Here is a 57671-nt window from a genome sequence, read left to right as displayed (position 1 = left end):
CCACGTACGAAAACGTCGGCAAAACCCGCGTTCAAGGTTTCGAGCTGTCGGCCACCGGCAAGCTCACCGACAAATGGCAGGTGTTCGCCGGTTATGCCTACATGGACAGCGAGCAAGTGGATGGCGGTGATTTGCCGGCCAACAAAGCCAACGATGGCAACGAACTGCCGAACACACCGAAAAACAGTGCCAGCCTGTGGACGACTTACCAAGTCACGCCGAAGCTGACCATCGGCGGCGGCGCGTTCTATGTTGACGACGTGTTCGGTAGCGCAGCCAACACCACCATGGTTGATTCCTACGTTCGCTACGATGCAATGGCCGCCTACAAGCTGACCAAAAACATCGACCTGCAATTGAACGTGCAGAACCTGACCGACGAAACCTACTACGACAAGGCTTTCTCGACTCACTTCGCCAACCAGGCGGCGGGCCGTACTGCTTTGCTGAGCACCAACTTCCACTTCTAACCACCACTGTAGGAGCGAGCTCGCTCGAGAAAAACTCAAGAACGACGCGGGGCCAGGTTGACCGCGTCATCGTTGACGACCTTCGCGAGCAAGCACGTTCCTACGGAATCGGGCCCCGTTCATCTACATGAACGGGGCTTTTGTGCGTAAGAAAGAATGTTTCTCGACAACCCACGGCATAATGCGCGCCGTGATGACTATTTTTGAACGAACAAGGCGAGCAACGTGTTGAAGAAAACCCTGTTCCAGTTGCACTGGTTTTTCGGCATCAGCGCCGGGCTGGTCCTGGCCCTGATGGGCATCACCGGGGCGACGGTGTCGTTTGAGGATGAGATCCTCCGGGCTTTGAATCCTTCGGTGCTGCAGGTCGAAAAACAGGTTGCCGGTGTGCTGCCACCCGTTGAACTGGTGGAGAAAATCGAAGGCGCCTCGGGCAAGAAAGTCGCGATGATCTGGGTCGAAACCGACAGCGGCAACGCCGCGCGCGTGTCCTTTACCCCGCCACCGGGTGAACGCCGTGGCGAGATGCGTTACTTCAACCCGTACACCGCCGAATTCATGGGCCATGCCGTCGGCGAAGACTTCTTCGGCTTCATGTTGCAACTGCACCGCTTCCTCGCCATGGGCGACACGGGTCGGCAGATCACCGGTGCCTGCACGCTGATTCTGGTGTTCTTTTGCCTGTCCGGTCTGTACCTGCGCTGGCCGCGCCAATGGAACAGCTGGCGTGCCTGGCTGACCCTCGACTGGAAGAAAAAGGGCCGCAGCTTCAACTGGGATTTGCACTCGGTGGCCGGCACCTGGTGCCTGGTGTTTTACCTCCTGGCGGCGCTGACCGGGTTGTCCTGGTCGTATGAGTGGTACAACAAAGGCCTGACCCAACTGCTGTCCGATGCGCCGCAAAACGAACGCGTTCGCGGTGGCCGTGGCCCTGCGCCGAGTGGTCCGGCGCCCACCGCCGATTACGCGGCGATGTGGAGCAGCATCTACAGCGCCGCCGGCCCGAACCTGTCCGCCTACAACATCCGCATGCCGCCGGTGGCCGGGCAACCGGCGACCGTGTTCTACCTGCTGAACACCTCGCCGCATGATCGCGCGCTGAACCAGATCAGCCTCGACCCGGCCACTGGCGTGGTCAAACGGGTTGACCGTTACAGCGACAAGAGCCTCAAGGCGCAACTGCTGACCAGTATTTATGCGCTGCACGTCGGCAGCTATTTCGGCATCGTCGGGCGCATCATCCTGACGCTCAGCGCACTGACCATGCCGCTGTTTTTCGTCACGGGCTGGTTGCTGTACCTCGACCGTCGTCGCAAGAAAAAGCAGATCAAGGACGCGCGCAAAGGCCTCGTACAACCGGGCAGCGATGCGCCGGCCTGGTTGATCGGTTTCGCCAGCCAGAGCGGGTTCGCCGAGCAACTGGCGTGGCAGACCGCCGGCCAATTGCAAGCCGCCGGCCTGCCAGTGAAGGTCTCGCCGCTGGCGAATGTCAGCGAACAGGATTTGCGTGATTCCAACAATGCGCTGTTCGTGGTCAGCACCTTCGGCGACGGCGAAGCACCGGACAGCGCCCGGGGTTTTGAGCGCAAAGTGCTGGGCCGGGCCTTGAGCCTGGAAAGCCTCAACTATGCGGTACTCGGACTCGGTGATCGGCAGTATCAACACTTCTGCGGCTTCGCCCGACGCTTGCACGGCTGGCTGGGCGAACACGGCGGCAAGACGCTGTTCGCCCCGGTGGAAGTCGACAGCGGCGACCCTTACGCCTTGCGTCACTGGCAGCAGCAACTCGGTCTGCTGACCGGACAGGCGCCCGTGGACACCTGGCAAGCGCCGAGCTATGACAACTGGACGCTGACCCGTCGTGATTTGCTCAACCCTGACAGCAGTGCTTCGGGTGTTTACCTGCTGAGCCTGACCGCGCCGACGACCAGTAGCTGGCTGGCCGGTGATCTGGTGGAAGTGTTGCCGCGCAACTGCCCGTGGGCGATCGAGCATTTCCTCGATGGCATGGGGATTGATGGTCGCGCCACGGTTGAACTTGACGGCCTGTCGCAACCGCTGGAACAAGCCCTGGCCACTCGGCAACTGCCCGAGAACCGAACGCACCTGGTCGGTCTGCATGCACAGGCGCTGGTGAATGCCTTGGTGCCGTTGGCCATGCGCGAATACTCCATCGCCTCGATTGCCGCCGATGGCGTGCTCGAACTGATCGTGCGCCAGGAACTGCATCCCGATGGCAGCCTGGGCATCGGCTCCGGCTGGCTGACCGAGCACGCGCCAGTGGGCAGCACCATCAGCCTGCGTGTTCGACGCAACAGCGGTTTTCATCTGCCAACCGAGCCAGTGCCGATGATTCTGCTGGGCAACGGCACCGGTCTGGCGGGACTGCGCAGCCTGCTCAAGGCGCGGATTGCCGACGGCCAGCAACGGCATTGGCTGTTGTTCGGCGAGCGCCATCGCGAGCACGACTACCTGTGCCGCGACGAGCTGGAAGACTGGTTGATTTCCGGCGACCTGGAGCGCCTCGATCTCGCGTTCTCACGGGATCAAGAAGAGAAAATCTACGTGCAGGATCGGCTGCGCGAATCGGCGGACGTGTTGAAGCAATGGCTGGCGGACGGCGCCGTCATCTACATCTGCGGCAGTTTGCAAGGGATGGCTTCCGGCGTGGACCACGTACTCAACGAAATCCTCGGCATTCCAGAGGTCGACCGCCTGATCGAACAAGGCCGCTACCGCCGCGACGTCTACTGACCCACCACAATTAAATGTGGGAGCAAGCCCGCTCCCACATTCGTTTGGTGTCGATCATAAAAAAGGTGTTGCGATCTCACACCGGCTGCAGCTTCTGCTCAAACACCGACACCCCGTCCAGATCCCGCAACACCACACTCATCTCCCCCGTCTGCCCATCGATATTCACCTCGCCAAAAAACTGAAACCCGGCAAACGGTGACGCGTTCTGCGCCGGCGGGGCCTTTTCGAACACCACCTCAGGACCAAAGGTTTTATCCAGCTGATCAGGCCCGAAACTCCCCGCATTCAAGGGCCCCGCCACAAACTCCCAAAACGGCTCAAAGTCCTGGAACGCCGCACGATCCGGGTGGTAATGATGCGCCGCGCAGTAATGCACATCCGCCGTCAGGAACACAAAATTGCGCACCTGTTGTGCCCGCAGAAAACCGAGTAACTCAGCGATTTCCAGTTCGCGGCCCTGCGCCGGTCCCGGGTCGCCGTTGGCCATCGCATCCCAGCGCGTCACGCCGGGGCGGACTTCACCGTCGGGCACGCCGAGGCCGATGGGCATGTCGGCGGCGATGACCTTCCACTGGGCGCTGGAGGTTTTCAGCGAAGCCTTCAGCCAGTCCAGTTGTTCACGACCGAGGAAGGGTTTGACCTCGCCGAGGTTGTCGTCATTCGCCCCACGATAGCCGCGCATGTCGAGCACAAATACATCGAGCAACGGACCATAACTGAGCTGGCGGTAAATCCGCCCGCCGCCATCGGCGCTTTGCAAACGCATCGGTGCGTATTCGAGCCAGGCCTGGCGCCCATGGCCCACGAGGCTGTGGATATCTTTATTCGTGTAGCGCTCATCCAGTTGCTTGCCCGGCGACCAGTTGTTCACCACTTCATGGTCGTCCCACTGCCAGATCTGCGGAACCTCGGCGTTGAAGCGACGGATGTTTTCATCCATCAGGTTGTAGCGGTAATTGCCGCGATAGTCGTCGAGGGTTTCCGCGACTTTGCTCTTGGCTTCGCTGGTGATATTGCGCCACACACGGCCACTTTCGGTGGGCAGTTGCGCCGGCACCGGGCCGTCGGCGTAGATGCTGTCGCCGCTGTGGATAAAAAAGTCCGGCAGGCGCAGACGCATGGCTTCGTAGATGCGCATGCCGCCAATGTCCGGGTTGATGCCAAAGCCTTGCCCGACGGTGTCACCGCTCCAGACAAAACGGATGTCGCGACGGCTTTGCGGCACGCTGCGCAAGTGGCCGAACCAGGGCTCGCTGGCCACACCGGTCTGGGCGTCTTCGAACTGCACGCGGTAGAAAATCGCCTGGTCGGCGGGCAGGCCGGTGAGCTCGACCCGAGCGGTAAAATCGGTGCGGGCATCGGCCAGCGGCGAGACGAATCGCCGAGGATTGCTGAACAGGCTGCGGGTGTCCCACTCCACCACCATCCGCGCCGGACGGTCGCTGCGGCTCCAGACCATCGCGCGGTCGCCGAGCAGGTCGCCGGACTGCACGCCATCGGTGAGTTGCGGCCGATCCTTGACCGAGGCAATCACCGCCGGCGCCAAACCGGGAAGCAACAGCCCGGCGCCAACGGCTTGCATGACACGACGGCGACCGAGGTCGAATTCGCTCATGGTGTTCTCCCTGAAAAGGAAAAACTAAAACATGGCCGCATGACGCCCGTGTGAAACACGACCCTTGTAGGAGCGAGGCTTGCCCGCGAAGACGGCCTCACAGTCAGCATCTTTGTTGAATGTTAAGCAGCCTTCGCGGGCAAGCCTCGCTCCTACAAGGTCAGGTGTCAGGCGTTGACGGGTTCTATGGCCATCTCAACGACTTCAGGCCGTTTGAGCACCGCATACACCACCGCCGTCAGCAGACTCCCGGCGACAATCGCCAGCAAATACAACAGCGCATGGTTGATCGCATTCGGGATCGCCAGCACAAACAATCCACCGTGCGGCGCCATCAGTTTGCAGCCGAAATACATCGACAACGCACCGGTCAGCGCCCCCCCGGCGATGCTCGCCGGAATCACCCGCAGCGGGTCTTTCGCGGCAAACGGAATCGCCCCTTCGGAAATAAAACACAGCCCCAATACCAACGCCGCTTTACCGGCCTCGCGCTCGGTCTGGGCAAACTTGCGCCGAGCAATAAACGTGGCGATGCCCAGACCAATCGGCGGCACCATCCCCGCCGCCATGGTCGCGGCCATCGGTGCATAACTCTGCGACGCCAACAGCCCCACCGAGAATGCATAGGCCGCCTTGTTGATCGGCCCGCCGAGGTCGACGCACATCATGCCGCCCAACAACACACCAAGCAGAATGGCGTTGGTGGTGCCCATGCTGTCGAGGAAATGCGTCAGCCCCGCCAGCATCCCGGCGACCGGTTTGCCGACCACATAAATCATCACCAGCCCGGTGAACAGGCTCGCCAGCAAGGGAATGATCAGGATCGGTTTCAGCGCCTCAAGGCTCTGCGGTAATCGCGCATAGCGGTTGATCGCCTGGGCCGCGTAACCGGCGATGAAACCGGCAATGATCCCGCCGATAAAACCGGCGCCCAACGTACTGGCGAGCAGACCACCAATCATCCCCGGCGCCAGGCCCGGACGGTCAGCGATCGAGTAAGCGATGTACCCCGCCAGCAACGGCACCATCAGCTTGAACGCGGTCTCGCCACCGATCTGCATCAGGGCGGCGGCGAGGGTGCCTTCCTCCTTGAAGGCGGTGATGCCGAAGACGAACGACAAGGCGATCATCAGACCGCCCGCCACCACCATTGGCAGCATGAACGACACACCGGTCAGCAGGTGTTTGTAGACGCCGGTTTTCTCTTGCTTGGCCGGACCTTTGGCGCCGGTCGCTGCCGTTTCCTGCTGGCCTTCGGCGAGGGCTTTGTTGAGCGTGGCTTCGGCTTGCTTCAAAGCGATACCGGTGCCGCACCGGTAGATTTTCTTGCCGGCGAAACGCTCGGTGGCGACTTCGATATCGCAGGCCAGCAGCACCACGTCAGCGTCAGCAATCGCCGCTGCGCTCAGAGGATTACGCGCACCGACCGAGCCCTGGGTTTCCACCTGCAAATCGTAGCCCAGTCGCTTGGCTGCTTGCTGCAAGGCTTCGGCAGCCATGAAGGTGTGAGCGACGCCGGTTGGGCAGGCCGTGATCGCGACCAGGCGTGGAGCATTTTTACTGACCACAACCGGCTCGACGACGGCTTCGGGGGCGACGTAAACCTGAGCCTCTTCAGCACCCCGGCGCAGCACCGCTTCGACATCTTGCAGGGCCTGCGCCGGAGTACTCTGGAACACGCGTTTGCCGACGAATCGCGACATGTCCACAGGCGTGCTGGTCACCAGCAACACCCATTCGGCAGCCTCGATCGTGGCCGCCGACAATTGCCGTTCCGGATGCGCTGCATCATTGACTTCGACGCTGGTGCTCCAGCCCTGACGCTGAGCCGCTGCATCGAGCAACCGCGCGCACAGCACACTGGTGACCATGCCGTTCGGGCAGGCCGTAACAATGGCTAACTTCATGACAAACCCTCTTATTGTTCTGTCAGGGTGCGGATGCGCACGCCCTGTTCGAGCTGCGCCAATTGCGCCGCATCGCCAATGCCGAAACCGATCTGGGTGACCGCCATCGCGGCAATTGCCGTGGCGGTGCGCAAGGTCTGTTCAGGCGTGTCGGCACTGAGCAAACCGTGGAGCATGCCCGCTAGCAACGAATCGCCTGCGCCCACCGTGCTGACCACGCTGACCTTGGGCGGCGTCGCGTGCATCGCCGAGCCGACGCTGAACCAGTTCACGCCATCAGCGCCGTGGGAAATCACCACATGCTCGATGCCTTGCGCGTGCAAGCGGCTCGCCGCTTCGGCCTGGGCCGTGACCGAAACCACCTCGCAACCCAGCACATCGGCCAGCTCCTCGGTGTTGGGTTTGATCAGCCACGGGCCGGCATTGAGCGCGGCCCGCAACGCTTCACCGCTGGTGTCGAGCGCCACGTTCAAGCCGAGGTTTTTCAAGCGCAGAACCAAGGCCTCCAACCATAGCGGGCTGATGCCTTGGGGCAGGCTCCCGGCGACGACGACCGCGTCATGACCGGGCGCAATTTGATCCAATCGATCAAGCAACGCCTGCTGCGCCGCTTCACTCACCAAGGGGCCGGGCCCGTTGATGTCAGTGATGCGCCCAGCGCTTTCCGCCAGTTTGATGTTGCTGCGGGTCTCGCCGGGGACACGGATGAACGCGTCGACAAATCCGCGTTTGGCGAACAGGGTTTCGAACGCCTGAAGGTTGTCTTCGCCGAGGAAACCGCTGACCGTGAGCTGATGCCCAAGGTCCGCCAGCACTTGCGCCACGTTCACGCCTTTGCCGGCGGCGTGGGTGTGCATCTCGTCGCTGCGGTTGACCTGACCGGGTGCAAGCACCGGCAACTGAACGGTGAGGTCCAGTGCCGGGTTGAGGGTCAGGGTTAGGATCTTGGCCATTACAAAGCCTCCACTAATGCGCGCACTTCATTCGCGCTGCCCACGGCCAGGGCCTGTTGGGCAAGGGTTTGGGTCTGGGCCAGGCTGAGTTCGCGGATGCGCGCCTTGACCTCGGCAATGCTGCGACCCGAGACGCTGAGTTCATCGACACCGAGACCGACCAGCACCGGCACCGCTAGCGGATCGGCCGCCAGCTCGCCACACACGCCGACCCACTTGCCATGGGCATGGGCTGCGCGCACGGTGATGTCGATCAGTTGCAGCACCGCCGGGTGCAAGCCGTCAGCCTGGGCCGACAACGTCGGGTGGCCACGGTCGATGGCCAAGGTGTATTGGGTCAGGTCGTTGGTGCCGACACTGAAAAAGTCGACTTCTTTCGCCAGCACCGGCGCCAACAAGGCCGCCGACGGTACTTCGATCATGATCCCCAGTTGCAAATCTGCAACCGGGATTTCCAGGCGCAGGCGCTCGGTCATGTCCCGGGCCTGACGCCACTCATCGACGCTGCCGACCATGGGAAACATGATCCGCAGCGGACGGTTGTCGGCAGCCCGCAACAACGCGCGCAGCTGCGCTTCCATGATGTGTGGACGTTGCAGGGTCAGGCGAATGCCGCGCACGCCGAGAAACGGGTTTTCTTCTTTCGCGATCGGCCAGTACGGCAGGGGTTTGTCGCCGCCGACGTCGAGGGTGCGCACCACCAGCGGGCGACCGGCCAGGCCATCGAGGACGCGTCGGTATTCGACTTCCTGGGTGGCCTCGTCCGGCGCTTGCGAGTGGGCCATGAAAATCAGCTCGGTGCGCAGCAGGCCAATGCCTTCGGCACCCTGCTCCACGGCACTGGTGACGCCCGCGCTTTCGCCGATGTTGGCAAACACTTCGACCGCGTGGCCGTCAGTGGTCAGCGCCGGTTGATGGCGTTGTTCGGCGGCCGCTTTCAGGCGTTGCTCGCGGGTGTCGCGTTCTTCGGTGGCGCGCTGCAACGTCGCTGCATCGGCGTCCACGTGCAGGCGACCGCGCTGGCCATCGAGCAGCAACGGCGTGCCCGGCGCCAGCAGCAACACCGCAGCGCCAGCCCCGACCAATGCCGGAATACCCAGCGCGCGGGCGACGATGGCGCTGTGAGCGGTGGCGCCGCCACGGGCGGTCAGAATGCCGGCGACCCGGGCCGGATCGAGACGTGCAACGTCGGACGGGCCGACTTCGTCCATCACCAGAATGTACGGTTGATCGGGTTCGCTCGGGGTCTCGACACCACAGAGCTGCGCCAGCACGCGACGACCGATGTCGCGCAAGTCGGCGGCACGTTCAGCGAGCAAGGCGTCGTGCAGCGACTCCTGTTGCTTGGCCGCCGCTTCGATGACCGCCATCCACGCCGCTTCAGCGCTTTCGCCTTGCTTGAGGCGGGTGTCGACTTCGTCGGTCAGTTCCGGGTCGTCGAGCATTTCCTGATGGGTGATGAAAATCTCGCGAATCGCCTTGGACTTGCTGCGCTCGATCAGCCCTTGAATGTCGCGACGCACGTCGGCCAACGCCTGTTGAAGACGCTCGCGCTCGATCGCGGCAGACTCACCGCGCAGCGGGTAATCAATGGTTTGCAGCACTTGAATGTGCGCAGGGCCGATGGCGATGCCTGGTGCGGCGGCGATGGCCTGAACCAGGCTGCCGGACGCTGGCGCCAGCAGCACTTCGGCGACGTCGGCCATGACTTCACGCTGCTGACTGACGGCTGGCAACGGCTCGACCTCTTCGCCCAGGCCTTCTTCGATGGCGGCGAGCAAGGCTGGCAAGGCGTCGGCAGCGATGCTCGGTTCGGCGACGAATTCCAGCACCTGGCCGCGACGCGCACCGAGGCTGAGCAGCTTGCTCAAGCTCTTCACCGATACCGCGCTGTCCTGGCCATCGACAATGCGCACGCGGATTTCGCCCTCAAAACTTTTCGCCAGTTGCGCGAGGATCTTGGCCGGCCGCGCATGCAAACCGTGAGCGTTGGCCAGCGCAATACGCGCGCTCGGCCAGTCGGCTGGCAATTCACCGCCGAGTACTTCGAGGACTTTGCGGCTGCTGGTGGCGCGGCCCAGTTCGTGGCCTCGGCCTTCGATCAGCAACGCACAAAGGCGTTCGAGCAAGGCCTGATGGGCCTCACCGAGGCTGGCCAGGCAAAACAGCCCGCTCAACGGCTGACCGAGGTAGCGCATCGGTTTGTCCGGGGTGACGAAGGCCAGGCCCGGACGCTTGACCGTTTGTTCGCTGTGCAACCACCACAGGCCATCGCCCAGCGGCAGTGCTTCGACTTGCTGCAACACCGCGGAAAAACCGTTGCTCACGCAGTCGGCCTGGCGCAGCAAACGCGCACCGCGCCAGACCAGTTCTTCGAAATCGTCGGCGGACACCCCGAGGCCGATCATTTGTGCATCCAGCGCCAGTTCTTGTGGCGCGCCTTGCAACAGTTTCAGCAAGGCTTCGGCGGAGCTGGCGCGGCGCAGGGCCTGACCCAGATCGGTTTCGCCGAGGGCGCGGGTCAGCAGTTGCAACAGGCGCAGGTGTTCATCGGATTTGGCGGCAATACCGATCGCCAGATAGACGATCTGACCATCACCCCAGTCGACCCCTTCTGGAAACTGCATCAGCCGCACGCCGGTGGTAAACACCAGGTCGCGGGTGTCGGGCGTACCGTGGGGGATGGCAATACCTTGACCGAGAAAGGTCGAGCCCTGGGCTTCGCGCGCCTGCAAACCGGCGAGGTAACCCTCGGCGACCAGGCCATCGGCGACCAGATGCTGCGCCAGCAAATGCAACGCTGCGGACTTATCCACCGCCGACTGGCCCATGGATATCTGCTCTATGGTGAGCTCGAGCATGCTTTCTCCTTTTTGGCACCTGATGGCGCCAGGTATTGTTTTGAATGATTCAGCTTAGGCCCTTGGTCTTCACTTTTGGCGGTTTCGCGGCAGAACCGTCCAAAGAGCCCATAACGTAGAAAATACGCTTGCTGAAACGTTTAATCTAGAAAGATTGGCACGTTACTCGATAATGTCCCATCCTTGAAGTCCAACTTGTCGGAGCGTTGCGACAATGGTCGCCTGCCCGAATCGGGTAGGATTGACGAAAATGTCGGGGCAAGCTCGAACAAATAAGGAAATCCCGGGTTGAAACTCAGTGATATCGCCCAGTTGGCCGGTGTGTCCGTTACCACCGCCAGCTACGTCATTAATGGCAAGGCAGAACAGCAACGGATCAGCAGTGCCACCGTTGAGCGTGTGCGCGCGGTCGTCGAACAACATGGCTTCACGCCCAATCCCCAGGCGGCCGGGCTGCGCAGTCGGCACACCCGCACCCTGGGTTTCATTTTGCCGGACCTGGAAAACCCCAGTTACGCGCGGATCGCCAAACTGCTTGAACAAGGTGCCCGGGCTCGCGGCTACCAGCTGCTGATTGCCAGCTCCGATGATGCACCGGACAGCGAACGGCAACTGCTGAAACTGTTTCGTGCCCGCCGCTGTGACGCGCTGATCGTTGCCAGTTGCCTGCCGGCCGGTGACGACAGTTATCGTCAGTTGCAGGCCAAAGGCATTCCGATTATCGCCATCGACCGGGTCATGGAACCTGAGCATTTCTGCTCGGTGATCAGCGACGACCGCGAGGCCAGCCTGCAATTGACCCGCAGTCTACTGGACCCGCTGCCCAAACAGATCGCGCTGATTGGCGCACGCCCCGAATTGAGCATCAGCCAGGAGCGCGCCGGCGGGTTCAAAGAGGCGCTGGCCGGGTTCAAGGGCGAGGTGCTGATCGAGCACGGTGAGTCGTTCAGCCGCGAGTGCGGCAAACAGTTGATGGAAGAGTTGTTGCAGCGCCTGGGCCATTTGCCGGATGCGCTGGTGACCACGTCCTACGTGCTGCTGCAAGGCGTGTTCGACGCCCTGCATGACTTCCCGCTGAAAACCCGTCCGCTGCGCCTCGGCACCTTCGGCGACACGCAGTTGCTGGACTTCCTGCCGCTGCCGGTCAACGCCATGGCCCAGCAACACCAGTTGATCGCTGACAAGGCGCTCGCACTGGCCCTGGCCGCCATCGAGCAATCCGATTACCAACCCGGCGTGCAGGCCATCGCGCGGACCTTCAAGCAGCGTATTCACCAGGACTGAACCGTGGAGCTGATCGACACCCACACGCATCTGGATTTTCCGGATTTCGACGCGGATCGTCAGGCGCTACTGACCGAAAGCCGCGCCCTCGGGGTGCGGCGGATCGTGGTGCTGGGGGTTTATCAGGGCAATTGGCAGCGGGTTTGGGACCTGGTGCAAAGTGATCCCGACCTGCATGCAGCGTTCGGTTTGCACCCGGTGTACCTGGATGATCATCGCCCCGAAGACCTGGCGAAACTCGGCGATTGGCTGACGCGGCTGGCCGGCCATCGGCAGCTGTGTGCGGTGGGTGAGATCGGTCTGGATTACTTCATCGAAACCCTCGACCGCGAGCGTCAGCAGGCGCTGTTCGATGCGCAGCTGCAACTGGCGGTGGACTTCAATCTGCCGGCGCTGATCCATGTGCGACGCAGCCATGCGGCGGTGATTGCCACGCTCAAACGGTTTCGCTTGAAACGCGCGGGGATCATCCACGCCTTCGCCGGGAGCAAGGAAGAAGCCCGCGAATACATCAAGCTCGGTTTCAAACTGGGCTTGGGCGGCGCCGCGACCTGGCCACAGGCGCTGCGTATGCACCGCGTGCTCGCCGATCTGCCGCTTGAATCGGTGGTGCTGGAAACCGACTCACCGGACATGGCGCCCGCCATGTTCCCCGGTCAACGCAACAGCCCGGCGCATCTGCCGGCGATTTGCTCGGCGCTGGCCGGGATCATGGCGATCAGCCCTGAGCAATTGGCCGCCGCCAGCACCGCCAATGCCTGCGAGTTGTTCAACTGGTAGTCAGTCGATGTGAGCCTTGGCGGCTTCAAGTGTCAGTGTCAGGTGTTGCCGGTGCCGGGCAAACCGCATGACGATGAAGTAGACGAAAATCGCCAGCAGCGAAAAATTCAGCTGCTCGATGACGCTGAGCATCCCGACCCACTCCAACACCAACGCCACCAGCAATGCGGTGCAGACCATGATCAAGGTACTCGCACGCAACCATGCCAGGGAATCAAGGGACTTGAAGCGCTTGATCTGTTGCGGATCATTCAGCTGCAAGGCTTTCTCGCAGTGGGAACAGGTGAATGCTTCGTTGATTGCTATCGCGTTGAGTTGCCAGGGCTTGAGCAGCATCGTGCTCCCACAATGGGCGCAGTGGCCCTGGACTCCAAGGGTTGCAGCAGACATAACCGGACCTCCTCCATGCCGTCAGCAGATCTTCCTTCATTGAAGACCAAAAACCAGACTGCGGAGGAAATCAGGAATCTGCTGACCTGATGAGGAAATAAATACTACAGATTGTGCGCAAAAACTGTGGGAGCGGGCTTGCCCGCGATGAGGCCATCAGCTTCAACATTGATGTTGTCTGCCAGTCCGCAATCGCGGGCAAGCCCGCTCCCACAGTTGATTCAGCATGTGGCCTCAGACTCGGAACGCGCTGATCAACTGTTTGAGCTCCACCACCTGCGCCGACAGCGCACGGCTGGCATCTTCGGTCTGGTGCGCGCCCTCGGCGGTGCGCTCACCGGCGCGGTTGATCTCGACGATGTTCTGGTCGATGTCGTGAGCCACAGCCGTCTGCTGCTCCACCGCGGCGGCAATTTGCTGGTTCTGGTCGACGATCATGCCGACCGCACCGAGGATGTTTTCCAGCGCCTGCTGGACCTTTTCCGACTGCCCTACCGTGCCGTTGGCCATCTGGTGACTGGTGCCCATGGCCTTCACCGCCGCGCCGACACCGCTGTGCAGCTTGGCGATCATCTGCTCGATTTCTTCGGTCGATTGCTGGGTGCGTTTGGCCAGGGTCCGCACTTCATCCGCCACCACCGCAAAACCACGGCCCTGCTCACCGGCCCGGGCGGCTTCGATGGCCGCGTTCAAGGCCAACAGGTTGGTTTGTTCGGCGATGCTTTTGATGACTTCGAGCACGCGGCTGATGGATTGGCTGTCGTTGGCCAGTTGGTTGATTACCAGCACCGATTGATCGATTTCAGTGGCCAGCGCGGCGATGCTGCCCTGCTGGGATTGCACCAGGCCGCGACCGCTGATGGTCTCGTCGTTGACACTGTGGGCGCTGCTGACCGCTGCGGCGGCACTGCGCGCCACTTCCAGCGAGGTGGCCGACATCTGGTTCATCGCCGTGGCGACTTGCTCGATCTGCGAGCGCTGCCCCGCCACGGCCTGGTTGCTGCGGGCAGATACATGTTCGACCTGACCGGCCTGCCGCTCGACTTCACCGACCGTCTGCCCTACCCGTTCGATCAGGTCATGGATTTTCTTCACGGTGCCGTTGAACACCTCGCCCAATTCGCCCAGTTCATCGCGGCTGTTGGCACTGAAGGTCACGGTCATGTCGCCGGCCGCGACTTTGTCCATCACCGCGCCGAGCCGCTTGAGGGTGGTGCGGGTCGAGGCGTAGAAACCGCCGTAGAGATAAAAGATCAATACAAACACCACCGACAGCGCCACGGCCTGCAACACCATGTGCGTGCGGTTCTGCTCCAGGCGTTGCTGCAACTGGGTGCCGAGAAACTTCAGGGTCGCTTCATTGAGTTGGTAGGTCTGGTCCATCAGGCCCGTGACCTGATCGTAAAAGCCCTGCCACGGCGTATCGAGCGTGTCCGCCATCACCACTTGCTCTTCGAACAGCTCACTGGCCTTTTTCAACGACGCCTTGCTGCTTTCAGCCTGGGTCGCCAGGGCCTCTTTTGCGGCTTTGCTGGTGCCTAGGGCATCCTGCAACTTCAGCCCATACTCGGCCTGGAGTTTTTCGATCTGCGCCAGCAGCTCATCGAAACGGGTACTCGACGCCGAATTGAGAAACCCTTGCCCCAGCGAAAACGAGCCCATCGCCCGGCCTTCGCCCAGCAACTGGGTAACGGGTGGCGTGACGTTGGTGATGAGTTCGCTCAGCTGGCGCATGTCGCTCTGCGTGTCGCGGCTCAGGCCGGCCTGACTGGCGATGATCTGGCTGAAAATCTGCGCGTTGCCGAGCAACTTGGCGATCATCCCGCTTTTGCTTTGCAGGGAGCTTTCCGCTTGCTGGGCCTTGAACGCGGCGATCATTTCATCGCGCTTGGTATCGAAAACCGCGATTTGCTCGGGGTCGGTGGTCATCGCCGTCAACCCTTGCAAACGGCTCAACACGCTCTGCCCCAAGGTGTTGATCTGCGACTCGACATTGCCGGCCTTGCCGGACTGGCCGAGGGTGACGTTGATCTGCACCAGGTTGTTCAGGGTTTCCAGATCGCGCCGCAACGTCAAGCTGCTGCCCAGCAGATCAAGGCTTTGCAGCTCGACCCGAGTGCCGTGGAATTCACGATAGGAATCGCGCACCAGATAGAAGTTGGTCACCAGCATTGGCACCAGGAACAGCACGCTGATCAGGCTGAACTTCATACCAAAGCTCAGGCGGTTCATCAGCGCGACAGCGGGATAGAGCAAGCTCTTCACTGGAAGTCTCCCTTTGATTTCTTATTTTTATTGGCAGGCGCGGGTCGACAGCAGATAGCCACTATTCGGCGCCAGCTCTGTATAACGTAAATCGGCGGGAGGTTTTGTAACTTAAGGTTAACGGCAGACACGCGGTCCTGTAGGAGCGAGCTTGCTCCTACAGGGTTAGCGAATGAGGACGGTCCACAGGGCAAAGCCGGCGTACCAGAGCACCGCGGCTCGCAGGAGCAACTCCCAGATCCGGTCGAGGTTGTTGATGCCATCCGGCCCGACCACCGGGGCCGGAATTTCACCGGCCACCAGGCCGACCTTTTCGATCAGCTGCGCGGCGCTGATGTTCCAGTTCAGCAGCTCGTGCACCATCACGCGACCCACCGCGACAAAGTTACCCACCAGGGCAAAACTCGCCGCCAGCAGACGCACCGGCACCCAATCGAAGGCGTGCCGCAGCTGCGCGGCGCGTTCGACCACGGCCGGGTTCTGCCCGTGTTCTTCGGTCAGGGCCAGCAGTCGATAGCTCAGCGCCGCAACCGGACCGAGCAGGAAGTACCAGAAAATCACCGCAAAAAAACTCTGATAAGCCTCCCACAGCAAGTGGCCCTCAACCCGCTCGAGCAATTGCTCGCCACTGTCGGCGCAGATGTCCACGTCGCGTTTCGCCACATGGGCGGCGGCTTGCAGGTCTTCCCGGCGCCAGGCATCACGAAACGGTCCGAGACCGGCCAGCAGATCACCACGCCCCAGGCTGTAAATCACCACCAGCAAGTGCACCGGCAACGCCAACAAACCGTAGGCCACCGGCTCCAGCACCCACAACAGCAAACCCAGCAGCGCTACCGGTAACAACACCAGCACCACCAAAACCAGCCACGGACTTTTCGCCAGGCGCGGGCTGGATTCCAGTTTGTGCAACTCGCGCACCCAACCACCGTCACGCTGAACCCGATGGCGCAGGGCCGAGAACTTCTCGATCCAGACCGCCAACAGCAACACCAGAAAACTCATTGTTGTTCCTCTTTAACCAGGGCGGCGCGATAGCGTGCCCAGTCGAACGCAGGCCCCGGATCGGTTTTGCGTCCGGGTGCAATGTCACTATGCCCGCAGATGCGTTGTGCGGTGATGCCCGGAAAAGCGCTTTGCAGCTGCCGGGTCAGGGCCGTCAACGCGTCATATTGAGCGTCGGTGAACGGCAGATCATCCGTACCTTCAAGCTCGATGCCCACGGAAAAATCGTTACAGGTTTCCCGCCCTTCGAAGCTCGAGACACCGGCGTGCCAGGCGCGCTCAAGACAAGAGACAAACTGAGTGACAGTGCCGTCACGCTCAATCAGGAAATGCGCGGATACCCGCAGCTCAGCAATCCCTTCAAAGTAGGGATGCTCCGTGACATCCAGACGATTCTGGAAAAACTCCTGCACCTTGCCGGTGGCGAATTGCGCTGGCGGCAGGCTGATGTTGTGGATCACCAGCAGGGAAATTTCGCCCATGGGGCGCGCATTGAAGTTGGGCGAGGGGCATACACACACGCCCTGACACCAACCGCTCGCGAGGTCCAACTGCATACAGGTTCCTTCAACGACGACTGTGTGGTGCCCAGTATGCCGCGATAGACCCTCGGGGCGCGATCACTTGCCGCGATTGAGGCGCTGCAAGTTGCCGATCACCGACTCCAGCGCCCGGTCGAACAGCAAGGTGTCGTCGAGCGTACGCACCGCGCCACGGCGAAATTCCAGGGCCAGGCCGGTGCGGCTGCGCTCCAGCACTTTCATGCCGGTGCGGTCGACGAAAATGTAATTACCGGTGGCATCGATGATTGCCGCCAGCTTGCAACGCAGGGTGTTTTCCTCGTCTTCCTGAAACTCGACCCAGCCGCCCGGACGCAGCTGATCGACTTGAAGCAACCCCGCATCGTCCGCTGGCAAACGGATTGAAGCCGTTTCAATCGGGCCTTCGTCAGCGGTGCGCAGTACGATTTCCTCACGCACTTCGACCATCACCGGTACATCGGCAGACTGTCCATGCTTTTGTCCTGGCGATTCGAACAGCTGAACATGCAAAGTTTCCAGCTCGCTGAAAAACTCACCGGTGGCAAACGGATCGAACGCCGAACTGCTCAACCCGTCACGCAATGACTTGAGCAGCCCCGGCACCAGGGCCAACAGGCGCAGGCTGGCGTCGGGTTCATCGTGGCGCTGTACGCTCCAGATCAACTGTTCCATGGTCTGGACATCGGCGTGCCACTCGGCCGACTGATCACCGTATTTGAGGCACGTCAGCAGCAGCACTTTGCTCCAGGCGTCCTGGACAAACGCCACCACGCCGTGTGGCAGCACTTTGCCCAACAACGCCTGATTCAGCGCCTGTTCGACTCGCTGGCGCGCCAGCTCGGTTTTGGCCCGGCCCTCTTCGGCGTCACGGGTGCGCTGTTCCAGCAACTCGCTACGCCGGCGTTCGTCATTGGTAAAAGCAAGAAAGTCCGCCAGCAGCTCGGAAAAAATCGCCGGGTCATCACCAAAGTCATTCAACAAGCGCTGCACCACTTGCTCAATGCGCAGGTACAGGCTGTCGCGCTCTTGGTCGTCGCACCCGCCCCAGCCCATGGCGGCGGAGGCGATTTCGTTGAGCAGACGTCGGGCCGGGTGGCTGCTGCGACTGAAGAAACTCTTGTCGAGCACCGCCACTTTCAGCATGGGGATCTGCAACCGGCCGATCAACGCCTTGAGCGAATCCGGTAGATTGCGGTCGTCGAGGATGCATTCGAAGAGCATGGCGATCAGGTTGATCACGTCTTCGTCGGCCACCCCGACCACCCGCGACTTGCCACTTTTAACGCTGACCCGGGTCAGCAGTTGTTCGAGCTGGTTGCGCAGATCGAAGTCGTCCTGGGCGGCCGGTGCCGGCACGTATTGCTGCAAGTGCGAGAGCAGGCGCATCAGGTCGCGAGTGGAAATCGGCTGGGTCTGGGCGCTGACCTCAAGCGTGGGCGCCACGCTGCCGCGAACGTGCAACAGCAGCGCCTGCAACGCGGCGAATACTTCCTGCACGCTGTCGTCGATCTGCGCGGTGCGTGTGCCGGTCTGTGCCGTTTCAGCACGGACACTGGCGGCGCGATCCGTGGCCCGGCGCGCCGGGGCAGGCTTGAGGTCAGGCAACACGCCGGTGGCGACCAGCAGTTGATTGGCCTCGGTGTAGAGCTGTTCGGTATCGCTGAGCACGTAGCGTTCAAACAGTTTGAGGATGATCAGCTTGACCTTGATCTCAACCCCCAGATTGCGCGCGGCCTGCAAGAAGTACTCGCAAAGTTTTGCCGGCCCCAGAGGGTTGTTCTGCTCGACAAGCTCCCGGCCCAGCAGAGTGCTGAGTCGATCGGTCAGCTGGCTGAGCGCGAACCCGTCGCGATTGAGCACTTTGCTGACCATCGCCTCCACCGCCACGTTGCGCTCAAGGTCGTCACCAGTTTGTGCTGCCGAAGTGTCGACGCCAAAGGCCTGGGGCAAGCCCGCCTGGGTGGAGTCGTATTGGGTGAGGCGGACAAACGCCTCGAAGAAGTGTTCGAGAAAAACCCGTTCGATGCTTTTACGCTTGAGGCGCAAGTCGCGCATGGCCTCGAAGAAAATGTTCTGTTCGACGTCATTGCGCGCCCGATCGGCCATTTCGAACAGCGTATCGTCGGCATTATCGAACAGCGCCTGCAAAGCCAGCCTGAGCTGTTGCGCAGCCTTGTCGCGGACCTGAAGCAGAATCACAGGCAGGCGGGCGAGCGGCGAGTGGGTCGCCTGGTCGGTAGCCGCCTTGTGCAAAGGCACTACATTCCCGTCGTTGTGCATCCAGCCTCCTGAAACGGTGAGTCTTCGGTTCGGTAAGAAAGATCGAAAACGCCAGCCAAAAAGCCAGCGCGTCAAAGCCATGACGTCAAATGCAAGGCAGATTATCTTGCAAAAGGTTACACCTGTACCAGCAGACTCTGCGCTTACGTCAAAATAGACGTTTAATGCAGACCCATGCTTAGTGCCCATTACTCAGGTGAATCGACCAAATGCAGGATTGAGAGCGATGGGAAGGTCGCTGATGCCTTGGGTTGCTCCACGCCATGGCCCTATAATCGAGCCACTTTGTTTGTGGAGTCCGTTATGCCGAATCTACGTCTCGCCGATTTGACCGCCGAAATCGAAGCCAACGTGCGCCGTACGTTGCTCGAAGACATCGGCAGCGGCGACATCACCGCGCAGTTGATCCCGGCCGAACGCCTGGCCAAAGCCACCATCATCACCCGTGACGCGGCTGTCATCGCCGGCACCGCCTGGGTCGATGCGGTTTTCCGGCAACTGGACCCACGGGTTGCCGTGCACTGGCAAGTGCGCGATGGCGAGCGAGTGAAACCCAATCAGGCGCTGTTCCACCTGGAAGGTCCGGCACGCTCGTTGCTGACAGGCGAACGCTGTGCACTGAACTTCCTGCAGTTGCTCTCTGGCGTGGCCACACGCGCGCAGTACCTGGCGGATTTCGTCGGCGAGACTCAGGTGAAATTGCTAGACACCCGCAAAACCCTGCCGGGCCTGCGTCTGGCGCAGAAGTACGCGGTAACCTGCGGCGGTTGCCACAATCACCGCATCGGCTTGTATGACGCCTTCCTGATCAAGGAAAACCATATCGCCGCGTGCGGTGGTATTCCTGAGGCCATCAGTGCCGCGCACAAGATTGCCCCGGGCAAACCGGTGGAGATCGAAGTAGAAAGCCTGTCAGAGCTGAAAGAGGCCCTGGCAGCCGGCGCCGACATCATCATGCTCGATGAGCTGAGCCTGGATGACATGCGCGAAGCCGTGCGTTTGAACGCCGGCAAGGCAAAACTGGAGGCCAGTGGCGGGATCAACGAAAGCACGCTGCTGCCGATCGCCGAAACCGGGGTGGATTACATCTCGATTGGTGCGATGACCAAGGATGTGAAGGCTGTCGATCTGTCGATGCGCCTCAGCCTCTGATCACATGAAACTGTAGGAGGAGCTTGATCGCGATGGTCGTTAACGATAACGCGTGTTTACTGGCTAAACGCGGCGTTCTTGAGTCCATCGCGAGCGAGCTCGCTCCTACAAGTTTTGTCAGACCACCAGATTATTCATCTCGCAGTACTCTTCCCACTCGACGCCCAACACTTCGGCCGCCTCTTTATGCAAAACCAGGCGCGCCGCCTCGAACTCTTCAGGCGTCGAGGTGTACTTGAGCGTCAGCTCCCAAGGCTGCAAGCCTTGCGATTCCGCTTCGTCCTCGAACGCCCACTGGATCTGGTCTTTCTGATCGTCGGCGGGCAGGTCCTTGATCTCTTCGGCTAGCTGGGGCGAATCCAGCAGGTACTTCTTCAGCGCTTCTTCGTGTCTGGCTTCTTGGGTCAATTCTTTAACGGTCATGTCGTTCTCTCTGATCTGGGGAATGGAAGATGGATCTGGATCATCAAGGATCTCTCTGACGCAAAAAACCGTGTGAAGCCCGGTTTGTCTGGCCTTCAGAACCATTCTGGGATCATTTGAAAACTGCAGGGTGGAGCTCATGCAAGGTCCGAATATAGGACCTTTGGCTGACGATTTATACGGCTCTTTACATCAAATCAACAAAAAACCGGTCGCCCCGACATTTTGGACAGACCTCAGGAACAAGTTTGAAAATTCCAAGTCATAGCGATGTGCCACCTAGGCACTTCACAAGGAAATCAGGTGATGCGCAATTTCCCAAAGCTTTCGTCTACCCTGTTTGCAACCGGCATGGCCGCCCTGCTGCTTGGCAACCTGGCACTGCCCAATTCGGCTCAGGCCAGCCTGGAATACAATTCCGACAGCGCCAATTCCGGCGATAACTTCCTCACCTTTCACAACGCCTACGGTAAAGACGTAATGGCCAAGAGCCGTATCAGTGTCGACGACGTGGAAAAGTTGATGACCACCGTTAAAACCAACACGGCTGAAATCGACACCCTGAAAAAAACCGTCAGCGAACAAGCGCGCCTCATCGAAGAACTCAAACGCAATGGCGGTACAAGCTCCAACTCAAGTTCCAGTGAAATTTCCAACCTCAAGCGTACCGTCGAGGAACAGGATAAAGACCTGAACAAGCTCGCCAGCCAGGTGGAAGACCTCAAGCGCAGCGCCGGGTCGAGTTCCAGCTCGAGCTCCAGCGACCTGTCAAACCTGAAGCGAGAAGTCAGTGATCAGGACAATCAACTGGGCCAGCTAAAACGTACCGTGGAAGATCTGAGCAGAAAGGTGAAATGAAAAACAGGGTAACGCCCGAGATGAGAGTTGCACCGGAGTCATTCCCACCAATGACGACTCCATCTCCCCTATGGACTTCCGCGAAGGAAGTCCCGCCCCGATGCCCACCCAACCTTTTACCGCACGACAAAAATCTAAAGCACTGGGGCTTCTTGTTTTTGTTTGCGAGATTTCAAGTTTCGAAAGTAATTCACAACTGTCTTTCCAAGTTTTTGCGATGGTGACTCAACATACTTATGAACCAACCACGACAAGAAAAAGGCTGAGACCGTCACAAGTATTAGAGATACCCACGCTTTAACCCCCACGCCCAGAAGGATACGTAAAGCAGCATACCCGGCCACACCATGTATGACATAGAGTGGGTAACTGATGTTCGCAAAAAAATCAAAAACCGGATTTGATCGAAAAATAGAAGGAAACGCATAAGAAAAAGAAAAAACAAGAAACGCGGCAGCGTAGCTCCACACAAGGTAGAACGAGTCGGATGCAGGTCCGCTATACCACAGACATGCAAAAACCATGAATAACCCTCCCGCCACAAAGTATCCGGCTGCCTGGCTTATCTTGTTTGCATTCATGTAATGAAATGCAACGCCGATAAACATAAATACTAGATACTTAGAAGCATAAACAAATACCAGCGCCTTCAAATAAAGCCAAGCATTAGTCGTACCGAGAACCTCAAGGCGGCTTGCCACAAAAACTGATAAAACCGCAATAATAATTGGAGCGACAAAAACCAAACTTGATCCTTTCTTAATAAAAACGGCGAACAAAGCGCACACCAGATAAAATTTTAACTCCACTTCAAGCGTCCATACGATCCCATCAATATTTCTTGACCATAGAATATCTCGAAGCCCAGGCACATAGTGAACTAATACTTCACGACTCGTATAAGGCCACGCACCATCATAATATGATGTCGATAAGTATATCGCCAAAAGAGTAACGGAAAACCCTACGATGTAGGTTGGAAATATTCTGAAAAACCGGTTTATCAAAAAGCTTTTCCCATCAAGCTTCTCCAGAGAGAAGGGAATAACAAAACCACTAATTATAAAAAACAGCGCAACTCCAAACGCACCAAAATTCAAAAGGGGGAACGTATTCAAAAGAGATATGTAACTCGGTATCGCGAACTCACTTAGAGGGAGCTCCGGTGCATTTATCAGCCCTGAAACAGCTGGCCTGGCAATCCAAAAAACACCGAAGTAGTGTGCAACTATTACAGAAAGAGCTGCAAAACCACGAAGTGTGTTTGCAAACTCGATTTTATTACCGCTCATAAGGTCATCCGCTTTTGGTGTACCGCATCCGTGCGGAGATTATCCATGAATACAGGAAGAATCAAACCTTTAGTAGGCGAACGTTCTGCGCAATAGTCAGCATGCCTCCGCAGCTAACGGGAGCTGTAACGTTTCTTCGCGAATGTCGACGAAAGTGGACGCAGCAAAAGCCGCTTCAGATATGCGGTTTAGGTGGCTACACAGAACTCACCAGAGCCCAATGAAAAGAATATTTGTGCCCGAGACAGGAATCGAACCTGCGACCTTCGCGTTACGAGTGCGCTGCTCTACCGGCTGAGCTACACGGGCGATGGGGTAAACCTAGCACCGGCTTTGGGGGCCGGCAACTTCACCCGACATTTCAGTTTTGTGCAGACAAAAAAAATGCCCCACAGCTTTCACTGCGGGGCATTTTTTACAACGTTGAAGCGGTCAAGCGTGGGGAGTGTTTAAACGCCCGAAGCCTTGGCTGCTGCTACGTCTTTGATGGACAGCTTGATACGGCCGCGGTTGTCCACGTCCAGTACCAGTACTTCCACTTCCTGGCCTTCTTTCAGGATGTCGGTCACTTTCTCGACACGAGCGTCGCTCAGCATCGAGATGTGAACCAGACCGTCCTTGCCAGGCAGGATGTTGACGAATGCGCCGAAGTCGACGATGCGCTCAACCTTACCAACGTAGATCTTGCCGATCTCGGCTTCTGCGGTGATGCCCAGAACGCGCTGACGTGCAGCTTCAGCCGCTTCCTTGGTTTCGCCGAAGATCTTGATCGAACCGTCGTCTTCGATGTCGATCGAAGCCTTGGTTTCTTCACAGATCGCACGAATGGTCGCGCCACCTTTACCGATGACATCACGGATTTTGTCGGTGTCGATTTTCATCGCGATCATGGTCGGAGCGTTTTCCGACAGTTCGGTACGCGACTGGCCAATGATCTGGTTCATCTGACCGAGGATGTTCAGGCGCGCTTCCAGGGCTTGGCCCAGAGCGATTTCCATGATCTCTTCGGTGATGCCTTTGATCTTGATGTCCATCTGCAGCGCGGTCACACCTTTGGCGGTACCGGCTACTTTGAAGTCCATGTCGCCCAGGTGGTCTTCATCACCCAGGATGTCGGTCAGGACGGCGAACTTCTCGCCTTCTTTAACCAGACCCATGGCGATACCGGCAACCGGTGCCTTCATTGGAACGCCGGCGTCCATCAGAGCCAGCGAAGCGCCGCAGACCGAAGCCATGGAGCTCGAACCGTTGGACTCGGTGATTTCCGACACAACACGAATGGTGTACGGGAACACATCGGCAGCAGGCAGCATGGCTGCAATCGAACGACGGGCCAGACGGCCGTGACCGATTTCGCGACGACCAGCGCCACCCATGCGGCCACACTCACCTACCGAGAACGGAGGGAAGTTGTAGTGCAGCATGAACGGGTCTTTTTTCTCCCCTTCCAGGGTGTCCAGCAGTTGCGCGTCACGGGCGGTGCCCAGAGTCGCAACAACCAGGGCCTGGGTTTCGCCACGGGTGAACAGAGCCGAACCGTGGGTCTTTGGCAGAACACCGACTTCGATGTTCAAAGGACGTACGGTCTTGGTGTCGCGGCCGTCGATACGTGGCTTGCCGTTTACGATGTTTTCGCGAACGGTACGGTATTCGATTTCGCCGAAGGCAGCTTTCACTTCGCTGGAAGAAGGCTGGCCTTCTTCACCGGACAGCTTGGCAACCACCTGGTCTTTCAGCTCACCCAGGCGAGCGTAACGGTCGGCCTTGATGGTGATGGTGTAAGCCTGGGAGATCGCGTCGCCGAACTCGGCGCGGATAGCGCCCAGCAGAGCAGTGGCTTCGGGCTGTGGAGCCCAGGTCCAGGTTGGCTTGGCAGCTTCAGCGGCCAGTTCTTTAACGGCGTTGATCACTACCTGGAACTCGTCGTGAGCAAACAGTACCGCGCCCAGCATCTGGTCTTCGGTCAGCTCTTTGGCTTCCGATTCAACCATCAACACGGCTTCCGAAGTACCGGCAACGACCATGTCCAGGCTCGACGCTTTCTGTTGTTCGTAAGTCGGGTTCAGCAGGTAACCGGTGCTTTCGTGGAACGCGACGCGGGCAGCGCCGATCGGGCCATCGAAAGGAATGCCGGAGATGGCCAGCGCAGCCGAAGTACCGATCATCGCAGCGATGTCCGGATCGGTCTTTTTGCTGGTGGAAACGACGGTGCAGACAACCTGCACTTCGTTCATGAAACCTTCTGGGAACAGCGGACGGATCGGACGGTCGATCAGTCGGGAAGTCAGGGTTTCTTTCTCGGAAGGACGGCCTTCACGCTTGAAGAAACCGCCAGGGATCTTACCGGCAGCGTAAGTTTTTTCCTGGTAGTGAACGGACAGAGGGAAGAAGCCCTTGCCTGGATCGGCTTGCTTGGCGCCGACCACAGTCACCAATACGCTGACGTCGTCGTCAACGGTGACCAATACTGCGCCGGAGGCCTGACGGGCGATACGGCCAGTCTCGAGGGTAACGGTCGACTGACCGAACTGGAATTTTTTGATTACCGGGTTCACGGTGTCCTACCTTCTTTTGTGGCTCTTGGGGAACTTGTCTTCTTGCGAAATTCTTGGGCAATGTCGGGAATCGGCCCAACGCCTGTCCAGGGTAAAACGTGTATCCAGATAAAACTTGAGGCTGGGAGCCTGCCATGCGCCAGCGGGAAACCCGCTGACGCACAGCAAACAACCAACCTCATAGCGCAATCGCTTATTAGCGACGCAGACCCAGGCGACCGATCAGAGCCTGGTAACGACCCAGATCCTTGCCTTTCAGGTAGTCCAGCAGCTTACGACGCTGGTTTACCATGCGGATCAGACCACGACGGGAGTGGTGATCTTTACCGTTGGCCTTGAAGTGACCTTGCAGTTTGTTGATGTTGTGGGTCAGCAGTGCAACTTGCACTTCTGGCGAACCAGTGTCACCAACAGCTTGCTGGTAGTCAGCAACGATTTGAGCTTTTTCTTGAACGTCGAGAGCCATGAGGCAATCCTTTTATCAGGAAACTGTTTCAAAGAAACAGCTTCAACAGGCCAGGGACAAATCCCTGTATCTAAAAATGAGTAGTGACCGTGCCTGTTAACAGCCACCCTCGTCCGGTCATTCTGACCGAATCAGTCGACGCGGCGCGATGCGCCCGTCTTCGCTCACTTCACCGATACCGATGAAGCGACCGTTGTGATCCTGTACCCGTACCATGCCGAACTTCGGTGCATCCGGGGCGCGTACTGGCTGGCCGTTGAGCCAGTAGAACGAGCTGTGCTCCGAGAACTGCAACAGAGGCCAATCCAGCAGGCCGCTGTCCGATGGCATCAGGAAGCGGTCGACCGCTTCGTTGCCGCCTTCGGCATGTACCGCTTCCAACTCTTCAAGCGTGACCGTCTGCGCCAGCGTGAAAGGCCCGGCCTGGGTACGTCGCAGTTCAGCAACGTAAGCGCCACAACCGAGTTGCTCACCGATATCCTCCACCAGGGTGCGGATATAGGTGCCTTTGCTGCAATCCACCGCAAGCCGCGCAGTATCACCTTCAAAGGCCAGTAATTCCAAGCGCGCAATAGTAACAGAACGCGGTTCGCGCTCCACTACTTCGCCTGCACGGGCCAGCTTGTACAGCGGCTGGCCATCACGCTTGAGAGCCGAGTACATCGGCGGTATCTGACTGATTTGACCGCGAAAATTCGGCAGTACAGCCTCGACATCGACACGACCAACGGTCACCGGGCGTTCCTGCAAAACTTCACCCTCGGCATCCGCCGTGGTGGTGGTCTTGCCGAGTTGCGCCAGGGTTTCATAAGCCTTGTCGGAATCGAGCAGGTATTGCGAAAACTTGGTGGCCTCACCAAAGCACAACGGCAACACGCCGGTGGCCAGCGGATCGAGACTGCCGGTGTGCCCGGCCTTCTCGGCGTTCAGCAACCAGCGGACCTTCTGCAACGCCGCGTTGGAGGTAAACCCCAGCGGCTTGTCGAGCAGGATGATGCCGCTGACATTACGACGGATACGTTTGACCTGAGCCACCGATTACTCCTTGGCGTCTTCGGCTTCAGCCGCAACCGGGTGCTGATTATCTTCAGCCACCGCACGCTCGATCAGGGCCGACAGGTGCGCGCCACGCACGACGCTTTCGTCGTAGTGGAAATGCAACTGCGGAACGCTGCGCAACTTCATTTCACGGGCCAACTGCATGCGCAGGAAACCGGCGGCAGAGTTGAGCACCTTGATGCTTTGCGCGATGTCTTCGGCAGTGTCCTGCCCCATCACGGTGATGAAAATCTTCGCGTGACCGACGTCACGGCTGACTTCAACAGCGGTAATGGTGACCAGGCCGACGCGCGGGTCTTTGACTTCACGACGGATCAGCTGTGCCAGCTCACGCTGCATCTGATCGCCGATACGTTGGGTACGGCTGTATTCTTTTGCCATGTCTTGTTACCTGTTACTGCCCCACGGTGAAACCCGAGGGGTCTGAAAGCGGCAAACGCCCGGCCTGACAAAAGCCAGACCGGGCGTTGCGTTTAGAGTCCTGACGCGGAGCCGCGCATTTGCATGCGCAGGCCCTGCGTGGCCCTTGAAGTGCGCGAGTTAGAGGCTGCGAGCAACCTGAACCTTCTCGTAAACTTCGATCTTGTCGCCAGGTTTGACGTCGTTGTAGCTCTTCACGCCGATACCGCATTCCATGCCGGCACGTACTTCGGAAGCGTCATCCTTGAAGCGGCGCAGGGATTCCAGCTCGCCTTCGAAGATAACGATGTCTTCACGCAGTACACGGATTGGACGGTTACGGTGAACAACACCTTCGATCACCATGCAACCGGCGATCGCGCCAAACTTCGGCGAACGGAACACGTCACGCACTTCAGCGATACCCAGGATGTTCTCGCGAACATCGCTGCCCAACATACCGGTGAGGGCTTTCTTGACGTCTTCGATGATGTCGTAGATCACGTTGTAGTAACGCATATCCAGACCTTCCTGCTCGACGATCTTGCGAGCGCCAGCATCGGCACGCACGTTGAAGCCGAACAGTACAGCGTTGGAGGCCAGTGCCAGGTTGGCGTCGGACTCGGTGATACCACCGACACCGCCACCGACAACACGCACTTGCACTTCGTCGTTACCCAGGCCGTTCAAGGCACCGTTCAACGCTTCCAGCGAACCACGGACGTCGGATTTGAGGACGATGTTGAGCGTCTTCTTCTCTGCCTGACCCATGTTTTCGAAGATGTTTTCCAGCTTGCCGGCGTGAGCGCGGGCCAGTTTGACCTCGCGGAACTTGCCTTGACGGAACAGAGCCACTTCTCGGGCTTTCTTCTCGTCCGACAACACGCTCATCTCGTCGCCAGCGTCCGGGGTACCGTCCAGGCCGAGGATCTCGACAGGGATGGAAGGGCCAGCTTCCTTGATTGGCTTGCCGTTCTCGTCGAGCATGGCGCGAACGCGGCCATAGTTCGAACCGACCAGCACCATGTCGCCTTGGCGCAGGGTACCGTCTTGAACCAGAACGGTAGCAACCGGGCCACGACCTTTGTCGAGACGCGATTCAACCACAACACCACGACCTGGGGCCGAAGGCGTTGCTTTCAGTTCCAGAACTTCAGCTTGCAGCAGGACAGCTTCGAGCAACTCGTCCACGCCAGTACCGACTTTCGCCGAAACCGATACGAACGGGGTGTCGCCGCCCCACTCTTCCGACGTCACGCCGTGAACCGACAGTTCGCTGCGGATGCGATCGAGATCAGCGCCCGGCTTGTCGATCTTGTTCACTGCAACCACCAGCGGAACGCCAGCAGCCTTGGCATGCTGAACGGCTTCAATGGTCTGCGGCATTACGCCGTCGTCCGCTGCAACCACCAGGATCACGATGTCGGTCGCCTTGGCACCACGGGCACGCATTGCGGTAAACGCGGCGTGACCAGGGGTATCGAGGAAGGTGACCATGCCACGTTCGGTTTCAACGTGGTACGCACCGATGTGCTGGGTGATACCACCGGCTTCGCCAGCAGCTACCTTGGCACGACGGATGTAGTCGAGCAGCGAAGTCTTACCATGGTCAACGTGGCCCATTACGGTCACGACTGGCGCACGGGAGAACGTCTCACCTTCAAACTTCAGGGACTCGGCCAGGGAATCTTCCAAGGCGGTGTCGCTGACCAGGGTCACTTTGTGGCCCAGTTCTTCAGCAACCAGTTGGGCAGTTTCCTGATCCAGTACCTGGTTGATCGTCGCTGGGGTACCCAGTTTGAACATGAACTTGATGATTTCAGCAGCCTTGACCGACATCTGCTGGGCAAGATCGCCAACAGTGATGGTCTCGCCGATCTGCACATCACGCACGACAGGGCCGGTTGGGCTCTGGAAACCGTGGGCGTTGCGTTTTTTCAGCTTGGCCTTGCCGCGACCACCACGACGGAAGCCATCGCTTTCTTCGTCGGTAGTTCGTGGGGCAACGCGTGGAGCAGGCGCTTTTTCCTTGACCGAAGCACGATGCGGAGCGTTTTTGCGCTCACCATCGCCACTGCCACGACGACTGTTATCGTCGGCACGTGGTTTGTCCGGACGGCGCTGTTCGTTCTGCTTGTTGCGAACGTCAGCAGAAGGTGCCGGTGCAGCCGCCACAACCGGAGCGCTTTCACGCACTGGCTCGGCAACCGCAGCAGGAGCTGCGACAGCGTCGTTAGTAGCGTTTTGCGCAGCAGCAGGCTGGCGACGCACTTCTTCTTCGGCGCGACGCTTGGCTTCTTCTTCAGCCTTCTGACGAGCTGCATTTTCTACTGCGCGACGTTCTTCCAGTTCGCGTTTGCGCTCGGCTTCGATTTCTTCCGGGCTGCGCTGTACGAAGACTTTCTTCTTGCGTACTTCAACGCTAATGCTTTTGCTGCCAGCAACACGCAGGGTGCTGGTGGTTTTGCGCTGCAATGTAATCTTGCGCGGTTCTTCCACTTTCGCCTTGTGGCTGCTCTTCAAGTGAGTCAGCAAAGACTGCTTCTCACTATCGCTCACACCTTCATCGGCGGCGGTGTGCGGCAGACCTGCCTCACGCATCTGCTGCAACAGGCGCTCTACCGGTGTTTTGACCTCATCGGCCAGTTGTTTCACCGTGACTTGCGTCATGCACTTCTCTCCTCAGGCCGCGCCTAATTACTCGAACCAGTGGGCTCGGGCGGCCATGATCAACTTGCCGGCACGATCATCGTCAATGCCGTCGATGTCGAGCAGATCGTCAATAGACTGCTCGGCCAGGTCTTCGCGGGTAATTACGCCGCGCACCGCCAGTTCCATCGCCAAATCCTTGTCCATACCCTCAAGCGAGAGCAGGTCTTCGGCCGGATGGGCGTCTGCCAGCTTTTCCTCAGTAGCGATGGCTTTGGTCAACAAACGATCCTTGGCGCGAGCGCGAAGCTCGTTGACGGTTTCTTCGTCAAAGCCGTCGATGTTGAGCATTTCTTCCAACGGTACGTAGGCAATCTCTTCCAGGCTGGTGAAACCTTCATCTACCAGCACCTGTGCCAGGTCTTCGTCGACTTCCAGCTCGTCGATGAAGTTGCGCAGGATGTCGCCGGTTTCTGCTTGCTGCTTAGCCTGGATGTCCGATTCGGTCATCACGTTCAGGGTCCAGCCAGTCAACTGGCTAGCCAGACGCACGTTCTGACCACCGCGACCGATGGCCTGAGCCAGATTGTCTGCGCCAACGGCGATGTCCATTGCATGGGCATCTTCGTCAACGATAATTGCCGCCACTTCAGCCGGCGACATTGCATTGATCACAAACTGAGCCGGGTTATCGTCCCACAGGACGATGTCCACACGCTCACCGCCCAACTCGCCCGACACTGCCTGGACGCGCGAACCGCGCATACCGATGCAAGCGCCCTGCGGGTCGATGCGTTTGTCCTTGGAGCGGACCGCGATCTTGGCGCGCGAACCCGGGTCACGGGATGCAGCCATTACTTCGATCAGGCCTTCAGCGATTTCCGGCACTTCGATGCGGAACAACTCGATCAGCATTTCCGGCGCGGTACGCGACAGGATCAGCTGCGGGCCGCGGTTCTCGGTGCGGATTTCCTTGAGCAGCGCACGCAGACGCACGCCAACCCGGAAGGTTTCGCGAGAGATGATGTCTTCACGAGCCAGCAACGCTTCAGCGTTGTTACCCAGGTCGACAATCACGTTGTCTCGGGTCACTTTCTTCACGGTGCCGGAGATGATTTCCCCCAGGCGCTCGCGGTAAGCGTCAACAACCTGAGCGCGCTCGGCTTCGCGAACTTTCTGCACGATGACTTGCTTGGCAGTCTGTGCAGCAATGCGGCCGAACTCGATCGATTCGATTTTTTCTTCGACGACATCACCCACCTGAGCACCAGGATGCGTTTCTGCAACCTTGCTCGGCCAGGTTTCGATGGCCGGATCGTCCAGGTCAGCTTCTTCAACGACCGTCCAGCGACGGAAAGTCTCGTAAGCACCGGTGTGGCGATTGATTTCCACACGCAGATCAACTTCGTCCTCAAAACGCTTTTTGGTAGCAGTGGCCAGGGCCAGCTCCAGCGCTTCAAAAATTACGTTTGCCGGTACGCCCTTTTCATTGGATACCGACTCAACAACCAGCAGTACTTCTTTGCTCATCGTACGCCTCGCCTTTCGCAAGCCATTGGATCCGCGGGATCCGCGTCTCAGTCAAAACTGGGAATAATGTTGGCCTTGTCGATCATATCGATCGGCAACAGGAACTCATGGTCTTCTACCTGCACCACGACGTCCTGCTCTTCTACACCGCGCAGAAGGCCCTGAAAGTTGCGTCGTCCTTCAAAAGGCGAGCGCAGCTTGATCTTCACTTGTTCACCGGCAAATTTTGCAAACTGCTCAATAGTGAACAGTGGGCGTTCCATGCCAGGCGAGGAAACTTCAAGGGTATATTCAACGGCGATTGGATCTTCAACGTCCAGGACACCGCTGATCTGACGGCTGACGATGGCACAATCGTCCACCAGCACGCCGCCTTCCTTATCAATATAAACGCGCAACATTGAGTGGCGACCTTGAGCCGAAAACTCAATACCCCAGCATTCATAGCCTAGGGCCACGACCACCGGGGCCAGCAAGGCCTGCAACTCTTCTAGCTTGCTCGACACCTGAACCCCCTCGTGCATGTATGTGCATGCTGTGCAAAATAAAAAAATGGGCGAAACGCCCATCCTTGAAACGCCGTCGAATAGCGGCGTTGAAAGTGTCCAGCTAACAAAAAGCCCCTTAAAAGGGGCTCCTTAAACTGGTTGCGGGGGCCGGATTTGAACCGACGACCTTCGGGTTATGAGCCCGACGAGCTACCAGACTGCTCCACCCCGCGACAAAGCTGGGGCGGAAGTATACGACCGATCCCTGACAGGGTCAATGTAACCTTCCACCTACAAGAAAGCCCGCAACAGCGGGCTCTCCTGATAATTGGTACCGAGAAGGGGACTCGAACCCCTACACCCTATGGGCACAACCACCTCAAGGTTGCGTGTCTACCAATTCCACCACCTCGGCAATACTACGTTTGAAACCCTTCTTACTTTTGCTCTTGAGCTGGAGGCACGTCAGTCGCTGGAGTAGCCGACTTTTGCTCTTGAAGCACCGGTACATCATCAGAAGCCGGTTGTTGCTTTGGAACTTCCAACACTGCCGGGTTTGGCAAACCTACTTGAGTCAGCTGGTGAGCCTTCTCTTTAGCAAAGTAACCTAACCCTAAGCTGGTTATGAAGAAACCGGCGGCAAGTATAGCAGTAAACTTACTAAGAAAGGTAGAGGAACCTTGGCTTCCGAACACAGTATTTGAAGCACCTGCTCCGAAAGACGCGCCAGCATCCGCACCTTTACCCTGCTGCAGCAATACCAAGGCAACTACGCCCAATGCACCCAGCAGATGAAAAACGACTACGACTGTTTCCAGCATTTTTTCAGTTTCCCGCGGCGCGACAAATCGCACCGAACTCATCTGCATTCAGGGAAGCTCCACCAATGAGCCCCCCATCGATATCCGGCATGCCGAACAGTTCGACCGCATTGGCCGCCTTCACGCTGCCGCCGTATAGAAGCCGCACACCTTGTGCGACCTCAGAATTCTCTGCCGCCAACTGAGCGCGAATGGCTGCGTGCACATCCTGCGCCTGTTGCGGCGAAGCAGTCAGCCCGGTGCCAATGGCCCAGACCGGCTCGTAAGCAATTACTGCATTTGCAAAGACACCAACACCCAGCTTCTCAATGATACTGCCCAGCTGACGCCCGACAACCTCAAGAGTTTTCCCGGCTTCGCGCTGCTCGAGGGTTTCCCCTACGCACAACACCGGAATCAAGCCACATGCCTGCGCCGCTTCGAACTTGCGAATGAGTGTTTCATCATTCTCGCCGATGATCTGGCGACGTTCGGAGTGCCCGACGAGCACCAGGGCGCAACCCTCTTCGGCCAGCTGACTCGGTGCAATTTCACCGGTCAACGCACCTTGCCTGGATTCCACCGCAGCGTTCTGCGCGCCGACCTTGATCGACTTGCCTTCCAGACCATCAATCACTTGATTGATATGCAAGAAAGACGGAAATACTGCCACATCAACACCGCTCGGCAAGGCGAGATTACTCAAGCCCTTGATCAGCTCAGCGACGCTGGCGCGGGTACCGTGCATCTTCCAGTTACCAGCTACCATAGGGCGACGCATGCTGTACCTCGTCGGTCAAAGTGGGCGCAGATGTTACCCAACACAATCATGGCTGGCAAGCCGTAATCAGGCAGAAACTTCAGTAACCAGTTCTGCCAGCTCCTCGGCATAGCCACGAACCTGCGTTTCGTCTTCGCCTTCGACCATCACACGCACCAGCGGCTCCGTGCCGGACTTGCGCAACAGCACACGGCCACGGCCAGCCATCGCCTGGGTAACGCGCTCGCTGGCCTCTTTGACAGAAGGATGATCGAGCGGGCTTGCACCACCGCCGAAACGCACATTGATCAGCACCTGAGGGCACTTGCGCAACGCCTGACGCGATTGAGCCAGCGATTCTGAGCGAGTCTTCAGCGCCATCAACACCTGCAGCGCAGCAATGATCGCATCACCGGTAGTGGTGTGACTGAAGCAGACAATATGCCCCGAATTTTCACCACCCAAGACCCAGTTGCGCTCCAGCAGGTCCGCGATCACATAGCGGTCGCCGACGTTGGCGCGCACAAAAGGAATCGACAGATCGGCCAGGGCCAGCTCCAGCCCCAGGTTACTCATCAGCGTGCCGACTACACCGCCGTGCAATTTGTCACGCCCATGCAGGTCGCGAGCAATGATGAACAGCAGCTCGTCACCATCGACGACAGTGCCAGTGTGATCCACCATCAGGACCCGGTCACCATCACCATCAAACGCAATACCCAGATCGGCGTGCTCGGCCAAAACCGCAGCCTGCAGCGGGCCCATATGGGTCGAACCGCAATTTTCGTTGATGTTCAGACCGTTAGGTTGCGCCGACAGTACAACGACGTCAGCCCCCAACTCACGAAAAACGCTAGGCGCCACCTTGTAGGTCGCACCGTGAGCGCAGTCGATCACGATCTTGAGACCTGCGAAGCTGGTACCGGTCGGGACGCTGCTCTTGCAGAATTCGATGTAACGACCCGAAGCGTCGTTAATCCGCGAAACCTTGCCGATCTTGCTCGACTCAACCACGGTCATCGGGGTGTCGAGCAACTCTTCGATCATCAGCTCGATTTCATCCGGAAGCTTGGTGCCCTTTCCGGAGAAAAACTTGATGCCGTTATCATCGTGAGGATTGTGCGAAGCACTGATCACGATGCCGGCTTCGGCATGAAAAGTACGCGTCAAGTAGGCGATGGCCGGCGTCGGCATCGGGCCCAAGAGCATCACGTCAGCACCTGCCGACGTCAGCCCGGCCTCGAGCGCCGATTCGAACATATAACCGGAGATCCGCGTGTCCTTGCCCACCAGCACCTTGCAGGCGCCCATTTTGCGGAATGCCATGCCCGCCGCCCAGCCGAGCTTGAGCATAAAGTCAGGAGTAATCGGGTATTCGCCTACGCGACCACGAATGCCGTCGGTACCAAAATATTTTCTAGTCATTAGCGCTCCATCATTCTTATTCGGCTGATTCTACTGCGGCGATCATCCTCACCACATCGACTGTTTCGGCCACATCATGGACGCGCAATATACGCGCGCCCTTGATCGAAGCCAGCGCCGCGAGCGCCAGGCCGCCAGGCAGTCGCTTTCCGACCGGGCGACTCAACGCCTGGCCTATCATGCTCTTTCGCGAAACCCCGACCAACAGGGGCCGCCCCAAGGCATGCAGGGCTTGCATATGCTTGAACAAGCTTAGATTGTGCTGCAGGTTTTTTGCGAAGCCAAAGCCCGGATCAAGGATGATCCGCTCAGCCGGAATCCCTACCGACGCACATTGAGCCATGCGCTCGGCGAGAAACTCGCCCACCTCTCTTGTAACGTCCTGATAGTGCGGATTGTCCTGCATATCGCCCGGCTCACCGAGCATGTGCATCAGACAAACCGGCAGACCCGTGGCCGCCGCGGCATCCAGAGCACCATCGCGTCGCAGCGCCCGCACGTCATTGATCAACCCCGCGCCAAGTCGCGCCGTTTCGCGCATGACCGCCGGCGTAGAGGTATCGACCGAGATAATGACATCCAGCTCGCGATTGATGCGCTCAACGATGGGCGCTACACGCTCCAGCTCTTCCAGCGGTGAAACCGCCCTGGCACCCGGCCGGGTCGACTCGCCGCCGACATCGATCAGCGTCGCGCCAGCCGCCACCATGGCTTCGGCGTGGCGCAAGGCCGCATCGAGCTGGCTGTATTGGCCACCGTCAGAGAAGGAATCAGGAGTGACATTGAGAATACCCATGACATGCGTCTGGGCCAAATCAAGAACCCGGTTGCCGCAAGGCAACCGGGTTGAGGACTGAACAGAAGTCATTTCAAACCTTAAACGTCAGCAGCCGGACCGCCGATCGGTGTTTCCGGACGCGGATCCTGCACTGCCGGAGGTGTTCCGGAAGTACCGGTGCCGCCCGACCAGTCGCGAGGCTCGCGAGGCGTACGACCCGCCATGATGTCGTCGATCTGATCAGCATCAATCGTTTCGTACTTCATCAAGGCATCAGCCATGGCGTCGAGCTTGTCACGGTTATCCGTGAGGATCTGCTTGGCCGTGCCGTAGCACTGGTCAATGATGCTGCGGACTTCGGAGTCGATCAGCTTCGCTGTCTCACCGGAGAAACTTGCACTCTGACCACCACCGCCACGACCGAGGAACACCTCGCCCTCTTCTTCGGCATACATCAACGGACCGAGTTTTTCCGACAGGCCCCACTTGGTCACCATGTTCCGTGCAATCTGACTGGCACGCATGATGTCGTTGGAGGCACCGGTGGTGACGCCATCGAAGCCCAGGGTCATTTCTTCAGCGATACGGCCGCCGTACAGCGAGCAGATCTGACTGATCAACGCACGCTTGGACAGGCTGTAGCGATCTTCTTCCGGCAGGAACATGGTCACACCCAGCGCACGACCGCGCGGGATGATCGAGACCTTGTACACCGGATCATGCTCAGGCACGACGCGACCCACGATAGCGTGGCCTGCTTCGTGATAAGCGGTGTTCTGCTTCTCTTTCTCGGACATGACCATGGATTTGCGCTCGGCGCCCATCATGATCTTGTCTTTGGCCAGTTCGAACTCTTTCATTTCGACGATGCGCTTGCCAGTGCGGGCAGCAAACAACGACGCCTCGTTCACCAGGTTGGCCAGGTCGGCACCAGAGAAACCGGGAGTGCCACGTGCGATGACGGCCGGAGCGACGTCGTCGCCCATTGGCACTTTGCGCATGTGAACCTTGAGAATCTGCTCGCGACCACGGATATCCGGCAGACCGACCACGACCTGACGGTCGAAACGACCCGGACGCAGCAAGGCAGGGTCCAGTACGTCTGGACGGTTGGTGGCCGCAATGACGATGATGCCGTCATTCATTTCGAAGCCGTCCATCTCTACCAGCAACTGGTTGAGCGTCTGCTCGCGCTCGTCGTGACCGCCGCCCATGCCGGCGCCACGGTGGCGACCGACGGCGTCGATTTCATCGATGAAGATGATGCAAGGAGCGTGTTTCTTGGCCTGTTCAAACATGTCGCGAACACGGCTGGCACCGACACCGACGAACATCTCGACGAAATCGGAACCGGAAATGGTGAAAAAAGGCACTTTGGCTTCGCCGGCAATCGCCTTGGCCAGCAAGGTTTTACCGGTACCAGGAGGACCCACCATCAGTACGCCGCGAGGAATACGACCACCCAGGCGCTGGAACTTGCCCGGATCGCGCAGGAACTCGACCAGCTCACCGACTTCTTCCTTGGCTTCGTCGCAACCGGCAACGTCAGCCAGGGTCGTTTTTACCTGATCTTCGGAGAGCAGGCGCGCCTTGCTCTTGCCAAAGCTCATCGGCCCGCCTTTGCCACCAGCCCCGCCCTGCATCTGCCGCATGAAGAACATGAACACGGCGATGATCACCAGGATCGGGAAGCTCGCAACCAGGAGTTGAGTCCAGATGCTCTGCTGCTCAGGCTGCTTGCCTTCGACTACGACGTGGTTGTCCACGAGGTCGCCGATCAGACCGTTGTCCTGGATTGCCGGACGAATGGTCTTGAAGCTGTCGCCATCGTTGCGTTTGCCGGTAATCACATAGCCATCAACGGCTACGCGCTCGACCTTGCCATCCTTGACCTGCTGGATGAAGTCGGAATAGTTGAGGGTCTGCGGCTCGTTAGGACTGGAGAAGTTGTTCATCACCGTCACCAGGACAGCCGCGATGATCAACCACAGGATCAGATTCTTTGCCATATCGTTCAATTAACTACCCTCTGAAGCAAGCTCCGCTAATGGCGCGCGCTTCGCATGATATTCACCGGCCTAACTTACTACATTACCTACGACTCTGGCAGGCGCCGTCTGTAACCCTTTGTGAAACACTTTCTACACGATATTCGCTAATGCTCACGAGGCGAAATACGAAAAACCTATCGCCCCGCCAAAAAAACCTCGTTTTACTCACTACGCCCGCGGTAACCCCAAGCCAGCATGTATTGCTCGCGGGAACTGCCACGAGAAGAGTCCGGCTTGATCATCTGGATCTTGTCGAATTTCCGACGAGCATCCTTCAGGTAAACATCAAACCCTTCGCCCTGAAAAATCTTGATTACGAAATTACCACCGGGCTTGAGTATCCGTTCCGCCAAATCAAGCGCCAGCTCGCAAAGAAACATGGCTTTTGGCATGTCCACTTCAGGCGTACCACTCATATTGGGGGCCATATCGGAAATCACAAGGTCCACCTGCGAATTACCTACGGCTTCAAGGATCCGCGCGAGCACTTCGTCCTCGGTGAAGTCACCCTGGATGAAAGTCACGTCCGGAATGCTGTCCATTTCCAGAATGTCCGAGGCGATCAGACGCCCCTCACCCCCGATCAGGCGGCTAGTCACCTGCGACCACCCCCCGGGCGCCGCACCCAGGTCGACAACGCTCATGCCGGGACGGATCAGTTTGTATTTCTCCTGGACCTCCAGAAGCTTGTAACTCGCACGCGAGCGGTAGCCATCCTTCTGCGCCTGCTTCACATAGGGATCATTGACATGTCTTTGCAGCCATTTAAGGCTTGTCTTGGAACGGGCCACGGGCCACCTCGAAAATAAAACGGGTCGTGATTAACTGGGCGGTCCCGGACTCGCTCGGGTAAACTGGCCGCCGCTTTTTACAAGATCAGACGCAGGGGTCAGATTATGCCGCTCACTCAAGAGCAGAAGAAACAGTACAAATCCATTGGCCACCATCTGAAACCGGTTTTGATCGTGGCTGACAACGGTTTGACTGAAGGTGTGTTAGCCGAACTCGAACGCGCTTTGGCGGATCACGAGCTGATTAAAATCAAGCTCAACATCCTCGATCGCGAATCGCGCCTGGCGTCCGTTGCAGAACTGTGCAAGGTCGGCAAAGCGGATCTGGTTCAAGTCATCGGCAAGATGGCACTGATTTACCGCAAGAACTTCAGCGTCAACAAGCAGCTGTCGAACGTTCATCGCTTCAAGTGATGACAAGGGTCAAGGGTGTGCTTCGCGCACCCTGCCGCTCCATCCAGGCACCGGCTGCAACACCAGCACCAGCCCGGAAAAACCCAGCACCAGATAGCTGAACACCTGCCAACGCACCGCATCCGGCCAACCGAAGCGCACGGCGAAAAACATCCCGCACGCATACAGGGCCATCAACAGCAGTTGCCCACGAATATCGCGCCATAGACTGGCAAGGCCCTCGGCCTGAATCAGCACCAAAGCCTGGAACATCACACACGCTGTGGCAAATCCCACCATCAGCGCATTCAGCATGCCTGCAATTTCGTCGATCAGCAGCGGCGCCAGGCCAATCTGGCCCAGCACCGGCAGCAGGCCGATGTGTAACAGCCACAGGCCACCCACCCACAACATCTGAGTCAGCTGCCAAAACATGGCGCCCGCACGTAGCGGGCGCCGTTGTTTAGATGTGGCGGACTTCGACAATCTCGTACTCGATAACGCCACCCGGCGTTTTCACGGCAACCACATCACCCTCTTCCTTGGCAATCAAGGCGCGGGCCAGTGGCGAACCGACCGAAATCTTGCCCAGTTTGAAGTCAGCCTCATCCTCACCCACGATGTGGTAAGTGACGCTTTCATCCGTCTCGACGTTGGCGATTTCAACGGTGGTGCCGAAAATCACCTTGCCGGTGTGAGGAATGGTCGTGACATCGATGATGACCGCATTCTGCATGCGGCCTTCAATGTCGCGGATCCGCGCCTCGACCATACCTTGCTGCTCGCGAGCAGCGTGGTATTCGGCGTTTTCCTTCAAGTCACCCAACTCGCGGGCCGTACCGATGTCCTGGCTGAGCTTCGGACGGACGACCTTGGTCAGGTGAGCGTGTTCTTCTTCCAGGGCCTTGGCGCCCTGAACGGTCATTGGGTACTTGGTTATGCTCATGCCTTCAATCCTGCGTGTAGATCCTGCAAGCGGCGCACGGTCTTCTCGGGACCGAACTTCAGCGCTTCGCAGATGGCTTCGCCAGCAGCAATGGTGGTGGTGCAGTAGATCTTGTGCTGCAAGGCATTACGACGAATGGAATAGGAGTCAGCGATCGACTGACGGCCTTCGGTGGTGTTGATGATCAGGGTGACTTCGTCATTCTTGATCATGTCGACCACGTGCGGACGACCTTCGGTCACCTTATTCACACGACGCACTTTCAGGCCTGCCGCTTCAATCAGCTTGGCAGTACCGGCAGTGGCGACCACTTCGAAACCCAAGTTGATCAGATCACGGGCCACGCCTGCAACCAGTGGCTTGTCGTCGTCACGCACGCTGATGAACGCGGTACCGCCGGTCGGCAGCACTTCGCTGGCGCCCATTTGAGCCTTGGCGAATGCTTCGCCAAAGGTGTCGCCCACGCCCATCACTTCACCGGTGGACTTCATCTCTGGGCCCAGGATCGGGTCCACACCAGGGAATTTGGCGAATGGGAACACCGCCTCTTTCACACTGTAGAAGTTCGGGATGATTTCCTTGGTGAAGCCGATTTCCTTCAGGGTTTTACCGGCCATCACGCGAGCCGCGATCATTGCCAGGGAAACACCGATGCACTTGGACACGAACGGTACGGTACGGGAAGCGCGCGGGTTGACTTCGATGACGTAAATGTCTTCGCCTTGCAGCGCCAACTGAACGTTCATCAGGCCGACAACACCCAGTTCCAGGGCCATTTTCTTGACCTGTTCGCGCATCTCGTCCTGGATGTGCGCAGGCAGCGAGTACGGCGGCAGGGAGCACGCGGAGTCACCGGAGTGAACGCCGGCCTGCTCGATGTGCTGCATGATTGCGCCGATCACCACGTCGGTACCGTCGCACACCGCATCCACGTCCATTTCGATGGCGCAGTTGAGGAAGTGGTCGAGCAGCACCGGGCTGTCGTTGGACACTTTCACCGCGTCACGCAGGTAGCGCTTGAGTTCTTCTTCTTCGTAGACGATTTCCATCGCACGACCGCCCAGTACATAGGACGGACGCACTACCAGCGGGTAACCGATCTTGGCGGCGGCACGAATTGCTTCGTCTTCGCTGCGCACGGTGGCGTTTGGCGGCTGACGCAGGTTCAGGCGCTCAACCATTTGCTGGAAGCGCTCGCGGTCTTCAGCGCGGTCGATGGCGTCAGGGCTGGTGCCGATGATCGGTACGCCAGCTTCTTCCAGGGCACGCGCTAGTTTCAACGGGGTTTGGCCGCCGTACTGGACGATCACGCCTTTGGGCTTCTCGACGCGGCATATTTCCAGCACGTCTTCCAGGGTCACTGGCTCGAAGTACAGGCGATCGGAGGTGTCGTAGTCGGTGGAGACGGTTTCCGGGTTGCAGTTGACCATGATGGTCTCGTACCCGTCTTCGCGCAGCGCCAGTGCCGCGTGTACGCAGCAGTAGTCGAATTCGATGCCCTGGCCGATACGGTTTGGACCGCCGCCGAGGATCATGATCTTGTCGCGGCCGGATGGCGCAGCTTCGCACTCTTCCTCGTAAGTCGAGTACATGTAGGCGGTGTCAGTGGCGAACTCGGCTGCGCAGGTGTCAACGCGCTTGTAGACCGGGAAGATCTCGAGCTTGTGACGGTGGCGACGCAGCGCCTTCTCGGTCACGCCCAGCAGCTTGGCCAGACGCATGTCGGAGAAGCCTTTGCGCTTGAGGCGGAACATCAAGTCGCGGTCGATGCTGGCCAGACCCAGGGTCTTGACCTTCTCTTCTTCCTTGATCAGATCTTCGATCTGCACCAGGAACCACGGGTCGATCATGTTCATGCCGAAGATGTCTTCGACCGACAGGCCGGCGCGGAAAGCGTCAGCCACGTACCAGATACGCTCGGCGCCCGGCACGGTCAGCTCGCGCTTGAGCACGCTCATGCTTTCCGGGTTGCTCAGGTCGAGCTTTTCGTCCAGACCGCAAACGCCCACTTCCAGGCCGCGCAGGGCTTTCTGCAGGGACTCCTGGAAGGTCCGGCCGATGGCCATGACCTCACCGACCGACTTCATTTGAGTGGTCAGGCGTGCGTCGGCTTTCGGGAATTTTTCGAAGGCGAAGCGTGGCAGCTTGGTGACGACGTAGTCGATCGACGGCTCGAAGGACGCAGGCGTCGCGCCGCCGGTGATTTCGTTCTGCAGCTCGTCCAGGGTGTAGCCGATCGCCAGCTTGGCAGCGATACGCGCGATCGGGAAACCAGTGGCTTTCGAGGCCAGTGCCGAAGAGCGGGATACACGCGGGTTCATCTCGATCACGACCATACGGCCGGTGTCCGGGCAAATGCCGAACTGAACGTTGGAGCCGCCGGTTTCAACGCCGATCTCACGCAGTACCGCCAGGGAGGCGTTCCGCATGATCTGGTATTCCTTGTCCGTCAGGGTTTGTGCTGGAGCCACGGTGATCGAGTCACCGGTGTGCACGCCCATTGGATCAAAGTTTTCGATCGAGCAAACGATGATGCAGTTGTCCTTCTTATCGCGGACAACCTCCATCTCGTATTCTTTCCAGCCGATCAGGGATTCGTCGATCAGCAGCTCTTTGGTCGGCGACAAGTCGAGACCGCGGGCGCAGATTTCTTCGAACTCTTCACGGTTGTAAGCGATACCGCCACCGGTGCCGCCCATGGTGAAGGACGGACGGATGATGCACGGGAAGCCGAGCTTTTCGAGGACCGCGTTGGCCTCTTCCATGCTGTGGGCGATACCGGAGCGCGGGCAATCCAGGCCGATGGATTTCATCGCCTTGTCGAAGCGCGAACGGTCTTCAGCCTTATCGATGGTGTCAGCGTTGGCGCCGATCATCTCTACGCCGAACTTCTCCAGAACGCCTTCGCGCTCCAGGTCCAGTGCGCAGTTCAGGGCGGTCTGGCCACCCATGGTCGGCAGCAGCGCGTCCGGACGCTCTTTTTCGATGATCTTGGCAACGGTCTGCCACTTGATCGGCTCGATATAGGTCGCGTCGGCCATGTCCGGGTCGGTCATGATGGTCGCTGGGTTGGAGTTCACCAGGATGACGCGGTAACCCTCTTCGCGCAGGGCTTTACAGGCCTGGGCGCCGGAGTAGTCGAATTCGCAGGCCTGGCCGATCACGATCGGGCCAGCGCCGAGAATCAGGATGCTTTTTATGTCTGTACGTTTTGGCATGGGTTTGTCACTCAAATCCGCAGGTCAGTCGGCAAGCCGTCTTGTTCAATCTGTGAAGCCTTGAGGGGGCCGCCGGTGTCGGGACCGCCCTCAAGCTCTGCAACATCAAGGCGAGCGATTAGCGTCGCTTGGCCATTTCGTTGATGAAGCGATCGAACAATGGCGCTACGTCGTTCGGGCCAGGACTGGCTTCAGGGTGACCCTGGAAGCTGAAGGCGCTCTTGTCGGTACGTTCGATGCCTTGCAGGGTGCCGTCGAACAGCGATTTGTGGATCGCGCGAACGTTGGCTGGCAGGGTCGTTTCGTCTACCGCAAAACCGTGGTTCTGGCTGGTGATCATCACCACACCGCTGTCCAGGTCCTGGACCGGGTGGTTGGCACCGTGGTGGCCGTGCCCCATTTTCAGGGTCTTGGCGCCGGAGGCCAGGGCCAGCAGCTGGTGACCGAGGCAGATACCGAAGACCGGAATCTCGGTTTCCAGCACATCTTTGATCGCCTGGATCGCGTAGTCGCAAGGCTCCGGGTCACCAGGGCCGTTGGACAGGAACACGCCGTCCGGCTTCAGGGCCAGCGCTTCAGCAGCGGTCGTTTGGGCCGGCACCACGGTCACGCGGCAACCGCGCGCGACCAGCATGCGCAGGATGTTCAGCTTGACGCCGTAGTCGTAGGCCACCACGTGGTACGGCAGCTCGGAGGCGTCGATGGTCGCGTGGCTGTCGGTTTTCAAGTCCCAGACAGTCGAGCGCCACTCGTACTTCTCTTTGGTGCTGACGACTTTCGCCAGGTCCATGCCTTTGAGGCCAGGGAAGCCCTGGGCGGCGGCGATGGCGGCTTCTTCGGAGATGTTGTCACCGGCCATGATGCAGCCGTTCTGCGCGCCTTTTTCACGCAGGATGCGTGTCAGGCGGCGGGTGTCGATACCGGCGATTGCCACAACGTTGTTGGCTTTCAGGTAGTCGGACAGGGACATCGTGTTACGCCAGTTGCTCGCCACCAGTGGCAGGTCACGGATGACCAGGCCAGCGGACCAGACGCGGTCGGATTCTGCGTCTTCCGGTGTAGTACCGGTGTTGCCGATGTGCGGGTAAGTCAGGGTAACGATCTGTTGGGCGTAGGAAGGATCGGTAAGGATTTCCTGATAGCCGGTCATGGCGGTGTTGAACACCACCTCACCAACGGTTTGACCGTCGGCTCCAATGGCTTCGCCGCGAAAAATGCTGCCATCAGCAAGGGCGAGTATGGCTGGCTTAGTCAAGAAGACCTCCCGTAAATAAAGCCTGAAAGGGCGATCGCAGGTTGTAAAAAAGCGGAGTGACGTATGGACACGTCACCCCGCTTCTTCACCGAATAATTCTGCGCGCTTTTAGTGGACACACTAAAGCTGTAGCTTACAGAAAAAGGCATTTTTGGTCTACCGCCAATGAGCCTTAAAGGCCGGGGAATGCGACAGGACGTCGCTTGGCGGGGTAAAACCGGGCTCAAACGCTAGGCTTGAGCCCGATTTCGGGCGCATCTTAACGCAAATCGAGCACGTCTTGCATGTCGTAAAGGCCTGCTTCACGACCCTCCAGCCACAACGCGGCACGTACAGCGCCCTTGGCGAAGGTCATGCGACTGGAAGCCTTGTGCGTGATTTCGAGGCGCTCACCTTCACAGGCGAACAGCACCGTATGATCGCCGACCACATCACCGCCGCGCACAGTGGCGAAACCGATCGTTTCACGCTCACGCGCACCGGTGTGGCCTTCACGCCCGTAGACCGCGACTTTCTGCAGATCGCGATCCAGCGCACTGGCGATCACTTCACCCATGCGCAACGCCGTGCCCGAAGGCGCGTCAATCTTGTGCCGGTGGTGAGCCTCGATGATTTCGATGTCTGCCTCATCACCCAACACGCGAGCAGCCATGTCGAGCAGCTTCAGCGACAGGTTCACACCCACACTGAAATTGGCCGCGAACACAATCGGAATGTCCTTGCCCGCCTCGGCCAGCAACTGCTTCTGCGCAGCGTCCAACCCGGTCGTACCGATCACCATGGCCTTGCCCGCCTTGCGACAGAACGCCAGGTTTTTCAGCATGACTTCCGGCAGCGTAAAGTCGATCAACACGTCGAACTCATCAGCCACCGCCTCGACATGACCGGACAACGGCACGCCGATACGTCCGAGCGAGGCCAGCTCACCGGCATCCACACCAATCAGCGTGCTGCCAGGGCGCACAATCGCCGCCGTCAGGCCGGTCAACGGCGCGCGCTGCTGCACGGCCTCGACCAGGATTTTGCCCATGCGTCCAGCAGCGCCCATCACAGCTATACGTCGCATGCTCACTCCTTACAGATCGCCGAAGAAGCGCTTCACGCCTTCGAACCAACCGGTGGTTTTCGGCGAATGACTGTTGTCGTCTTCCAGTGAGCTGCGGAACTCTTCGAGCAATTCGCGCTGACGACGACCCAGGTTGACCGGGGTTTCAACCGCCACGCGACACATCAGGTCGCCCGCACCGCCGCCACGCACTGGCGCAACGCCTTTGCCGCGCACACGGAACTGCTTGCCGGTCTGAGTTCCTTCAGGGATTTTCAGTTTGACTCGACCATCAAGGGTCGGAATCTCCAGCTCACCACCCAATGCGGCGTCGACGAAGCTGATTGGCACCTCGCAGAACAGGTGCTTGCCGTCACGCTGGAAGATCGCGTGCTCGCGCACATTGATCACCACGTACAGGTCGCCCGTCGGCCCGCCCTGAGCCCCCGCCTCGCCTTCGCCAGACAGGCGAATGCGGTCACCGGTATCGACACCGGCCGGCACTTTCACCGACAGGGTCTTGTACTCTTCGACACGGCCTTCGCCATTGCAGGAATTGCACGGATCGGAAATGATCTTGCCCTGGCCATGGCAGCGCGGGCAGGTCTGCTGCACCGAGAAGAAACCTTGTTGCATGCGCACCTGACCGATACCGCCGCACGTCGGGCAGGTAACCGGCGATGAGCCTTTCTTGGCACCCGAGCCGTCGCACGGCTTGCAGTTGACCAGTGTCGGAACGCGGATATTCACGGTGGTACCGCGCACCGCTTCTTCCAGGTTCAGCTCCAGGGTGTAGCGCAGGTCGCTGCCGCGCTGAGCCCCGCCACGAGCACCGCCGCGACCGCCACCGAAGAAGTCACTGAAGACATCACCAAAGATGTCGGAGAAGTTCTGGCCGCCAAACCCGGCACCGCCGCCGCCCATGCTTGGGTCGACACCGGCATGACCATACTGGTCGTACGCCGCGCGTTTGCTGGAATCGGACAGCACTTCGTAGGCCTCGTTGGCCTCTTTGAACATTTCTTCCGACGCTTTGTCATCGGGATTACGGTCCGGGTGGTGTTTCATCGCCAGGCGACGGTAGGCCTTTTTCAGGTCTGCTTCGCTAGAACCACGCTCAACACCCAATACTTCGTAATAGTCACGCTTTGCCATAAGTCTTTGCACTCTTAAGGACGTCCGGCAAACCTCTCCTGAGCCTTGCCAAACTCGTTGAGCCCCAATACAGGCCCGGACCCAACTCACGTCAATTCAACGATCCTGGTCTTTGATTCGATGCGGTACTGTCGGCTCGAAAAGCAGGAGCATCCTCGGCCATACCGTCAACATCCGAACGCTGTCGCATGCTGTAAAAATTCGTGTACTCCAGACACGCCAACGCGGGAGCAGGCTCCCGCGCGGCGACATCCTACCAGTCACCGCCTGAAGGCAGTCAACCGGGCGACCAACAACTTACTTGTGGTCTTTGACTTCTTCGAACTCGGCATCGACAACGTCGTCTGCTTTTTCAGCTTTCTCTTCGTGCGGTGCAGCGCCTTCAGCAGGCTGAGCCTGTTCGGCGTACATCTTCTGCGCCACTGGAGCGGAGACTTTCGACAGCTCTTCTACCTTGGCTTCGATGGCAGCTTTGTCGTCGCCTTTGACAGCGGCTTCCAGAGCAACAACAGCCGCTTCGATTGCAGTCTTCTCTTCAGCAGTCACTTTATCGCCAGCGTCTGCGACCATTTTGCGAGTCGAGTGAACCAGCGCATCGCCCTGGTTGCGAGCGGTTGCCAGCTCTTCGAACTGGCGATCGGCGTCGACGTTGGCTTCAGCATCGCGAATCATCTGCTGAATTTCTTCCTCGGACAGACCGGAGTTGGCCTTGATCACGATCGACTGAGTCTTGCCGGTGGCCTTGTCTTTGGCGCCTACGTGCAGAATGCCGTTGGCGTCGATGTCGAAGGTCACTTCGATTTGTGGCACGCCACGTGGTGCTGGTGGAATCTCGGCCAGGTCGAACTTGCCCAGGGACTTGTTCTGTGCGGCTTGCTTACGCTCACCTTGCAGCACGTGAATGGTCACTGCGCCCTGGTTGTCGTCGGCCGTCGAGAACACTTGCGATTTCTTGGTAGGAATCGTGGTGTTTTTCTCGATCAGCGCGGTCATCACGCCACCCATGGTTTCGATACCCAGGGTCAGCGGGCTGACGTCGAGCAGCAGAACGTCTTTCACGTCACCAGCCAATACGGCGCCCTGGATAGCAGCACCCATGGCAACGGCTTCGTCCGGATTCACGTCTTTACGTGCTTCTTTACCGAAGAATTCGGTCACCAGCTTCTGAACCAGTGGCATACGGGTCTGACCGCCTACCAGGATCACGTCGTTGATCGCGCCAACGTCGATGCCGGAATCTTTCAGAGCGATGCGGCAAGGTTCGATGGTGCGCTGAACCAGGTCTTCAACCAGCGCTTCGAGCTTGGCGCGGGAGATTTTCACGTTCAAGTGCTTAGGACCGGTGGCGTCTGCAGTGATGTACGGCAGGTTCACGTCGGTCTGCAGGCTCGAAGACAGCTCGATCTTGGCTTTTTCAGCGGCTTCTTTCAGGCGCTGCATGGCCAGCGGGTCACCTTTAAGGTTCATGCCGCTTTCTTTCTTGAATTCGTCAACGAGGTAGTCGATCAGACGAATGTCAAAGTCTTCGCCGCCCAGGAACGTGTCACCGTTGGTGGCCAACACTTCGAACTGGTGCTCGCCATCGACTTCAGCGATTTCGATAACCGAAACGTCGAAAGTACCGCCGCCCAAGTCGTAAACGATCACGGTGTGATCGCCTTTCGCCTTGTCCATACCGTAAGCCAGCGCGGCTGCGGTTGGTTCGTTGATGATACGTTTAACGTCCAGGCCCGCGATGCGGCCGGCGTCTTTAGTGGCTTGACGCTGACTGTCGTTGAAGTAGGCCGGAACGGTGATCACCGCTTCGGTCACTGGCTCGCCGAGGTAGTCTTCGGCGGTCTTCTTCATTTTCTTCAGAATTTCAGCCGAGATTTGTGGCGGCGACATTTTCTGGCCGTTCACTTCAACCCACGCATCACCGTTGTCAGCCTTGGCGATTTTGTAAGGGACCATCTTGATGTCTTTCTGTACGACTTCTTCGTCGAACTTACGACCGATCAGACGCTTCACCGCATACAGGGTGTTGTGCGGATTGGTCACAGCCTGACGCTTGGCCGACTGGCCCACGAGGATTTCACCATCGTTGGCGTAAGCGATGATCGACGGCGTGGTACGCGCGCCTTCGGCGTTTTCAATAACTTTGGCTACGCCGTTTTCAAGCACGGAGACGCAGGAGTTGGTAGTCCCCAGGTCGATACCGATAATTTTGCCCATGTTCACTCTCCCGAAACTTTGGATTTGGTTGCCGCAGCAGTGGTGGCTAACTGCGGTAGCACTTAAACGCTTGACTTATAAATGGGGGCCTTGCGGCTAATTTCAAGCCTGCTCATCAATCGAAGGCGAAACTGGCGCAGGGGCCTTGCTGACCACAACCATGGCCGGGCGCAGCAGGCGACCGTTGAGCTGATAGCCCTTCTGGAACACCTTCAGAACGCTGTTCGGCTCGACGTCGGCGCTTTCCTGCATGGCCATCGCCTGGTGATGCACAGCATTGAACGGTTCGCCGTGCGGATCGATCGCTTCCAGCTGATAACGCTTCAGGGTGTCCTGGAACATTTTCAGGGTCAGCTCGATGCCTTCGCGCATTGGGCGGATGCTTTCGTCATCCGGGTTGGACAACTCCAGGCCACGCTCCAGGCTGTCGATGATCGGCAACAGGTCGCCGGCGAATTTTTCCAGCGCGAACTTGTGAGCCTTTTCGACATCCTGCTCGGCGCGACGGCGGACGTTCTGCAGATCGGCGGCAACACGCAAAGCCTGATCCTGTGCGCCTGCCAGCTGCTCTTCGAGCACTTGTACACGTGCCGCCAGGTCTTCACCCGAAGCCTCGGCGTCTAGATTTTGCGTATCCACTGTCTGTTCGTCAGCCATAGATTTCTCCTTTCAATATCGTCCGCGAGCTCAACTCGCGCTTCTGCCCAGCTATATGGGGCCGCAAAATCGAGCTTCAAGGGGTTTGTTGTGATTAACCCTACAAAAAACGCTGCATTGTCATTCCCCACCGAACCAAGGCTTTCGTCGGATCAAGCAAATCGAGCTAAGGCAGGGCATTGTCAGCCAGAAACAAAACACTGTATAAATAACCAGACCTAAAGCCTGGGAGCGGCCTCTATGCTGGTGCACCTGTCCGTACATAACTACGCCATCGTTGAACATCTCGATCTTGAACTCGATCGCGGGATGAGCGTGATCACTGGGGAAACCGGCGCCGGCAAGTCGATCATGCTCGACGCCCTGGGCCTGACCCTGGGTGATCGCGCCGACAGCGGCGTGGTCCGCCCCGGCGCAGACAAGGCCGATATCCTGGCGACCTTCGACCTGGTCGATATCCCGGAAGCCAGCGCCTGGTTGGCCGAACGCGATCTCGAAAGCGATGGTCCGTGCATCCTGCGCCGGGTGATTACCGCCGAAGGCCGTTCGCGCGGCTACATCAACGGCACGCCCTGCCCCCTTGGCGACCTCAAGGCCCTGGGCGAATTGCTGATCGATATCCACAGCCAGCATGAACACCAATCCCTGCTCAAGACCGACACCCACCGCCGCTTGCTCGATGAGTACGCCGGCGCCACCGACCTTGCCCGCCAGGTCCAACTGGCCGCCCAACGCTGGCGCCAGACTCGCCAGGAACTCGAGCGCCTCTCCAATTCCGGCGATGAGCAACGCGCTCGCCACCAATTGCTCAGCTATCAACTCGAAGAACTGGAAAACCTCGGCCTCGGCGAAAACGAGCTGGAACAACTCGAACAGGAGCACAAGAACCTGACCAACGCCGAAACCCTGCTGGGCATTTGCCGGCAAGTGGTCGAGCAATGCAGCGAAAGCGATTCCGGCAATGTCTTGAATGCCCTCACGGCGAGCCTCAACCGCTTATCGAGCGTCAACAACTCGATCGGCGCACTGGGCGAAGCCAGTAGCCTGCTGACCAGCGCGCAAATCCAGGTTGAAGAAGCGGTGGGCGAACTGAACCGCTTCCTTGATAACTTCGACGCCGACCCGGCGCGCCTTCAATACCTGGAAGAGCGCCTCGATGCGATCTACACCATGGCGCGCAAACACCGGATCCAGCCGACCGAAGTCGCCGAGATGCAGCAGCGCTTGCTGGATGAAATCGAAACCCTGAATGCCAACGATGAGTCCATCGAGCGACTGAGCGATGAGCTCGCCTCTTATGCCCGCCATTATCAGGAGAAGGCTCGCGAGCTAAGCGACTTGCGCCATCAAGCGTCGAACAGCCTGGCCAGTGCCGTGGAGCAGGAAATTCAGCGACTGGGCATGCCCGGTGGTCGTTTCACCATCGAATTGCGCCCGAACAGCAGCAATGAACTGTTGCCCAATGGGCTCGAACAAGTAGAACTGTTGGTGAGCGCCAACCCCGGCCAGCCACTAAAAGCCTTGGCCAAAGTAGCCTCGGGTGGCGAGCTGTCGCGAATCAGCCTGGCCATTCAAGTGATCACTGCGCAGACCTCTCGCGTACCGACCCTGGTGTTCGACGAAGTAGACGTAGGTATCGGCGGCCCGACCGCCGAGATCGTCGGCCAATTGCTGCGCCGACTGGGGGAACGCGGGCAGGTGCTGACGGTGACCCACTTGCCACAAGTGGCAGCGCAGGGACATCAACATCTATTCGTGCACAAGGTACGCGGCGAAGAGGCGACTCACACCGCTGTTTCCAAGCTGAGCAAGAACGAGCGTGTCGAAGAAGTGGCGCGGATGCTCGGAGGCATCGACCTCACCAAGGAATCCCTGGCTCACGCGAAGAAGATGGTCGTCACCGCGAAAATTTAAGACTGGCAGAAAGCACGAAGGCGACCCTGGGGTCGCCTTCGCTCGTTTCGCGAACCTCAGGTTCGCGCGACATGCTTACTTTTTCTTGCGCACGTACAGCACAAGGTTGTGATCAACCATCTCGAAGCCGTACTTGTCGACGATGGCTTTCTGCAGGCGCTCGATTTCTTCGTCGAAGAATTCGATCACTTCACTGGTTTCGACGTTGACCATATGGTCGTGATGCTTGCCGTCGTCCAGCTCGAAGACCGCATGGCCTCCGTCGAAGTTGTGCCGCACCACAAGGCCAGCTGCCTCGAACTGGGTCAGAACACGGTAAACCGTGGCCAGACCGACGTCCTCACCAGCCTCCATCAGCGCCTTGTAGACGTCCTCGGCACTCATGTGGCGTTGCTCGGCGGAATCGAGCATTTGCAGAATTTTGACCCGTGGAAGGGTCACTTTGAGGCCGGCTTTGCGTAGTTCGCTATTTTCAACCATGGTCAGCTTTCTCGCGATGCTGCTTCGCAGCTTCTCTTAATGCGGGTATGATCGGCGTTTACGTTGTCCCAGCCAAGATAGTGGAAGTCGCCCACCGATGCAAAACACCAAGCTCTTGCTAACCAGTTTCACCTTTGTGGGACTGCTCGCACTCGCCGGTTGTTCATTCCCCGGGGTTTACAAAATCGACATCCAGCAGGGCAATGTCGTCACGCAGGACATGATAGACCAGTTACGCCCGGGAATGACCCGTAAGCAAGTAAGGTTTATCATGGGCAACCCTCTGTTGACTGACACGTTCCATGCCGATCGCTGGGATTATCTGTACAGCCTGCAACCCGGTGGCGGTGAACGCCAACAGGAACGCATTAGCGTTATCTTTAACCCAAATGACCAGCTTGTCAGCCTCTCTGGTGACTTCATGCCAGGCGTGAGCCGTGATGAAGCCATTCTCGGCAAGGACAGCGGCACAACAGTGACCGAACCTGGCGAAAACGCCGAGAAGCCGAAACCGGAAAAACCGGTCAAGCCAGGCTCGTTGCTGGACCAGATCCAGAAGGACGTCGACGGCGTAGAAACCGTTCCGGTCCCGAGTCCAGAACCGCTGGAAACCTCGCCGCAATAATTTGCGACGCAATAAAAAACCCGGCATGTCCGGGTTTTTTATTGCCTGGTGTTTCAACCAGTCACTGATTGCGCGCTTTGGCCTCGGCAGCCTTGGCTGCGCGTTGCCGGCGAACCTCTTTCGGATCAACCAGCAACGGCCGGTAAATCTCGATGCGATCCCCTGCCTGAACCAGGCGACTGTCCGGGTCGACGATAACTTTGCCGAAGATTCCGACGGGACAGTTGGTCAGATCCAGCTCTGGAAATGCCTGATCGATACCTGACTTCAGCAACGCCGTGCGTACGGTCGTCCCTGCCGGCAACGTCACGGACAGGAGCTCCTGACGATCAACAGCGGCATATACCACCTCGACCTCAATCATGGCCTCAACCATGTATCTGTTTGGCGCGCTGGCAGAACGCATCCACCAGCGTATTGGCCGCCTGATTGAACAACGGCCCCAACGTCGCGCGAATAATCGGTCCGGCGTAATCGAACGACAGGTCCAGGCTGATTTTGCAGGCCTTGTCGGTCAGTGCCTTGAACACCCAGATGCCATGCAACTGAGTGAACGGACCTTCCTCGAGATTCATTTCGATCGATTGCCCGGGAACCAGGGTGTTGCGCGTCACGAAATGCTGGCTAAGCCCGCCCTTCGCCACGCCAACGCTGGCGCGCATGTGTTCGGCAGAACTTTCCAGGACTTCAGCCGAAGAGCACCACGGCAGGAATTCCGGATAACGCGCCACGTCGTTGACCAGGTCATACAGTGCTTGCGCCGGATACGGCAGCAAGGCAGATCGTTGAATGTGTGTCGTCATGTCAGCGTCACTTCCACAGCTGGGTGGCAAACACTACGAGAATGCCAATGGGCGCCACATAGCGCATCAAAAACAGGGACAGGGCGAATAGCAGCGGGCTACGGATCGACAACTCGTCGCGTACCGTTTCACGGCCCATCACCCAGCCAGCAAACACCACGAAACAAAAACCACCGAGTGGCAACATGATTCGCGAGGTGAAGAAGTCCACCAAACCAAAGAAATGCAGGCCACCGGCTGCGCCCCATTGATAGAGATGGAACACTCCGCCTTCGTTCACGAAAAACTTGGCTTCCTTCCAGATATTGAAGGAAAACACCGTGCCCAGGCCGATAAACCAGCACGTGAATGCCAGCCAGAAAGTGACCCAGGCACGACGGACTTTCGTCCGCTCAACCAGGTAAGCCACCATCGGTTCGAGCAAGGAAATCGCCGAACTCCAGGCCGCAATCGCTACCAATATAAAGAACACCATGCCCATCAGTTGGCCGAACACCACGTTACCAAAGGCAAATGGCAGGGTGACAAACATCAGGCCAGGGCCTTCGCTCGGGTCCAGGCCAGCAGCGAACACAATCGGAAACAACGCCAATCCGGCCACCAGCGAAACAAACGTATCGAGCAGCGCTACACCGACGACAGTGCTGGAAATTGACGAGTGCTTCGGCATGTAAGCGCCGTAGATCATGATCGAACCGACACCCACGCTCAGGGAAAAAAATGCGTGCCCCATGGCCGGTAGCAAACCGTCGAGGACCTTTTCCGGGCGGAAGTCGAACATGAAATGCACGCCTTCCATGAAATGGCCGGTGGTCATGCTGTAGCCCAGCAACACCAGAATCATCACAAACAGCAGCGGCATCATGATCCGCAAGCTGCGCTCAAGTCCGGCAACCACGCCCTTGGCGATGACGATGGCAGACAGCAGCATAAAAATCGTGTGCCACAGTATCTGGCGCCATGGATCGGCGATCACATTACCAAAGTACGCGTTGATCTGGTCAGCCGGCACGCCCTGGAAGTCACCGCGGCCCATGTCGATGATGTAATCCAGCGACCAGCCGCCCACCACGCTATAGAAAGACAGGATCAGCAACGCCGTGATCATCCCGGCGAATGCGCCCCAGGACCATCTGCTCGAATGCCCCGCCTCCAGCGCCAGCACCTTTAAGGCGTTGGCCGGGCTCTGCCGGGCACGACGGCCGATCAGGGTTTCAGCCAACATGACCGGCACACCGATCAGCGCGATACACACCAGGAACATCAGCACAAAGGCGCCGCCGCCATAAATGCCAACCATGTACGGAAATTTCCAGATGCTACCCAGCCCCACGGCCGAACCGGTCGCGGCGAGTATGAAGACCCAGCGGCTAGCCCAACTACCGTGGACTGAAACCTTGTCCGTCGACATCGTTATCACGCCCAAGCGTTCAAAAAAGAGGGCGCATTGTCCGGGATTCAATCAACCTGCTCAAGCACGTAGCGAGACCGTAGCAGACTCGCGTGCAACTCCCTATAATGCCGCCCCTATGGCTAAACAGAAGAAACACCCAACAGGGACCATCGCGCAAAATAAAAAGGCGCGACACGATTACTTCATCGAGCATAAGTTCGAGGCTGGTCTGGTCCTGGCCGGCTGGGAAGTAAAAAGTCTGCGGGCAAGCAAGCTGCAACTGGTTGACAGTTACGTACTGCTCAAGGATGGCGAAGCCTGGTTGCTCGGCAGCCACATTACGCCGCTGATGACCGCCAGCACGCACGTCATCGCTGATCCGACCCGCACTCGAAAGTTGCTGCTCAACCGGCGCGAGCTGGAAAAGCTGGCGACTGCCGTGCAGCAAAAAGGTTACGCCTGCGTATGCCTGTCCTGGTACTGGAGCAAGCACATGGTCAAGTGCGAGATCGCTCTGGGCAAGGGCAAGAAGGAATACGACAAGCGCGATACCGAACGCGAACGCGATGCCGGTCGCGAGCTGCAGCGTGCGGTGCGCAACAAGGGCAAGGAAGATTAATCTTTTTTCTGCCTGAAGCCGCCTTCGCGAGCAGCCCGCTCCCACACTGGACTTTGTCTGGACATAAATTGATGCCTGACATCGATCTAATTTGGGAGCGGGCTTGCTCGCGAAGGCGATCGCACAATCACCGCAATGCTTACTGACTACATCCCCTTGCGCCGCTCCGCCCGGGCCATGCGCTGCACCTCCTGACGCACTTCTTCCAGCACTTCCTGCACATACAAAATGTGGCGACTGGAGACTTCCCGCGCCTGCTCCGCCCTTCCTTCGATAATCGCCAGGTACAACTCCCGGTGCTGCGTGATCAGCATGTCGCGGGTTTCGGTGCGCTGTTTGTACATCCCGCCAATGTTGGTCACCACGTTGCGCTTGAGCAGATCGAACAACCCGCGAATGGTGTGCAGCAGCACGGCGTTGTGACTGGCTTCGGCGATCGCCAAGTGGAATTTCGCGTCCGCCGCGCCCTCTTCGGCCCGACTCACTTCGTCATGACGCGAATAGCAGTCCTGCAATTCGTCGAACGCTGCTGTCAGTCGCTCGCGATCAACGTCGGTAGCACGCAACGCCGCGTAGTAAGCGCAGGACGCTTCCAGCGTGTGACGAAACTCCAACAGGTCACGCTGAGCCTCGGGATTACTTTCCAGCAGATGCAGCAGCGGATCACTGAAGGTCGAACCCAGCGACTCCACCACATAATTGCCGCCGCCCTGGCGACTGACCAGCAACCCCTTGGCCGCCAGCTTCTGGATCGCCTCGCGCAACGAAGGGCGTGACACGCCGAACTGCTCGGCCAACGCACGTTCGGCCGGCAAACGCTCGCCAGACTTCAATGTGCCCTCGAGGATCATCCCCTCAAGCTGCTCGACAATATCGTCAGACAAACGGCGCTGACGAATTTGATCAAACCCCATAACTCAATTCTCCACGATCCCGACGACTCGCCGGGCTCTCTATTCTGGCCTATCGGCGCTGTACCAGCACCTACCAGACGGCACTTCATCGAGCGGATCACACGCGCATCGCAGCGCTTATTCGACAAAAGTTTTAGGGCGGCAAATTGACACACCGCCTACAACGCTTTTACCCTAGCCAACAGCGATTGTAAATTGGTATTACCAATTATCCAAGAACGCTGACCAGTGCCTGACCAACAACAATTAGGGGCCACCCCATATGCAAACCTGGCAACAGCTCTATACCCCGCTCGGCAGCCTCGGCGTTTCTGCGCTCGCCGCCGTTATCCCCATCGTTTTCTTCTTCCTCGCGCTGGCCGTGTTCCGGCTCAAAGGGCACGTGGCCGGCAGTATTACGCTGGCCTTGTCCATTGCCGTGGCAATCTTCGCGTTCCAGATGCCGGTCGACATGGCGTTCGCCGCCGCCGGGTACGGTTTCGCCTACGGCTTGTGGCCGATTGCGTGGATCATCGTGGCAGCGGTTTTCCTCTACAAACTGACGGTCAAGAGTGGTCAGTTCGAAGTGATCCGCAGCTCAGTGCTGTCGATCACCGACGATCAGCGTTTGCAGGTTCTGCTGATTGGCTTCTGCTTCGGCGCATTCCTGGAAGGTGCCGCCGGTTTTGGTGCGCCGGTAGCGATCACCGCCGCATTGCTGGTAGGACTGGGCTTTAACCCGCTGTACGCCGCCGGCCTGTGTCTGATCGCCAATACGGCGCCAGTGGCTTTCGGTGCGCTGGGTATTCCGATCATCGTCGCCGGCCAGGTGACCGGTATCGATGCGTTCAAGATCGGCGCCATGACCGGCCGCCAACTGCCGCTGCTGTCGCTGTTCGTGCCGTTCTGGCTGGTGTTCATGATGGACGGCCTGCGCGGCGTTCGGGAAACCTGGCCGGCCGCACTGGTGGCCGGCTTGAGCTTTGCCATCACCCAGTACTTCACTTCGAACTTCATTGGCCCGGAACTGCCGGACATCACCTCGGCCCTGGCCAGCCTGATTTCCCTGACGCTGTTCCTGAAGGTCTGGCAGCCGAAACGCGCCGCCGGCCAGCACATCGTTGGCGCCGTCTCGGCGTCGGTGGTGACCGCCAGCGCCGGCGGTTTCGGCCTGCCGCGCAGCACCGTGGCTTCGCCCTACAGCTTTGGTGAAATTCTCAAAGCCTGGTCACCGTTCCTGATCCTCACTGTGCTGGTCACCATCTGGACACTGAAACCGTTCAAGGCGATGTTTGCGGCTGGCGGTTCGATGTACAGCTGGGTATTTAACATCGCCATCCCGCACCTCGATCAATTGGTGATCAAGGTTGCACCGATCGTGACCGCGCCGACCGCGATTCCAGCGGTGTTTAAACTCGACCCGATTTCCGCGACCGGCACGGCGATTTTCTTCTCCGCGCTGATCTCGATGCTGGT

Annotated in this window: 48 protein-coding genes and 3 tRNA genes (2 of these 51 running past the window's edge); 11 read left to right on the top strand and 40 right to left on the bottom strand. The window is 58.7% G+C overall.

Annotation, left to right across the window (positions count from 1 at the left end):
* Both ACA057_RS04105 and ACA057_RS04100 read left to right on the top strand, forming a co-directional pair.
* On the top strand, positions 1-470 hold the end of the coding sequence (locus ACA057_RS04105) for a TonB-dependent receptor (RefSeq protein WP_497346146.1). The gene continues 1855 nt to the left of window position 1, outside the view; only the last 470 of its 2325 coding nucleotides appear in the window; its start codon lies beyond the left edge, outside the window; its stop codon occupies positions 468-470.
* Between the two features lie 225 nt (positions 471-695).
* Entirely contained in the window at positions 696-3224 is a 2529-nt protein-coding gene (locus ACA057_RS04100) for a PepSY domain-containing protein (protein WP_497346144.1), read from the top strand.
* Positions 3225-3300: 76 nt separating this feature from the next.
* On the opposite strand, the gene ACA057_RS04095 is transcribed toward ACA057_RS04100, so the two are convergent.
* From ACA057_RS04095 to ptsP, 4 genes are all read right to left on the bottom strand, one after another.
* The gene (locus tag ACA057_RS04095) at positions 3301-4842 is read right to left on the bottom strand and encodes an alkaline phosphatase D family protein (RefSeq protein ID WP_497346142.1); all 1542 of its coding nucleotides are present in this window, start codon (positions 4840-4842) and stop codon (positions 3301-3303) included.
* Positions 4843-5009: 167 nt separating this feature from the next.
* Positions 5010-6749, bottom strand: a complete 1740-nt coding sequence (locus ACA057_RS04090) for a PTS fructose-like transporter subunit IIB (protein ID WP_497346140.1) — start codon at positions 6747-6749, stop codon at positions 5010-5012.
* Positions 6750-6760: 11 nt separating this feature from the next.
* On the bottom strand, positions 6761-7702 hold the full coding sequence (gene pfkB, locus ACA057_RS04085; RefSeq protein ID WP_401363074.1) for a 1-phosphofructokinase: 942 nt from the start codon (positions 7700-7702) through the stop codon (positions 6761-6763).
* Positions 7702-10563, bottom strand: a complete 2862-nt coding sequence (gene ptsP / locus ACA057_RS04080; protein ID WP_497346138.1) for a phosphoenolpyruvate--protein phosphotransferase — start codon at positions 10561-10563, stop codon at positions 7702-7704. The genes pfkB and ptsP overlap by 1 nt, the downstream gene beginning before the upstream one ends.
* Before the next feature lie 288 nt (positions 10564-10851).
* Between ptsP and cra the strand changes: the two genes are divergently transcribed.
* Both cra and ACA057_RS04070 read left to right on the top strand, forming a co-directional pair.
* Complete coding sequence (gene cra, locus ACA057_RS04075; protein ID WP_497346136.1) at positions 10852-11847, top strand: catabolite repressor/activator; 996 nt, start codon at positions 10852-10854, stop codon at positions 11845-11847.
* A 3-nt stretch (positions 11848-11850) separates the two neighbouring features.
* A complete protein-coding gene (locus tag ACA057_RS04070; protein ID WP_497346134.1) occupies positions 11851-12627 on the top strand; it encodes a TatD family hydrolase in 777 nt (258 codons plus the stop codon).
* Here ACA057_RS04070 and ACA057_RS04065 read toward each other — a convergent pair whose 3' ends face one another.
* From ACA057_RS04065 to ACA057_RS04045, 5 genes are all read right to left on the bottom strand, one after another.
* Positions 12628-13017, bottom strand: a complete 390-nt coding sequence (locus tag ACA057_RS04065; protein ID WP_497346132.1) for a hypothetical protein — start codon at positions 13015-13017, stop codon at positions 12628-12630.
* Positions 13018-13251: 234 nt separating this feature from the next.
* Positions 13252-15282 (bottom strand): methyl-accepting chemotaxis protein, encoded by a 2031-nt coding sequence (locus ACA057_RS04060; protein ID WP_497346130.1) that lies wholly within the window; start codon positions 15280-15282, stop codon positions 13252-13254.
* A gap of 165 nt (positions 15283-15447) precedes the next feature.
* Positions 15448-16287, bottom strand: a complete 840-nt coding sequence (ampE, locus tag ACA057_RS04055) for a regulatory signaling modulator protein AmpE (protein ID WP_497346128.1) — start codon at positions 16285-16287, stop codon at positions 15448-15450.
* On the bottom strand, positions 16284-16844 hold the full coding sequence (gene ampD / locus ACA057_RS04050; protein WP_497346126.1) for a 1,6-anhydro-N-acetylmuramyl-L-alanine amidase AmpD: 561 nt from the start codon (positions 16842-16844) through the stop codon (positions 16284-16286). The genes ampE and ampD overlap by 4 nt, the downstream gene beginning before the upstream one ends.
* A 63-nt stretch (positions 16845-16907) precedes the next feature.
* Positions 16908-19109: a DUF1631 domain-containing protein gene (locus tag ACA057_RS04045; RefSeq protein WP_497346124.1), complete on the bottom strand. Its 2202-nt coding sequence runs from the start codon at positions 19107-19109 to the stop codon at positions 16908-16910.
* Between the two features lie 303 nt (positions 19110-19412).
* Between ACA057_RS04045 and nadC the strand changes: the two genes are divergently transcribed.
* Positions 19413-20261, top strand: coding sequence for a carboxylating nicotinate-nucleotide diphosphorylase (nadC, locus tag ACA057_RS04040; RefSeq protein ID WP_497346122.1), 849 nt, complete (start codon positions 19413-19415; stop codon positions 20259-20261).
* Positions 20262-20378: 117 nt separating this feature from the next.
* Here the strand turns inward: nadC and ACA057_RS04035 are convergent, their stop codons facing one another.
* On the bottom strand, positions 20379-20684 hold the full coding sequence (locus tag ACA057_RS04035; RefSeq protein WP_059403417.1) for a DUF6388 family protein: 306 nt from the start codon (positions 20682-20684) through the stop codon (positions 20379-20381).
* Between the two features lie 306 nt (positions 20685-20990).
* Between ACA057_RS04035 and ACA057_RS04030 the strand changes: the two genes are divergently transcribed.
* On the top strand, positions 20991-21542 hold the full coding sequence (locus ACA057_RS04030) for a hypothetical protein (protein ID WP_497346120.1): 552 nt from the start codon (positions 20991-20993) through the stop codon (positions 21540-21542).
* A gap of 134 nt (positions 21543-21676) precedes the next feature.
* Here ACA057_RS04030 and ACA057_RS04025 read toward each other — a convergent pair whose 3' ends face one another.
* From ACA057_RS04025 to rlmE, 17 genes are all read right to left on the bottom strand, one after another.
* A complete protein-coding gene (locus tag ACA057_RS04025) occupies positions 21677-22834 on the bottom strand; it encodes an acyltransferase family protein (RefSeq protein WP_497346118.1) in 1158 nt (385 codons plus the stop codon).
* A 236-nt stretch (positions 22835-23070) separates the two neighbouring features.
* A tRNA-Thr gene (locus ACA057_RS04020) sits at positions 23071-23143 on the bottom strand.
* A gap of 140 nt (positions 23144-23283) precedes the next feature.
* Positions 23284-25389: a polyribonucleotide nucleotidyltransferase gene (pnp, locus tag ACA057_RS04015; protein ID WP_010463478.1), complete on the bottom strand. Its 2106-nt coding sequence runs from the start codon at positions 25387-25389 to the stop codon at positions 23284-23286.
* A gap of 196 nt (positions 25390-25585) precedes the next feature.
* Positions 25586-25855 carry a 30S ribosomal protein S15 gene (gene rpsO, locus ACA057_RS04010; protein ID WP_003176135.1) on the bottom strand — a complete coding sequence of 90 codons (270 nt, stop codon included), beginning with the start codon at positions 25853-25855 and terminating at the stop codon, positions 25586-25588.
* A gap of 117 nt (positions 25856-25972) precedes the next feature.
* Positions 25973-26890 (bottom strand): tRNA pseudouridine(55) synthase TruB, encoded by a 918-nt coding sequence (gene truB / locus ACA057_RS04005; RefSeq protein ID WP_059403189.1) that lies wholly within the window; start codon positions 26888-26890, stop codon positions 25973-25975.
* 3 nt (positions 26891-26893) lie between these two features.
* Positions 26894-27295, bottom strand: a complete 402-nt coding sequence (gene rbfA, locus ACA057_RS04000) for a 30S ribosome-binding factor RbfA (RefSeq protein ID WP_401365342.1) — start codon at positions 27293-27295, stop codon at positions 26894-26896.
* A gap of 159 nt (positions 27296-27454) precedes the next feature.
* Positions 27455-29983: a translation initiation factor IF-2 gene (gene infB / locus ACA057_RS03995; protein ID WP_497346115.1), complete on the bottom strand. Its 2529-nt coding sequence runs from the start codon at positions 29981-29983 to the stop codon at positions 27455-27457.
* Positions 29984-30010: 27 nt separating this feature from the next.
* Positions 30011-31492, bottom strand: coding sequence for a transcription termination factor NusA (gene nusA / locus ACA057_RS03990; protein WP_008024459.1), 1482 nt, complete (start codon positions 31490-31492; stop codon positions 30011-30013).
* A gap of 47 nt (positions 31493-31539) precedes the next feature.
* Positions 31540-31998: a ribosome maturation factor RimP gene (rimP, locus tag ACA057_RS03985; protein ID WP_010463487.1), complete on the bottom strand. Its 459-nt coding sequence runs from the start codon at positions 31996-31998 to the stop codon at positions 31540-31542.
* A 138-nt stretch (positions 31999-32136) separates the two neighbouring features.
* Positions 32137-32213: transfer RNA gene (locus ACA057_RS03980), tRNA-Met, on the bottom strand.
* A 96-nt stretch (positions 32214-32309) separates the two neighbouring features.
* Positions 32310-32395 (bottom strand) — tRNA-Leu (locus ACA057_RS03975).
* Positions 32396-32417: 22 nt separating this feature from the next.
* Positions 32418-32801, bottom strand: a complete 384-nt coding sequence (secG, locus tag ACA057_RS03970; RefSeq protein ID WP_017336473.1) for a preprotein translocase subunit SecG — start codon at positions 32799-32801, stop codon at positions 32418-32420.
* A 4-nt stretch (positions 32802-32805) separates the two neighbouring features.
* Positions 32806-33561, bottom strand: a complete 756-nt coding sequence (tpiA, locus tag ACA057_RS03965; protein WP_497346113.1) for a triose-phosphate isomerase — start codon at positions 33559-33561, stop codon at positions 32806-32808.
* A gap of 66 nt (positions 33562-33627) precedes the next feature.
* Positions 33628-34965 (bottom strand): phosphoglucosamine mutase, encoded by a 1338-nt coding sequence (gene glmM, locus ACA057_RS03960; protein WP_401363245.1) that lies wholly within the window; start codon positions 34963-34965, stop codon positions 33628-33630.
* 16 nt (positions 34966-34981) lie between these two features.
* Positions 34982-35833: a dihydropteroate synthase gene (gene folP, locus ACA057_RS03955; RefSeq protein ID WP_497346111.1), complete on the bottom strand. Its 852-nt coding sequence runs from the start codon at positions 35831-35833 to the stop codon at positions 34982-34984.
* A gap of 8 nt (positions 35834-35841) precedes the next feature.
* Entirely contained in the window at positions 35842-37752 is a 1911-nt protein-coding gene (gene ftsH / locus ACA057_RS03950; protein WP_017336469.1) for an ATP-dependent zinc metalloprotease FtsH, read from the bottom strand.
* A 203-nt stretch (positions 37753-37955) separates the two neighbouring features.
* On the bottom strand, positions 37956-38585 hold the full coding sequence (gene rlmE, locus ACA057_RS03945) for a 23S rRNA (uridine(2552)-2'-O)-methyltransferase RlmE (protein ID WP_497346108.1): 630 nt from the start codon (positions 38583-38585) through the stop codon (positions 37956-37958).
* A 105-nt stretch (positions 38586-38690) separates the two neighbouring features.
* On the opposite strand from rlmE, the gene ACA057_RS03940 reads away from it, so the two are divergent.
* Positions 38691-38999, top strand: coding sequence for a YhbY family RNA-binding protein (locus ACA057_RS03940; protein WP_059403182.1), 309 nt, complete (start codon positions 38691-38693; stop codon positions 38997-38999).
* Between the two features lie 9 nt (positions 39000-39008).
* On the opposite strand, the gene ACA057_RS03935 is transcribed toward ACA057_RS03940, so the two are convergent.
* From ACA057_RS03935 to grpE, 8 genes are all read right to left on the bottom strand, one after another.
* Entirely contained in the window at positions 39009-39413 is a 405-nt protein-coding gene (locus ACA057_RS03935; RefSeq protein WP_497346106.1) for an MFS transporter, read from the bottom strand.
* A 28-nt stretch (positions 39414-39441) separates the two neighbouring features.
* The gene (gene greA / locus ACA057_RS03930) at positions 39442-39918 is read right to left on the bottom strand and encodes a transcription elongation factor GreA (protein WP_033058235.1); all 477 of its coding nucleotides are present in this window, start codon (positions 39916-39918) and stop codon (positions 39442-39444) included.
* Between the two features lie 2 nt (positions 39919-39920).
* The gene (gene carB / locus ACA057_RS03925) at positions 39921-43142 is read right to left on the bottom strand and encodes a carbamoyl-phosphate synthase large subunit (protein ID WP_497346104.1); all 3222 of its coding nucleotides are present in this window, start codon (positions 43140-43142) and stop codon (positions 39921-39923) included.
* 118 nt (positions 43143-43260) lie between these two features.
* Positions 43261-44397, bottom strand: coding sequence for a glutamine-hydrolyzing carbamoyl-phosphate synthase small subunit (gene carA / locus ACA057_RS03920; RefSeq protein WP_497346102.1), 1137 nt, complete (start codon positions 44395-44397; stop codon positions 43261-43263).
* Positions 44398-44656: 259 nt separating this feature from the next.
* Positions 44657-45463: a 4-hydroxy-tetrahydrodipicolinate reductase gene (gene dapB, locus ACA057_RS03915; RefSeq protein ID WP_401363225.1), complete on the bottom strand. Its 807-nt coding sequence runs from the start codon at positions 45461-45463 to the stop codon at positions 44657-44659.
* A gap of 9 nt (positions 45464-45472) precedes the next feature.
* Complete coding sequence (gene dnaJ / locus ACA057_RS03910; protein ID WP_401363222.1) at positions 45473-46597, bottom strand: molecular chaperone DnaJ; 1125 nt, start codon at positions 46595-46597, stop codon at positions 45473-45475.
* A gap of 297 nt (positions 46598-46894) precedes the next feature.
* Positions 46895-48811: a molecular chaperone DnaK gene (gene dnaK, locus ACA057_RS03905; RefSeq protein WP_401363219.1), complete on the bottom strand. Its 1917-nt coding sequence runs from the start codon at positions 48809-48811 to the stop codon at positions 46895-46897.
* Positions 48812-48913: 102 nt separating this feature from the next.
* Complete coding sequence (gene grpE, locus ACA057_RS03900) at positions 48914-49468, bottom strand: nucleotide exchange factor GrpE (RefSeq protein WP_059403175.1); 555 nt, start codon at positions 49466-49468, stop codon at positions 48914-48916.
* A gap of 240 nt (positions 49469-49708) precedes the next feature.
* Between grpE and recN the strand changes: the two genes are divergently transcribed.
* The gene (gene recN, locus ACA057_RS03895; RefSeq protein WP_497346099.1) at positions 49709-51382 is read left to right on the top strand and encodes a DNA repair protein RecN; all 1674 of its coding nucleotides are present in this window, start codon (positions 49709-49711) and stop codon (positions 51380-51382) included.
* Positions 51383-51457: 75 nt separating this feature from the next.
* Here recN and fur read toward each other — a convergent pair whose 3' ends face one another.
* Positions 51458-51862, bottom strand: coding sequence for a ferric iron uptake transcriptional regulator (gene fur, locus ACA057_RS03890; RefSeq protein ID WP_003197684.1), 405 nt, complete (start codon positions 51860-51862; stop codon positions 51458-51460).
* A 97-nt stretch (positions 51863-51959) separates the two neighbouring features.
* On the opposite strand from fur, the gene ACA057_RS03885 reads away from it, so the two are divergent.
* Positions 51960-52487 carry an outer membrane protein assembly factor BamE gene (locus ACA057_RS03885; RefSeq protein ID WP_497346097.1) on the top strand — a complete coding sequence of 176 codons (528 nt, stop codon included), beginning with the start codon at positions 51960-51962 and terminating at the stop codon, positions 52485-52487.
* 61 nt (positions 52488-52548) lie between these two features.
* Here the strand turns inward: ACA057_RS03885 and ACA057_RS03880 are convergent, their stop codons facing one another.
* Genes ACA057_RS03880 through ACA057_RS03870 form a run of 3 tightly spaced genes read right to left on the bottom strand, consistent with a single transcriptional unit; the run spans position 52549 to position 54701 of the window.
* Positions 52549-52863 carry an RnfH family protein gene (locus ACA057_RS03880; protein ID WP_497346095.1) on the bottom strand — a complete coding sequence of 105 codons (315 nt, stop codon included), beginning with the start codon at positions 52861-52863 and terminating at the stop codon, positions 52549-52551.
* Positions 52856-53290 carry a type II toxin-antitoxin system RatA family toxin gene (locus ACA057_RS03875; protein ID WP_401363205.1) on the bottom strand — a complete coding sequence of 145 codons (435 nt, stop codon included), beginning with the start codon at positions 53288-53290 and terminating at the stop codon, positions 52856-52858. Before ACA057_RS03875 ends, ACA057_RS03880 begins: the two co-directional genes overlap by 8 nt.
* 7 nt (positions 53291-53297) lie before the next feature.
* On the bottom strand, positions 53298-54701 hold the full coding sequence (locus tag ACA057_RS03870; RefSeq protein WP_497346093.1) for a sodium-dependent transporter: 1404 nt from the start codon (positions 54699-54701) through the stop codon (positions 53298-53300).
* A 118-nt stretch (positions 54702-54819) separates the two neighbouring features.
* Between ACA057_RS03870 and smpB the strand changes: the two genes are divergently transcribed.
* On the top strand, positions 54820-55302 hold the full coding sequence (gene smpB, locus ACA057_RS03865; protein ID WP_008149046.1) for an SsrA-binding protein SmpB: 483 nt from the start codon (positions 54820-54822) through the stop codon (positions 55300-55302).
* A 146-nt stretch (positions 55303-55448) separates the two neighbouring features.
* Here the strand turns inward: smpB and ACA057_RS03860 are convergent, their stop codons facing one another.
* Entirely contained in the window at positions 55449-56216 is a 768-nt protein-coding gene (locus ACA057_RS03860) for an FCD domain-containing protein (protein ID WP_497346091.1), read from the bottom strand.
* Between the two features lie 262 nt (positions 56217-56478).
* Here ACA057_RS03860 and ACA057_RS03855 point away from each other — a divergent pair, with 262 nt between their 5' ends.
* A protein-coding gene (locus ACA057_RS03855; protein ID WP_497346089.1) for a lactate permease LctP family transporter crosses the window boundary here: on the top strand, positions 56479-57671 show its 5' portion. 502 nt of this gene lie beyond the right edge of the window; only the first 1193 of its 1695 coding nucleotides appear in the window; its start codon is at positions 56479-56481; its stop codon lies off the right edge, out of view.

Source organism: Pseudomonas sp. LBUM1661, assembly GCF_059695925.1.
Note: the sequence above shows the minus strand (reverse complement) of the source record. Positions and strands in the feature narration are given on the sequence as shown.

Bases quoted from the DNA above. Each gene is read 5' to 3' on its own strand.
- ACA057_RS04095 (WP_497346142.1), bottom strand. From the start codon at position 4,842: ATGAGCGAATTCGACCTCGGTCGCCGTCGTGTCATGCAAGCCGTTGGC.
- ACA057_RS04090 (WP_497346140.1), bottom strand. From the start codon at position 6,749: ATGAAGTTAGCCATTGTTACGGCCTGCCCGAACGGCATGGTCACCAGT.
- pfkB (WP_401363074.1), bottom strand. From the start codon at position 7,702: ATGGCCAAGATCCTAACCCTGACCCTCAACCCGGCACTGGACCTCACC.
- ptsP (WP_497346138.1), bottom strand. From the start codon at position 10,563: ATGCTCGAGCTCACCATAGAGCAGATATCCATGGGCCAGTCGGCGGTG.
- ACA057_RS04065 (WP_497346132.1), bottom strand. From the start codon at position 13,017: ATGTCTGCTGCAACCCTTGGAGTCCAGGGCCACTGCGCCCATTGTGGG.
- ampE (WP_497346128.1), bottom strand. From the start codon at position 16,287: ATGAGTTTTCTGGTGTTGCTGTTGGCGGTCTGGATCGAGAAGTTCTCG.
- ampD (WP_497346126.1), bottom strand. From the start codon at position 16,844: ATGCAGTTGGACCTCGCGAGCGGTTGGTGTCAGGGCGTGTGTGTATGC.
- ACA057_RS04045 (WP_497346124.1), bottom strand. From the start codon at position 19,109: ATGCACAACGACGGGAATGTAGTGCCTTTGCACAAGGCGGCTACCGAC.
- nadC (WP_497346122.1), top strand. From the start codon at position 19,413: ATGCCGAATCTACGTCTCGCCGATTTGACCGCCGAAATCGAAGCCAAC.
- ACA057_RS04035 (WP_059403417.1), bottom strand. From the start codon at position 20,684: ATGACCGTTAAAGAATTGACCCAAGAAGCCAGACACGAAGAAGCGCTG.
- ACA057_RS04030 (WP_497346120.1), top strand. From the start codon at position 20,991: ATGCGCAATTTCCCAAAGCTTTCGTCTACCCTGTTTGCAACCGGCATG.
- ACA057_RS04025 (WP_497346118.1), bottom strand. From the start codon at position 22,834: ATGAGCGGTAATAAAATCGAGTTTGCAAACACACTTCGTGGTTTTGCA.
- rpsO (WP_003176135.1), bottom strand. From the start codon at position 25,855: ATGGCTCTCGACGTTCAAGAAAAAGCTCAAATCGTTGCTGACTACCAG.
- rbfA (WP_401365342.1), bottom strand. From the start codon at position 27,295: ATGGCAAAAGAATACAGCCGTACCCAACGTATCGGCGATCAGATGCAG.
- infB (WP_497346115.1), bottom strand. From the start codon at position 29,983: ATGACGCAAGTCACGGTGAAACAACTGGCCGATGAGGTCAAAACACCG.
- nusA (WP_008024459.1), bottom strand. From the start codon at position 31,492: ATGAGCAAAGAAGTACTGCTGGTTGTTGAGTCGGTATCCAATGAAAAG.
- secG (WP_017336473.1), bottom strand. From the start codon at position 32,801: ATGCTGGAAACAGTCGTAGTCGTTTTTCATCTGCTGGGTGCATTGGGC.
- tpiA (WP_497346113.1), bottom strand. From the start codon at position 33,561: ATGCGTCGCCCTATGGTAGCTGGTAACTGGAAGATGCACGGTACCCGC.
- glmM (WP_401363245.1), bottom strand. From the start codon at position 34,965: ATGACTAGAAAATATTTTGGTACCGACGGCATTCGTGGTCGCGTAGGC.
- folP (WP_497346111.1), bottom strand. From the start codon at position 35,833: ATGACTTCTGTTCAGTCCTCAACCCGGTTGCCTTGCGGCAACCGGGTT.
- ftsH (WP_017336469.1), bottom strand. From the start codon at position 37,752: ATGGCAAAGAATCTGATCCTGTGGTTGATCATCGCGGCTGTCCTGGTG.
- ACA057_RS03940 (WP_059403182.1), top strand. From the start codon at position 38,691: ATGCCGCTCACTCAAGAGCAGAAGAAACAGTACAAATCCATTGGCCAC.
- ACA057_RS03935 (WP_497346106.1), bottom strand. From the start codon at position 39,413: ATGTTTTGGCAGCTGACTCAGATGTTGTGGGTGGGTGGCCTGTGGCTG.
- carB (WP_497346104.1), bottom strand. From the start codon at position 43,142: ATGCCAAAACGTACAGACATAAAAAGCATCCTGATTCTCGGCGCTGGC.
- dapB (WP_401363225.1), bottom strand. From the start codon at position 45,463: ATGCGACGTATAGCTGTGATGGGCGCTGCTGGACGCATGGGCAAAATC.
- dnaJ (WP_401363222.1), bottom strand. From the start codon at position 46,597: ATGGCAAAGCGTGACTATTACGAAGTATTGGGTGTTGAGCGTGGTTCT.
- dnaK (WP_401363219.1), bottom strand. From the start codon at position 48,811: ATGGGCAAAATTATCGGTATCGACCTGGGGACTACCAACTCCTGCGTC.
- grpE (WP_059403175.1), bottom strand. From the start codon at position 49,468: ATGGCTGACGAACAGACAGTGGATACGCAAAATCTAGACGCCGAGGCT.
- recN (WP_497346099.1), top strand. From the start codon at position 49,709: ATGCTGGTGCACCTGTCCGTACATAACTACGCCATCGTTGAACATCTC.
- fur (WP_003197684.1), bottom strand. From the start codon at position 51,862: ATGGTTGAAAATAGCGAACTACGCAAAGCCGGCCTCAAAGTGACCCTT.
- ACA057_RS03885 (WP_497346097.1), top strand. From the start codon at position 51,960: ATGCAAAACACCAAGCTCTTGCTAACCAGTTTCACCTTTGTGGGACTG.
- ACA057_RS03880 (WP_497346095.1), bottom strand. From the start codon at position 52,863: ATGGTTGAGGCCATGATTGAGGTCGAGGTGGTATATGCCGCTGTTGAT.
- ACA057_RS03875 (WP_401363205.1), bottom strand. From the start codon at position 53,290: ATGACGACACACATTCAACGATCTGCCTTGCTGCCGTATCCGGCGCAA.
- ACA057_RS03870 (WP_497346093.1), bottom strand. From the start codon at position 54,701: ATGTCGACGGACAAGGTTTCAGTCCACGGTAGTTGGGCTAGCCGCTGG.
- smpB (WP_008149046.1), top strand. From the start codon at position 54,820: ATGGCTAAACAGAAGAAACACCCAACAGGGACCATCGCGCAAAATAAA.
- ACA057_RS03860 (WP_497346091.1), bottom strand. From the start codon at position 56,216: ATGGGGTTTGATCAAATTCGTCAGCGCCGTTTGTCTGACGATATTGTC.